The sequence below is a fragment of the Vibrio kagoshimensis genome (assembly GCF_050337535.1).
Lineage (GTDB): Bacteria > Pseudomonadota > Gammaproteobacteria > Enterobacterales > Vibrionaceae > Vibrio > Vibrio gallaecicus.
In genome coordinates this window covers 57,672-115,342 of record NZ_JAKJSZ010000014.1, presented here as the reverse complement: position 1 = coordinate 115,342, position 57,671 = coordinate 57,672, and the positions used below count along the sequence as shown (strand labels likewise).

57 protein-coding genes (2 of these 57 cut by a window edge) are annotated in these 57,671 nt (G+C 40.3%); 26 read left to right on the top strand and 31 right to left on the bottom strand.

The annotated features are described in order from the left end of the window. From L4C37_RS14730 to L4C37_RS14715, 4 genes are all read right to left on the bottom strand, one after another. Positions 1-205, bottom strand: the 5' end (the start) of a protein-coding gene (locus L4C37_RS14730) for a M14 family metallopeptidase (protein ID WP_429769019.1). Its footprint begins 719 nt before the window's first position; only the first 205 of its 924 coding nucleotides appear in the window; its start codon is at positions 203-205; the stop codon falls past the left edge of the window. A 141-nt stretch (positions 206-346) separates the two neighbouring features. Then, a complete protein-coding gene (locus L4C37_RS14725; RefSeq protein ID WP_273296489.1) occupies positions 347-1,543 on the bottom strand; it encodes a GGDEF domain-containing protein in 1,197 nt (398 codons plus the stop codon). Between the two features lie 282 nt (positions 1,544-1,825). Then, positions 1,826-2,854: a dihydroorotase gene (gene pyrC, locus L4C37_RS14720; RefSeq protein WP_273294016.1), complete on the bottom strand. Its 1,029-nt coding sequence runs from the start codon at positions 2,852-2,854 to the stop codon at positions 1,826-1,828. Positions 2,855-3,085: 231 nt separating this feature from the next. Beyond that, a complete protein-coding gene (locus L4C37_RS14715) occupies positions 3,086-3,244 on the bottom strand; it encodes a YqaE/Pmp3 family membrane protein (RefSeq protein WP_137372038.1) in 159 nt (52 codons plus the stop codon). Positions 3,245-3,460: 216 nt separating this feature from the next. Here L4C37_RS14715 and L4C37_RS14710 point away from each other — a divergent pair, with 216 nt between their 5' ends. After that, complete coding sequence (locus tag L4C37_RS14710; RefSeq protein ID WP_429769018.1) at positions 3,461-5,278, top strand: MOSC N-terminal beta barrel domain-containing protein; 1,818 nt, start codon at positions 3,461-3,463, stop codon at positions 5,276-5,278. A gap of 125 nt (positions 5,279-5,403) precedes the next feature. Here L4C37_RS14710 and nadE read toward each other — a convergent pair whose 3' ends face one another. Next, positions 5,404-6,234, bottom strand: a complete 831-nt coding sequence (gene nadE, locus L4C37_RS14705) for an NAD(+) synthase (protein ID WP_137372040.1) — start codon at positions 6,232-6,234, stop codon at positions 5,404-5,406. Positions 6,235-6,342: 108 nt separating this feature from the next. Between nadE and L4C37_RS14700 the strand changes: the two genes are divergently transcribed. Together L4C37_RS14700 and L4C37_RS14695 are read left to right on the top strand one after the other, a co-directional pair. Then, a complete protein-coding gene (locus L4C37_RS14700; RefSeq protein WP_429769017.1) occupies positions 6,343-6,873 on the top strand; it encodes a nicotinate-nicotinamide nucleotide adenylyltransferase in 531 nt (176 codons plus the stop codon). Between the two features lie 12 nt (positions 6,874-6,885). Continuing rightward, positions 6,886-7,374 (top strand): hypothetical protein, encoded by a 489-nt coding sequence (locus L4C37_RS14695; protein WP_137372042.1) that lies wholly within the window; start codon positions 6,886-6,888, stop codon positions 7,372-7,374. 97 nt (positions 7,375-7,471) lie between these two features. Here the strand turns inward: L4C37_RS14695 and L4C37_RS14690 are convergent, their stop codons facing one another. Then, positions 7,472-8,077, bottom strand: a complete 606-nt coding sequence (locus L4C37_RS14690) for an AraC family transcriptional regulator (protein ID WP_429769016.1) — start codon at positions 8,075-8,077, stop codon at positions 7,472-7,474. Positions 8,078-8,252: 175 nt separating this feature from the next. On the opposite strand from L4C37_RS14690, the gene L4C37_RS14685 reads away from it, so the two are divergent. Further along, positions 8,253-9,359 carry a 1-acyl-sn-glycerol-3-phosphate acyltransferase gene (locus tag L4C37_RS14685; RefSeq protein WP_429769015.1) on the top strand — a complete coding sequence of 369 codons (1,107 nt, stop codon included), beginning with the start codon at positions 8,253-8,255 and terminating at the stop codon, positions 9,357-9,359. Positions 9,360-9,441: 82 nt separating this feature from the next. Here the strand turns inward: L4C37_RS14685 and L4C37_RS14680 are convergent, their stop codons facing one another. Beyond that, the gene (locus L4C37_RS14680) at positions 9,442-10,044 is read right to left on the bottom strand and encodes a hypothetical protein (protein WP_429769014.1); all 603 of its coding nucleotides are present in this window, start codon (positions 10,042-10,044) and stop codon (positions 9,442-9,444) included. An 80-nt stretch (positions 10,045-10,124) separates the two neighbouring features. Here L4C37_RS14680 and L4C37_RS14675 point away from each other — a divergent pair, with 80 nt between their 5' ends. After that, complete coding sequence (locus L4C37_RS14675; protein WP_137372046.1) at positions 10,125-10,424, top strand: DUF1496 domain-containing protein; 300 nt, start codon at positions 10,125-10,127, stop codon at positions 10,422-10,424. 43 nt (positions 10,425-10,467) lie between these two features. On the opposite strand, the gene L4C37_RS14670 is transcribed toward L4C37_RS14675, so the two are convergent. Next, entirely contained in the window at positions 10,468-10,770 is a 303-nt protein-coding gene (locus L4C37_RS14670) for a YfcZ/YiiS family protein (RefSeq protein WP_137372047.1), read from the bottom strand. A 531-nt stretch (positions 10,771-11,301) separates the two neighbouring features. Between L4C37_RS14670 and L4C37_RS14665 the strand changes: the two genes are divergently transcribed. Then, complete coding sequence (locus L4C37_RS14665; protein WP_137372048.1) at positions 11,302-11,763, top strand: TetR/AcrR family transcriptional regulator; 462 nt, start codon at positions 11,302-11,304, stop codon at positions 11,761-11,763. A 155-nt stretch (positions 11,764-11,918) separates the two neighbouring features. Here L4C37_RS14665 and L4C37_RS14660 read toward each other — a convergent pair whose 3' ends face one another. Genes L4C37_RS14660 through L4C37_RS14635 form a run of 6 tightly spaced genes read right to left on the bottom strand, consistent with a single transcriptional unit; the run spans position 11,919 to position 16,669 of the window. Continuing rightward, a complete protein-coding gene (locus tag L4C37_RS14660) occupies positions 11,919-12,701 on the bottom strand; it encodes a heme ABC transporter ATP-binding protein (protein WP_429769013.1) in 783 nt (260 codons plus the stop codon). Then, positions 12,701-13,738 (bottom strand): FecCD family ABC transporter permease, encoded by a 1,038-nt coding sequence (locus L4C37_RS14655; protein WP_429769012.1) that lies wholly within the window; start codon positions 13,736-13,738, stop codon positions 12,701-12,703. The genes L4C37_RS14660 and L4C37_RS14655 overlap by 1 nt, the downstream gene beginning before the upstream one ends. Positions 13,739-13,747: 9 nt before the next feature. Beyond that, complete coding sequence (locus tag L4C37_RS14650; protein ID WP_137372051.1) at positions 13,748-14,620, bottom strand: heme/hemin ABC transporter substrate-binding protein; 873 nt, start codon at positions 14,618-14,620, stop codon at positions 13,748-13,750. A gap of 41 nt (positions 14,621-14,661) precedes the next feature. Next, positions 14,662-15,075 (bottom strand): ExbD/TolR family protein, encoded by a 414-nt coding sequence (locus L4C37_RS14645; RefSeq protein WP_137372052.1) that lies wholly within the window; start codon positions 15,073-15,075, stop codon positions 14,662-14,664. Next, the gene (locus L4C37_RS14640; RefSeq protein WP_137372053.1) at positions 15,072-15,836 is read right to left on the bottom strand and encodes a MotA/TolQ/ExbB proton channel family protein; all 765 of its coding nucleotides are present in this window, start codon (positions 15,834-15,836) and stop codon (positions 15,072-15,074) included. Before L4C37_RS14640 ends, L4C37_RS14645 begins: the two co-directional genes overlap by 4 nt. A 2-nt stretch (positions 15,837-15,838) precedes the next feature. Continuing rightward, positions 15,839-16,669: an energy transducer TonB gene (locus L4C37_RS14635; RefSeq protein WP_273294026.1), complete on the bottom strand. Its 831-nt coding sequence runs from the start codon at positions 16,667-16,669 to the stop codon at positions 15,839-15,841. A 161-nt stretch (positions 16,670-16,830) separates the two neighbouring features. Between L4C37_RS14635 and hutW the strand changes: the two genes are divergently transcribed. The 4 genes from hutW (at position 16,831) to L4C37_RS14615 (ending at position 20,040) form a co-directional block, all read left to right on the top strand. Then, complete coding sequence (hutW, locus tag L4C37_RS14630; RefSeq protein ID WP_429769011.1) at positions 16,831-18,216, top strand: heme anaerobic degradation radical SAM methyltransferase ChuW/HutW; 1,386 nt, start codon at positions 16,831-16,833, stop codon at positions 18,214-18,216. Positions 18,217-18,279: 63 nt separating this feature from the next. Then, a complete protein-coding gene (gene hutX / locus L4C37_RS14625) occupies positions 18,280-18,777 on the top strand; it encodes a heme utilization cystosolic carrier protein HutX (RefSeq protein ID WP_429769047.1) in 498 nt (165 codons plus the stop codon). Positions 18,778-18,854: 77 nt separating this feature from the next. Next, positions 18,855-19,385, top strand: coding sequence for a heme utilization protein HutZ (gene hutZ, locus L4C37_RS14620; RefSeq protein WP_429769010.1), 531 nt, complete (start codon positions 18,855-18,857; stop codon positions 19,383-19,385). A 118-nt stretch (positions 19,386-19,503) separates the two neighbouring features. Beyond that, a complete protein-coding gene (locus L4C37_RS14615; protein WP_429769009.1) occupies positions 19,504-20,040 on the top strand; it encodes an ATP:cob(I)alamin adenosyltransferase in 537 nt (178 codons plus the stop codon). A 94-nt stretch (positions 20,041-20,134) separates the two neighbouring features. On the opposite strand, the gene L4C37_RS14610 is transcribed toward L4C37_RS14615, so the two are convergent. Then, complete coding sequence (locus L4C37_RS14610) at positions 20,135-21,049, bottom strand: chemotaxis protein (protein WP_137372058.1); 915 nt, start codon at positions 21,047-21,049, stop codon at positions 20,135-20,137. A 214-nt stretch (positions 21,050-21,263) separates the two neighbouring features. On the opposite strand from L4C37_RS14610, the gene ppiC reads away from it, so the two are divergent. Then, positions 21,264-21,542 (top strand): peptidylprolyl isomerase PpiC, encoded by a 279-nt coding sequence (ppiC, locus tag L4C37_RS14605; RefSeq protein ID WP_137372271.1) that lies wholly within the window; start codon positions 21,264-21,266, stop codon positions 21,540-21,542. A 287-nt stretch (positions 21,543-21,829) separates the two neighbouring features. Next, positions 21,830-23,206, top strand: coding sequence for an alpha-amylase family protein (locus L4C37_RS14600; protein WP_429769008.1), 1,377 nt, complete (start codon positions 21,830-21,832; stop codon positions 23,204-23,206). A gap of 102 nt (positions 23,207-23,308) precedes the next feature. On the opposite strand, the gene L4C37_RS14595 is transcribed toward L4C37_RS14600, so the two are convergent. From L4C37_RS14595 to L4C37_RS14575, 5 genes are all read right to left on the bottom strand, one after another. Then, positions 23,309-25,177, bottom strand: coding sequence for a methyl-accepting chemotaxis protein (locus L4C37_RS14595; RefSeq protein ID WP_429769007.1), 1,869 nt, complete (start codon positions 25,175-25,177; stop codon positions 23,309-23,311). Between the two features lie 212 nt (positions 25,178-25,389). After that, positions 25,390-27,261: a methyl-accepting chemotaxis protein gene (locus L4C37_RS14590; protein WP_273295375.1), complete on the bottom strand. Its 1,872-nt coding sequence runs from the start codon at positions 27,259-27,261 to the stop codon at positions 25,390-25,392. Between the two features lie 393 nt (positions 27,262-27,654). After that, entirely contained in the window at positions 27,655-29,025 is a 1,371-nt protein-coding gene (locus L4C37_RS14585) for a YjiH family protein (protein WP_429769006.1), read from the bottom strand. A 290-nt stretch (positions 29,026-29,315) separates the two neighbouring features. Beyond that, positions 29,316-29,981, bottom strand: a complete 666-nt coding sequence (locus L4C37_RS14580) for a YoaK family protein (RefSeq protein WP_137372063.1) — start codon at positions 29,979-29,981, stop codon at positions 29,316-29,318. A gap of 175 nt (positions 29,982-30,156) precedes the next feature. Next, positions 30,157-30,594 (bottom strand): GFA family protein, encoded by a 438-nt coding sequence (locus tag L4C37_RS14575; protein ID WP_273295370.1) that lies wholly within the window; start codon positions 30,592-30,594, stop codon positions 30,157-30,159. A gap of 107 nt (positions 30,595-30,701) precedes the next feature. Here L4C37_RS14575 and L4C37_RS14570 point away from each other — a divergent pair, with 107 nt between their 5' ends. The 3 genes from L4C37_RS14570 to shyA all read left to right on the top strand — a co-directional run bounded on the left by L4C37_RS14570 (position 30,702) and on the right by shyA (position 33,444). Beyond that, entirely contained in the window at positions 30,702-31,370 is a 669-nt protein-coding gene (locus L4C37_RS14570; RefSeq protein ID WP_429769005.1) for a hypothetical protein, read from the top strand. Between the two features lie 134 nt (positions 31,371-31,504). Then, the gene (locus tag L4C37_RS14565) at positions 31,505-31,801 is read left to right on the top strand and encodes an isoamylase early set domain-containing protein (protein WP_137372066.1); all 297 of its coding nucleotides are present in this window, start codon (positions 31,505-31,507) and stop codon (positions 31,799-31,801) included. A gap of 365 nt (positions 31,802-32,166) precedes the next feature. Next, positions 32,167-33,444 carry a peptidoglycan DD-endopeptidase ShyA gene (gene shyA, locus L4C37_RS14560; protein WP_273295367.1) on the top strand — a complete coding sequence of 426 codons (1,278 nt, stop codon included), beginning with the start codon at positions 32,167-32,169 and terminating at the stop codon, positions 33,442-33,444. A gap of 99 nt (positions 33,445-33,543) precedes the next feature. Here the strand turns inward: shyA and L4C37_RS14555 are convergent, their stop codons facing one another. Further along, positions 33,544-35,379, bottom strand: coding sequence for a putative bifunctional diguanylate cyclase/phosphodiesterase (locus L4C37_RS14555; RefSeq protein ID WP_429769004.1), 1,836 nt, complete (start codon positions 35,377-35,379; stop codon positions 33,544-33,546). 159 nt (positions 35,380-35,538) lie between these two features. Further along, positions 35,539-36,456 (bottom strand): LysR family transcriptional regulator, encoded by a 918-nt coding sequence (locus L4C37_RS14550; protein ID WP_429769003.1) that lies wholly within the window; start codon positions 36,454-36,456, stop codon positions 35,539-35,541. Between the two features lie 107 nt (positions 36,457-36,563). On the opposite strand from L4C37_RS14550, the gene L4C37_RS14545 reads away from it, so the two are divergent. From L4C37_RS14545 to L4C37_RS14535, 3 genes are all read left to right on the top strand, one after another. Then, entirely contained in the window at positions 36,564-37,772 is a 1,209-nt protein-coding gene (locus tag L4C37_RS14545) for a multidrug effflux MFS transporter (RefSeq protein ID WP_429769002.1), read from the top strand. 129 nt (positions 37,773-37,901) lie between these two features. Continuing rightward, entirely contained in the window at positions 37,902-38,252 is a 351-nt protein-coding gene (locus L4C37_RS14540; RefSeq protein ID WP_137372071.1) for a hypothetical protein, read from the top strand. Between the two features lie 248 nt (positions 38,253-38,500). Beyond that, positions 38,501-38,635, top strand: a complete 135-nt coding sequence (locus L4C37_RS14535) for a hypothetical protein (protein ID WP_257217070.1) — start codon at positions 38,501-38,503, stop codon at positions 38,633-38,635. Positions 38,636-38,896: 261 nt separating this feature from the next. Here L4C37_RS14535 and L4C37_RS14530 read toward each other — a convergent pair whose 3' ends face one another. Together L4C37_RS14530 and L4C37_RS14525 are read right to left on the bottom strand one after the other, a co-directional pair. Beyond that, positions 38,897-39,514 carry a glutaredoxin domain-containing protein gene (locus L4C37_RS14530; protein WP_429769001.1) on the bottom strand — a complete coding sequence of 206 codons (618 nt, stop codon included), beginning with the start codon at positions 39,512-39,514 and terminating at the stop codon, positions 38,897-38,899. Positions 39,515-39,576: 62 nt separating this feature from the next. Further along, positions 39,577-40,455, bottom strand: a complete 879-nt coding sequence (locus tag L4C37_RS14525) for a DMT family transporter (protein WP_137372073.1) — start codon at positions 40,453-40,455, stop codon at positions 39,577-39,579. A 259-nt stretch (positions 40,456-40,714) separates the two neighbouring features. On the opposite strand from L4C37_RS14525, the gene L4C37_RS14520 reads away from it, so the two are divergent. Next, the gene (locus tag L4C37_RS14520; RefSeq protein WP_429769000.1) at positions 40,715-41,731 is read left to right on the top strand and encodes a succinylglutamate desuccinylase/aspartoacylase family protein; all 1,017 of its coding nucleotides are present in this window, start codon (positions 40,715-40,717) and stop codon (positions 41,729-41,731) included. A gap of 189 nt (positions 41,732-41,920) precedes the next feature. Here L4C37_RS14520 and L4C37_RS14515 read toward each other — a convergent pair whose 3' ends face one another. The 6 genes from L4C37_RS14515 to L4C37_RS14490 all read right to left on the bottom strand — a co-directional run bounded on the left by L4C37_RS14515 (position 41,921) and on the right by L4C37_RS14490 (position 49,148). Continuing rightward, a complete protein-coding gene (locus L4C37_RS14515) occupies positions 41,921-42,847 on the bottom strand; it encodes a porin (protein WP_429768999.1) in 927 nt (308 codons plus the stop codon). A 284-nt stretch (positions 42,848-43,131) separates the two neighbouring features. Then, entirely contained in the window at positions 43,132-43,854 is a 723-nt protein-coding gene (locus tag L4C37_RS14510) for a DsbA family protein (protein ID WP_429768998.1), read from the bottom strand. 178 nt (positions 43,855-44,032) lie between these two features. Next, positions 44,033-44,569 carry a protein disulfide oxidoreductase gene (locus tag L4C37_RS14505; RefSeq protein ID WP_273295185.1) on the bottom strand — a complete coding sequence of 179 codons (537 nt, stop codon included), beginning with the start codon at positions 44,567-44,569 and terminating at the stop codon, positions 44,033-44,035. 3 nt (positions 44,570-44,572) lie between these two features. Continuing rightward, positions 44,573-46,702: a protein-disulfide reductase DsbD family protein gene (locus L4C37_RS14500; RefSeq protein WP_429768997.1), complete on the bottom strand. Its 2,130-nt coding sequence runs from the start codon at positions 46,700-46,702 to the stop codon at positions 44,573-44,575. 48 nt (positions 46,703-46,750) lie between these two features. Further along, the gene (locus L4C37_RS14495; RefSeq protein ID WP_273295189.1) at positions 46,751-47,143 is read right to left on the bottom strand and encodes a hypothetical protein; all 393 of its coding nucleotides are present in this window, start codon (positions 47,141-47,143) and stop codon (positions 46,751-46,753) included. A 214-nt stretch (positions 47,144-47,357) separates the two neighbouring features. Continuing rightward, positions 47,358-49,148: a putative bifunctional diguanylate cyclase/phosphodiesterase gene (locus L4C37_RS14490; protein ID WP_429768996.1), complete on the bottom strand. Its 1,791-nt coding sequence runs from the start codon at positions 49,146-49,148 to the stop codon at positions 47,358-47,360. Between the two features lie 601 nt (positions 49,149-49,749). Here L4C37_RS14490 and L4C37_RS14485 point away from each other — a divergent pair. The 5 genes from L4C37_RS14485 to L4C37_RS14465 all read left to right on the top strand — a co-directional run bounded on the left by L4C37_RS14485 (position 49,750) and on the right by L4C37_RS14465 (position 53,657). After that, positions 49,750-50,814 carry a porin gene (locus L4C37_RS14485; RefSeq protein WP_429768995.1) on the top strand — a complete coding sequence of 355 codons (1,065 nt, stop codon included), beginning with the start codon at positions 49,750-49,752 and terminating at the stop codon, positions 50,812-50,814. Positions 50,815-51,068: 254 nt separating this feature from the next. Beyond that, positions 51,069-51,539, top strand: a complete 471-nt coding sequence (gene ohrR, locus L4C37_RS14480) for a transcriptional regulator OhrR (RefSeq protein WP_137372272.1) — start codon at positions 51,069-51,071, stop codon at positions 51,537-51,539. Between the two features lie 150 nt (positions 51,540-51,689). Continuing rightward, a complete protein-coding gene (locus L4C37_RS14475) occupies positions 51,690-52,322 on the top strand; it encodes a fumarylacetoacetate hydrolase family protein (RefSeq protein WP_372267506.1) in 633 nt (210 codons plus the stop codon). A 150-nt stretch (positions 52,323-52,472) separates the two neighbouring features. Continuing rightward, the gene (locus tag L4C37_RS14470) at positions 52,473-53,105 is read left to right on the top strand and encodes a LysE family translocator (RefSeq protein ID WP_429768994.1); all 633 of its coding nucleotides are present in this window, start codon (positions 52,473-52,475) and stop codon (positions 53,103-53,105) included. Positions 53,106-53,240: 135 nt separating this feature from the next. Next, complete coding sequence (locus tag L4C37_RS14465; RefSeq protein ID WP_273296633.1) at positions 53,241-53,657, top strand: GNAT family N-acetyltransferase; 417 nt, start codon at positions 53,241-53,243, stop codon at positions 53,655-53,657. A 104-nt stretch (positions 53,658-53,761) separates the two neighbouring features. Here the strand turns inward: L4C37_RS14465 and L4C37_RS14460 are convergent, their stop codons facing one another. Continuing rightward, on the bottom strand, positions 53,762-55,483 hold the full coding sequence (locus L4C37_RS14460) for a phospho-sugar mutase (protein WP_273296634.1): 1,722 nt from the start codon (positions 55,481-55,483) through the stop codon (positions 53,762-53,764). Between the two features lie 611 nt (positions 55,484-56,094). On the opposite strand from L4C37_RS14460, the gene coxB reads away from it, so the two are divergent. Beyond that, on the top strand, positions 56,095-57,258 hold the full coding sequence (gene coxB / locus L4C37_RS14455) for a cytochrome c oxidase subunit II (protein ID WP_429768993.1): 1,164 nt from the start codon (positions 56,095-56,097) through the stop codon (positions 57,256-57,258). Between the two features lie 35 nt (positions 57,259-57,293). Further along, positions 57,294-57,671 carry the beginning of a cytochrome c oxidase subunit I gene (gene ctaD, locus L4C37_RS14450; protein WP_429769046.1) on the top strand. Its footprint extends 1,230 nt past the window's final position, so only the first 378 of its 1,608 coding nucleotides appear in the window; it begins with the start codon at positions 57,294-57,296; its stop codon lies beyond the right edge, outside the window.

Here is a 57,671-nt window from a genome sequence, read left to right as displayed (position 1 = left end):
TGGCAAATAGCGGAAAACGCTCGGTGTCATAGCTCAAGGCGCCATACTGTTCGATATCAAACTGCTCGGAGAGTGCTGAAATTTTTGGCACTACTTCTTTTTGATATTCACGTTTAATGGTGGTTTGTTCGTACCACTCTTTGCGTTCTTGTTCTTGCCATTTTTGACCAGGCTTGCCGATTGGGTAGGTGTAGGTATTTTGCATTTCCTTGCCTCTATAGGATCACGTTGAAGGCAAGAGCATAGTCAGCTGTCGATTGTTAAGCAACTGTTATTGATGTCGTTGATTTATGAACCAACAAAATGGTAGGGAAACATATTAATTTATGTATTAGTTGGCTTTAATCTACTGTATCACTTTTAGATTTGGCCCTAGATCTGAAGGAGTTTTGGCGGAATAAACTGCATTTCTACCGTTGCTTTTCGCAGCATATAGAGCTTCATCAGCTCTTTGTATCAGCGAAGACCATTGCTCATCTTTATTTAATTGAGAAACACCAAAGCTAGCGGTCCAAGGAACAGTTTGATTCTGAGTAAATGAAAAACTGGCTATAGATTCGCGTATTTTATTCGCTACAATCATTGCATTTTCAGTATTCGTTTCAGGTAAAATAATTAAGAACTCATCACCACCGTAGCGAAACCCAAGATCTTGTTTTCGCAGTTTAGTTCTCAATATCTCCCCAATTCTTATTAATACTAGATCACCTATTTGATGACCTAAAGAATCATTTATTTCTTTAAAATGGTCAATGTCAGCAATGATAATAGACAATTCAGAGTGGTTTCGCTGCGCTCGGGAATACTCTCTTGGAATGATGTCTTCCATCGCTCTGCGGTTATAAAGCTGCGTTAGACTATCTTTGATTGAAGAGCTATAAACGGTTGAGACTAACCTTGCATTAATAAGCCAAGTGAATGTAAACCCAACCACAATGATCAATACCACCATCATAAAGAAGGCGAGCTGGTGGATGTTTCCCGCGTGTAAGAAATTATTGATGTCTGACCCTGAAACGGTAATGCCTATACGTAAGGTCATAAAGAAAGCATTAAAGAAGAAAATACCTGCCAGTAGCCAGATAGCTAATGATAGGTCATCAGCCTTTCCTTTCAAGGTAATGTATGCGCTCATACTTGTGCAAATAACTACATGCAGGCTAATTATAACGATTCTCGTCGTCGTGGAAGTATCGAACAATGAGTAGTAAATAAGAGATATAGCAACCAGAGGTAAAAGAATGAAAGCTATTTTTGAGTATATGAAGGATGTGATTCGAAACTGACATAGACTATGCACAATCAAAGTGAAGCCGAAAGCAATAAGAGTATTTGCTGCGATCTTTGATAACCAAATTGAGATGCTTGGACCAAAACTGAGTAAAGAGAAACCAATAGACAGCATCAAAATCGCTGTCGCTAAAGTGAATAATCCTGGTATTGGCTCTTGGTTTTTTTGAAGAAGACTTAGCCCTATAAAATAAACGATGGATAACATTGCCGTGACAACGCACAACGTCCGAATGTCTAAATTTAATTCCATGTACACCCTCTCGATAAGATCGAATGAGCGCTTAGCTCTTATATCTGAAGCTTAGTCTACAACCCTTAATAAATCGAATGGCACCCGAAATATTTGCATATTCTCGAATTAAAATGAGTGACTTAGCGGTTAATCGCTAATGGGGTATTGTTTGAATAGAATAGTTTGAGACTAAGGGCGAGGGTTTTAATGATAGATGACGAAAGAGCTATCTATAAAAAAGCTCTCTATATGGAATAGAGAGCTTTTAAAGTTCAGTGAGAAAGGTGCTGAATCAAATAATTACTTAACTGTCCAAGCGATCGTTTCGCCAGCTCGAATCGGTACAACAATATCAGAACCGAAAGGCATCGTTTCTGCTACTTTCCACTCTTCTTTGACCAAGGTTACGGTATCTGAATTGCGAGGGATACCATAAAAATCCGGTCCATTATGACAAGCAAAGGCTTCTAGGTTTTCTAGTTTACCTTCTTGTTCAAATACTTCTGCATAAAGTTCAACAGCTGCGTGTGCAGTATAAGAACCAGCACAGCCACAAGCTGCTTCTTTCATGCCTTTCGCGTGGGGCGCAGAATCCGTACCAAGGAAGAATTTCTTACTGCCACTTGTTGCCACAGCGATAAGAGCTTGCTGGTGGGTATTGCGCTTAAGAATTGGCAAGCAGTAGAAGTGAGGTTTAATGCCGCCTACTAGCATGTGGTTACGGTTATATAGTAAGTGGTGCGCCGTAATCGTTGCTGCAACGTTCTCATTTGCTTTTTGAACGAAGAAAGCCGCATCTGCTGTTGTAATGTGCTCTAAAACAATCTTCAGGTTAGGGAAGTCGTCAACAATAGGTGCTAGCACTGTGTCTAAAAACTCTTTTTCACGGTCAAAAATATCGACGTCATGTGACGTTACTTCGCCGTGTACAAGAAGCAACATACCGACTTCTTGCATCGTTTCTAGTACGTGATAAATATTCTTAGCTGATGTTACGCCAGAATCAGAGTTTGTCGTAGCGCCTGCCGGGTAAAGTTTAGCGGCAACAACGGCACCAGATTCTTTTGCTTTACGGATTTCTTCAGATGTCGTGTTATCTGTTAAGTAAAGTGCCATTAAAGGCTCAAACTGTTCACTTGGCTTTTCTGCCATGATGCGTTCACGGTAAGCTAAAGCCATTTCGGTATCGGTTACCGGTGGGATGGTGTTTGGCATGATTAACGCTCGACCATTGTAACGGCTGATATCGCGAACGGTATCTTTCAGTACATCACCATCGCGTAGATGAACGTGCCAGTCGTCAGGACGAGTAATCGTAATTTGTGTCATTGAAATGCTCCCACCAATTGAAGTGTTATGTAGTTGGAGCCTAAACGAACCAAAAACTGTGAAAGCAATCGCTTCCGTTTAGGCGACAGGATGATAGAGGAAAAGAGGTTTCATTTCACCCTATTTTTATTTCAATGATGGTTGAGGCTTTATTAATTACGGGCTGAATGAGATTAAAGAGTTGGAGTGATGTTTATCATTTAACAGTGCCCGTTGCTTACACTGGTCATTTTATCGAGTTGCCACCCATAATGCATGGATCATCCCTGGAACCCAGAAAAATAGCGTTAGTACAATGTTGATCAGTAAATCTTTACCTACGCCTTTTGCGAAGAATACACCCAGTGGGGGAAGAATGACGCAGAGAATGATAAGTACAAGTTTATTCATAATAATTCCTTTTTCATGATTGCTCTTCATGAGCATAAATTGCCGAAGTCGTATCTACAAGATTGCAGCCAACTGACTTGATGTAAAGTGATTTGTGAATATTCTCAATAGACATATTCACAAGGTTCTCACATTTTACGCATCAAAATATCGCTGAGTTTAACTATTAGTAACCTTTTGTTAGCATGCATATAAATAATAAACATTGGATTCGTTATGTCGCAGTCATCACTTTCTCAAATTAACATTTTCCCGGTTAAATCTGTCGGTGGAATCTCTCTTTCAACATCGTGGGTAGAAAAGCAAGGTTTGAGCTTTGATCGTCGTTTTATGTTAGCTCTAGCTGATGGGGCAATGGTAACGGCAAGAAAATACCCAGTGATGGTTAAAGTTCAATCGAGCTTATTGCATGATGGCATCATCTTTACTTTCCCTGGTTTAGAGCCACTAAGGGTTAAATACCAACAATTCAAAATGCAAGAAACACCAGCAATTGTTTGGAAAGATAACTTCACAGCCTATACGACAACTGACGATGCAGATGATTGGTTCAGCCAAGTATTAGGGCAAAGGGTTGAGCTGCTTTTCTCTGGTGAGCAATCGAATCGAGTGCGCGAAAAAATTGGTCATAATGTCAGCTTTGCAGACGGTTACCCATTATTGGTGATTAGCCAAGCTTCTTTGGATGAGCTTAATCGTCGTAGCCCTGAAGAGCACTCAATGGATCAGTTTCGTACTAACTTAGTTGTCTCTGGTGATGAACCATTTATTGAAGATAGCTGGAAGCGGATTCGTATTGGTGATGTTGAGTTTGAAGCGGTGAAGGCATGTGAACGCTGTATTTTGACCACTGTTGATGTTGAAACGGCTGAATTTAGACCAAGTAAAGAACCTTTGAATACCATGTCGAGCTTTAGAGCGAACGAGCGTGGTGGCGTATTTTTTGGGCAGAACTTAGTGGCTAAAAATGAGGGTATGATCTGTGTCGGTGATCAAATAGAAGTACTTGAAACTAAAGAGAAAGAATTCTACGAAGATACATGGAAAGCCTCTTTGACTCTTACTTGCGTTGAACGCGAAGAAGTCGCAAGAGACTTTACAACCTTTTGGCTTGAGCCAGCAAAAGGTGAAGTACCAAATTATCAGCCTGGTCAGCACCTTCCAATTGAAATGAATGTAAATGGTAGCATTGTTTCCCGCCGCTATACTCTATCTTCTAGCCCTTCACGCGCTGGTCGGTTGGCGATATCGGTTAAACGTGTTGATGATGGACAGGTTTCTAATTGGTTAAATGACCATTTCCAAGTGGGTGACTCATTGGTCGCCCAAAACCCTGATGGTGCTTTCTTCTTAGAAGACAACCCGACAAGACCGTTATTACTTCTTTCTGCAGGAAGTGGCATCACTCCTATGTTATCGATGTTACGTTACTTATCTGATCATAATCAGGTGAATGATGTGGTTTTCTACCATCAGTGTACGGAAGAGCAAGACATCCCATACAGAGAAGAGTTAGAGCAACTTGAAGCTAAACATAACGGTTTAAAAGTGATGATCTCGTTGACTCAACCTTCTGGAAAGTGGTCTGGTTTATCAGGACGCCTAAGTGTGTCGCATGTCGCTAAGGTTGAAACTGTACATCATAGGCAGGCATTTGTTTGTGGACCTGAAGGTTTCATGCAAGACGCTAAAAAATTACTGATTCAATTTGGCTTAAATCCGCAGCATTACCACCAAGAAGCATTTGGAGTCAATCAAGCATCAGATGAGCCAGTGGTAGCACTTCAATTGAGTATAAATGGCTATTTATTCGATGGTGATAATCAATCTACTTTACTTGAACAAGCTGAAGCTGCAGGTGTTGCGATTGCTTCAAGTTGCCGGGCGGGTTTTTGTGGAGCTTGCAAAGTAACTCTGGAATCTGGTCAAGTACATCAACCTGACGTTCCCGCACTGCAAGAGCATGAACGAAATATGGGGCAAGTACTAGCATGCTGCTGTATCCCTCAAACTGATATTGAGGTTGTTGATTAAAGCGAATATTGAGACTGTGATAGACCTCGTAAGTGTTCGCTAGAATATGTTGTCAAAAAAGGGCAGATATCGTTGAGATACCTGCCCTTTGTAATTAGATTCATTTAGAAAAACGTAAGAACGAATTAATCGTAAATCGTCGGAATAGGCTGACGTTTGTGTTGAGTCGCTTTGTAAATAGCAACCAATCGCTCAGTTACGTATTCAGGGACTTCCTTCCCTTCCAAAAAGTCGTCAATTTGGTCGTAAGTCAGATCTAGTGCGTCTTCGTCCGCTTTTTGCGGGTCAAGCTCTTCTAAATCAGCCGTTGGAACCTTATGTACGAGTAACTCAGGGGCGCCCAGCGTAGCTGAAAGCTCACGAACTTGGCGTTTGTTCAAGCCGAATAACGGTGCGAGATCACAAGCACCATCGCCATGTTTTGTATAAAATCCAGTGATATTCTCTGCAGAATGGTCAGTACCAATTACTAAGCCGCCCACATAGCCAGCAATCTCGTATTGAGCAATCATACGTGCACGTGCTTTTACGTTGCCTTTAACAAAATCTAGCTTTGCAGTATCTGTTGGCAATAAGCCTGTACCTTCTAGGGCAACATGAGAAGCGGCATGCAAACCATCTACGCCTGCTTTAATATTGACTGATACTGAATGTGAAGGCTGAATAAATGATAGAGCCAATTGTGCTTCATCTTCATCTTTCTGTTCACCGTAAGGCAAGCGAACGGCAATGAACTGATAATCATTAGTTGCAGAAGCTTCATTTAAGCCATCAACCGCTAGTTGAGCAAGTCGACCACATGTTGTGGAATCTACGCCACCACTAATACCTAGGATTAAAGACTTACAACCTGATTGCTGTAATTTTGTTTTGATGAACTCAACTCGTCGGTTGATTTCGAAGTGTGGGTCAATAGACGGAAGCACACGCATTTCATCACGGATCAACTGTTCCATTCGTTTTCCTTTCCTGCAAGCAATTTAAAATTCTAGTGTTATCATACCTAAATCACTCGATTAAAAAACCTATTTGCGTAGGCTCTCATAGAGAAGAACAGGATCAACATGCTGAAAATAGCGGTATTCGGAAGTGCATTTAATCCACCTAGTTTAGGGCATAAAAGTGTTATTGAGTCGCTTGCTCATTTTGACAAAATTCTACTGGTTCCAAGTATTGCCCATGCTTGGGGAAAGGAAATGTTAGATTTTGATATTCGGTGTCAGCTGGTGGAAGCTTTCATTGAAGACATCGAATTAAGTCACGTAGAGTTGTCAGATATCGAAAAATGCCTTCATACGCCCGGTGAAAGTGTCACGACCTATGCTGTACTTAACAAAATTAAAGAAAAATATTCAAATGCCGATATAACATTTGTAATTGGCCCTGATAATTTTTTTAAATTTTCGTCTTTTTATAAAGCTGAAGAGATAACAAAGACTTGGGCTGTGATGGCTTGCCCAGAGAAAGTTAATATTCGAAGTACAGATATCCGAAATGCTATTTCTAATGGAACAGATATCAAAGATCTGACTACTTCATCAGTTACAAAGATGTTGCAAGACGGTGATCTGTATAAGATAATGCAAGCCCTATAATCCAGAGGTCTGATGACTATGCTAAAAAGAACAACAACAGCATTGCTTTTAATTGTGAGCTGTATGCACGCAAATGCTAGCTGTAATCTTTTTAGTGATGAGTCTGTGATGCTAAATCAAGATGAAGCACTAGGCTGCCAAGAATTTACAGACAGCTGGGATTATGTCGAACAGCAAGTCATTAGTTTAGGCGGTTTGTTGGATGAAGATACTGAGTCGACCGACGATTATTGGAGTGACTGGGCTCTGAAATCGAAAGATGCTCCAATTCTTACTCAGAACATTTCATCAAACTATTTTGGCTTAGGCATGTGGCTGCCAGAAGATCTTGAAGAAACTAAAAATGATATGACCACTCAAGAATGGCTTTTAAATCATGGCTTACAATTAAGTGTGGGTTTTGGAGATAAGGTCAATGGTCAACCTAGGTTACGTTTTGACTATCGTTGGCATGATGAACGTGATGCCAACATGATGATGCAAGTAGAACTTCCGTTCTAAAGAACGCTTCGTGAAAAGCAATCATTAAAAAGCCGTTTGAATCGATTTCAAACGGCTTTTTTAATGATTGCTAATTCGCTCTTCTTCCCAAGGAAGCTTATAGCTCGTGTCCAAATACTAATACTGAAAGCAGGTTGAATTCTTCAGACTTTCCAGCAAAAAGATCGTCGATCACCTTTGGTTTTTTCTGACCTGATTGCATGCGCTTTTTAGCTTCACGCATCATCATTACTAGAGTCTGTTCTTGATTCAATGTTGGCTCTTCTGAGCTCCACATATTGACTTTTTCAGTCAATGAGCTTGAACTCAGTGTTGGTTTAAAGGCAAGGCTTTCTTGTTTAAAAACAGACAATAGATTTTTTTGATGTTCTTCTGAGAGTTTATCCGACGAAAGTTTATCAAGTACGGCTTTAGATAGTGCCGTATGTTCGATATAACCAGCTTGTTGTGGGAATGCATCACTTAAGCGAACAGAAAAATCGACTTGCTCAATTTCAGTATTTGGGAAATACGTTAAAGAGGTCAAACAATCAAAAGGAATCCAGATACTTTGGTTCTTTTCGACTGCGTATTCTTGCTTGCCCAGTTTCACTAAAACCAATCCACTACGAACAGATACTAGGCTGTGTTTAAGTACTTTTTTTCTAGGTGTAATGACCAAGTGAGAAAAGTGAGCCGAGATATACTCGATAGCAAAGTTCATAGATAGTACCTTAGTTTTTGGGCGCTAAGATTACCGCTATTCATCAAAAATGCCAACACTGACCGTTTATTTTCTTTATTTCTGGTCTGACCTTGCTCAAAGTATGGCTTATGTTGCTGCGAGAAGTGCCAACAATGCGTAGAATGAGCCAGCTTTTTATTATATGTAGTGAAAAATGACCGACACAACTGATCCATACTTTGATATTCGTCCTTACAGTGATGACGAGATTCCTGCGGCAATTGACCGTTTAATTAATGACGAAGAATTTATCAACGCCATTCTGCACTATCGTTTCTCTAATCATGCAAATTGGTTTAAGGCTTTAATGAGTCCAATTCTACGTGTGTACTTGAAAATGAAATGGAGCAAGTTCAAAAGTGTTGAAGCCATTCAAATTGAAGTGAAGAAGTACCTGCGTGACACATTGGCAGATACCACTGATGGCGTGTCTTATTCTGGCTTAGAGGTATTAGATTCAAACCAAGCGTACTTATTTGTTTCTAACCACCGTGATATCGCGATGGATCCTGCCTTGGTTAACTATGCATTGCATCAGCAAGGGCACAATACATGTCGTATTGCGATTGGTGATAATCTGCTTAAAAAGCCTTGTGCGACAGAATTGATGAGATTGAACAAAAGCTTCATTGTTAAGCGTTCATTGAAAGGCCCAAGAGAAATGATGAAAGCTTTGGGTCAGCTATCTTCATATATCAAATATTCTCTTGAAACGGGCAATTCGATTTGGATTGCACAGAAGGAAGGGCGAGCAAAGGATGGTAATGATTTTACTGATCCAGCTATATTAAAGATGTTCCATGTAGAAGGTCGTAAACAAAAAGTTCCATTTTCAGAGTATGCAAAATCTTTAAAAATAGTGCCTGTTTCTATCTCATATGAGAATGACCCTTGTGATACTGCTAAGGCGCTAGAGCTATATGAAAAAGATATCCATGGTACTTATGAAAAAGGTGAATTTGAAGATATTGAAAGTATCATTCAGGGCATCATAGGAAAGAAAGGTCGTGTGCACGTTAGTTTTGGTGATGTAATTTCCCAAGATTTCGAAACGCCAGATGCTTTAGCTGAAGAAATCGATCGCCAGATACATAATAACTATAAGTTGTTCCCGATAAACTTGTTAGCGGCGAAAAAGGGTGATGATTCAATTACTGATAAAGTGCAAAGTGACTTTGAAGCTAAGTTATCAGCGATTCCGCTTGGAGCCCATCAATACTTAATCGACAGCTACGCTAATCCAGTTAAAAATATTGGTTAATTGGTTAATTGGTTAATTGGTTAAATATCTAAAAGGAGCTCGTTGAGCTCCTTTTTTGATGCGAATAAATATGACGTATGACTTATCGGGCAACGGCACCACCTAGGGTTAAGTTGGTTGGCCATTTAGAGATAATATTCCCACCTAAATAGATATTTCCTTTTACCGTCATTGTGTCAGGAAACTCTTTAATTGCAGACCCGCCAAGATAAAGGTTGCCATCAATGATGATACCCTCGGGCAAATTGGTTAAGGGGGTACGTATAACGCTTAAATCCCCTTTTACTCTTAAGCGGTTTGGTAATTTTTGGAGGGGCGTATCAGTAAGGTTTAAGTAACCACCGACTTTTACACCCTTTGGCCAATTTTTAATTTGAGTCCCGAGTAAATTGGCATAGCCTTGAATTGATGTCCCTGCATAAACTTTATTTAGTAAGCTATTTGAAGCATCTAAACTTCCTTTAACCTCTAAGCCTTTTGGTAACCTTTTAATCGTTGTCTTTTCTATATTGAGATTCCCTTTGACTACTAAATCAGAAGGCAGCTCAGTGTAAGGCTTATTGCGCAGGTACAAATTCCCGTAATTATCCAGGTGATTGAGTATCTGGTAATTATCCAGTGGCTCAGCATAAACTGGGGAAGTTATGAAAAAGCTACTCAATAGGAGTGTTAAAAATGGGCGCATAGTCTGTTTATTTTGTTGAGTGACATTTACACTATAACGATAAATACACGCATCGGTTAAGTATAAATTTAAGGGAGCCTATGACGTTTGAACCTCATCAACTTAAAAAAGTAACGCTCAGTTTCGCGACTTTAATTCTATTCGGTGGTTATACGTCTGCCGAGGCGTTAGCTAATAGAGTGATAGCAACACCTGGTAAAGCGGCGGTTGTGGTCTCTCAACCGAATACGAATCAGCGTTTATGTTATTACGATGATAAGTCCTATAGCATTGGAGCTGTGCTTGAAGTGTCAGGAGTGCTTATTGAGTGTAAAGTTGAAAAAGAGTTTGAGTTAAACGGCACATTACAATGGGTTCAATTAAAGAAAAAAGACAAGTAACCAGTACTTGTCTTTATGTTTATTAAAATGAAAACCAATTCAATTATCGAGAAAGAGAACGTGTTTTTAATTCAAAAATTAATTTTTCAGCGCTGACTTCAAATTGAAACTGAGCTGTCAGCTCTTTAGTCTCTTCTGTTAGTTCAGAAACCGTGTATTCAACTTTTTCAGACACTTGTTTTGCTAGATCGAGATACTTAGCAAATTCGCTTTCAATTAGCGCTTTGGACTCACCAAAGATAGTAACTGTTGCAACGTCATCGCCTTCTCTAATCATAAAGCCAATTTCACCAGCACAACCGCATGCTTCACATACATCGTTGTTGTTTTCAGCATCGTGACTCATAAATAATCCTCTTACAAAAGTTACGGTTATTCTATCTAGCAATTTGAACTGTATCTACAAAAATTAAATTTCTTTGAACCAAATATCATTGGTATGCTATGTTGTTTGTTAAGGGATCGAATGAATATGCACGTTTAAAATGGCGAAAATTAGTGTGATCTAGGTCATATTTCGTTGAGAATCAATGTCATATGTGTGTCAGGATGTCATTCAGTTAGTTGCGTTACGAATGATTTTATAAGACTATCTATTGCTTAATAGTTATTTATACAATGAATCTATTGATCAGTATTTCATATTCTAAGAGGTTATTTAAAATTATCCTCTGAGAGAGTTATGGTAAGCATTAATGCCAACTAGGTAAAGTGCACAAAGATGCACTGCTGTAAATTTGGCAGTACAGAATGCTTATTAGGTTTTTAGCATCGAATACTTGCGAAAAAGCCCCTTACTTACATAATACTGATAACGATTTTCATTCTGACTTCATTTGATAAGTTAGATGGATTTACAGAGAGAAGAGCCTGAAATATGCCAAAGCGTAGTAAAGAAGATACTGAGATCACTATTCAGAAGATCATGGATGCCGTTGTAGACCAATTGCTTAGACTGGGTTACGACAAAATGTCATACACGACATTAAGTCAACAAACGGGCGTTTCTCGTACAGGTATCAGCCACCACTTCCCAAAGAAAACGGATTTTACGGCAGCCCTAGATGGTCGTATTTTCAAAATGTTCATGGAACATATTGATTTTGAAAATGGTCTAGAAGAGTTTTCAGCAAGTTGGGTTAAAGCACTAGAAGATGCAGAATTCCTTGCAATTTTACGTCTGCTATTCCACCACATTGTAACTGCAGAAAATGCTCATGAGTTTGCCGCGAACGGTATTGATCGTTTATACAAACTTACTGAAAGTCAGTTTGGTGATACAAGCGGAAAAGAATTAGAATGGTTGATTGGTAAATCAATTATTCGTATGAGCAAATAAACGATTTGCTTAAACAAAAAAGCTCCTATCTAGGAGCTTTTTTTGTAAGTATTGCATTGAGAAATTTCTGTTCTATTTACCAAGTTACTTAGACTCTATTATTGGGGGAGATTCGTTTGAACTCGATAATACTCAATTACTTACTTTCCTAAAACTCAATGGGCAGGGTGAACTTGAGGGAAGTCCATTGTCGGGTGTTTTTCCACTAAGCTTGAATACCCATAAACTTCTTCAATCATCTGTGGTTTAAGGGCTTCCCAGGGGCTCCCATCACAAACTAATTCTCCATCCTTAAGCACAACGAGTCTATCTGAATACTGAGCGGCTAAGTTAAGGTCATGCAGTACAACAATCACAGCCGCTCCTTTTGTATCAGCTAAGTCTCTCGCAATTTTTAAGGTGTTATGTTGATGAGCTAAATCGAGGGCAGAAGTCGGTTCATCCAGCATTAATATACACTGCTCATCAGCATGATGAAGTTGAGTGAGCACTCTTGCTAAATGTACTCTCTGTTTTTCGCCTCCAGAAAGTGAAGGGTAAAGCCTGCTGCTTAAGTGAGATACGTCTGCTGTTCCCATTTTTTGCTTTGAAATTTCATTTAGTTCTTTGTTTGATGTACCTAAAGGAATACCGCCCAGTTCAACGACCTCATGAACAAGGAAAGGGAAAGTCAGGGTACTATTTTGTGGCAGCATAGCGAGGTGCTTAGCTAAGCGCTGTGGAGACCATTTCGTCATGCTGTGACCAAAATATTCAATATCTGCATTACTGGATAACTCTCGGCATAATGCTTTTAGAAGCGTGCTTTTCCCAGCTCCATTTGGACCTAATAACGTGGTGACTTGACCTGCATGGATATCAATAGAGATATTATCGAGAATAGTTTTACTACCAAACTTTATACTCATGTTTTTTGCACTTAGAGCGGGTGCCGGCATTATAAAATTCTCCCTTTTTGTTGGAATAGAAGGTAGAGGAAGAAAGGCGCACCAATGATTGCAGTAACAATACCAACCGGGAGTTCTGCTGGAGCAAGAACAACACGAGAAAACATATCAGCAACAGTTAAGAGTAGGGCACCTAATATGGCTGATAAAGGAAGTAAAGTCCGGTGATCTGGTCCTGCTAGCATACGGCTCAAATGTGGAATGACTAGCCCAATAAAACCTATCATTCCCGAAAGGCTTACAGTGATGCCTACTCCAGCGGCTGTTAGTAAAATAAGCTGGCGTTTCAGCTTTTGAACTGGGATACCTAAATGTTGAGCTTCAGACTCACCAAGAAGAAGTGCATTTAAAGACATAGCATGTCGATAAAATAAGGCAAACAATCCAAGCAGTGTGATCGCGGCTAAAGTAATGCCAGACCATTTTGCTCCAGCTAGTGACCCCATTGACCATAATGAAAGATCACGCAGCATTTGGTCATCAGCAATGAAATTCAAAAAGCCAATTCCAGCCCCAGATAAAGCACTTATTGCAACACCTGCAAGTAGCATTATGGTGACTGATGTGCCGAATTTACTTGTTCCCAGTTTATAGACCAGCATGGTGGTGAGCGCACCGCCAAGAAAAGCAAATACAGGTACTGCCGCAAAATTCATAAAGCTTGGGTATTGCATTGAGACTTGCGAGAAAAGAACGATAGCTAAAGCAGCACCTAAAGCAGCTCCGGCTGAAACACCAATGATCCCAGGCTCTGCGAGCGGGTTCCTAAATAACCCCTGCATAACTGCACCACATAGAGCCAGAATAGCGCCAATCAACATACAAAGAATTGTTCTTGGAAGACGGATTTCTTGAATAACTAAGTTGATGTGTGGTGCCAAATCATTAGTTGGATTAAATAGGCTTAATGCACTGTCAGCAATGGTGATATTCATCGGACCAACAGTAATTGATGACAATGCAATAAAACTCAATGCTGATATTAAAATCAGCATTGATGTTTTAAGTGGAATCTTTCTCAGTAACATGGTGTGACCTTAAGGGTAAATCAGAGCATTAAGGCGTTTTGCTTCTGAAAGGCTGCGTAACCCTAGCCCCCCAACTAAAGCGCTGCCATCTACTGTAATAATCTGTTTGTTCATACCAGCGGGAGTGGCGGCAAGCATAGGAAGTGATTTGAGAATAGCGTCTGCTCCCCCCATTTTTTTGTAGCTGCGACCACTCACTAGAATCACATCAGGCTGCATCTCAACCATAGATTCCATCGACAATGGTTTGAAAGACGTTAATGTTGAAGCTGGGTTGATACCGCCAGCAAGTTCAATGATGGCATTAGGCGTTGTCTCTTTACCTGCCACATTTGCCGGGCGGCCTTCATGCAATAGTAAAAATAGAACCGTTTTTGCATCTTTTTTAGTCACTTGGTTGCTTTCTAATGCGTTAACTTGTTCCGCAACATTCTTCTTCACGGCTTGGGCTTTATTTTGGCTGCCCGTTAAGTTGGCAATTTGATCAATTCGGTCGAGTAAGCCGTCGATACTTGCTTCAGTATTGACAATTTGAACGTCAACATTCGCTGATTTCAACTGAGATACAGCTGAATCAGGCCCCATTTCATCTGAGCCAATAATAACGGTAGGCTGTAAGGCGATTAGCCCTTCAGCAGACAGCTGGCGGTGGTAACCGATCTTAGGGAGTGCGTTAGATTCAGGGAAGCGGCTTGTTACATCGACTGCAACTAGTTTGTCTGTCGCATCAAGTGCAATCACTAGCTCTGTTACTGCGCTGCCAGCGCTAATGATTCTTTGATTGGCTAAATCGTTTGCAGATACTGTATTGACCGCACCAAAAAGACCGGCGGTAATGGCTAGAGTTTGAAGAGTAGATTTAAATAGCGTTGCTTTGTTCATAGTTAATATCATCTAATTGAGTCACATAAAAATGTGAGGCGTTAGTTATTCTCAGTGAGTAGTTGAGTGGCGGCAATGCCATTTTCTTGGAGGAAAGACAACAACTTCACAAGGTTTTGCACATCGGCAGTTTTATCTGCGGCAATGACAATAGGCTGCTTACTGTTTGATGTTGTGACTTCAATAAGCGCTAGTTTGAAGTTTTCCCAATCAATGTATTCTTTTCCATCAATTGCCCAGTAAGGTTCTTGATCTAAAATATTAATGGTTAAGGATTTTTTATCGACTTCTGACACACTAGTGGTGTCTGTGCTAGGTAAATCGACTTCAAGCGACTCTAATTTCACAGAGGCTGTTAGCAGCAGAAACACCATTACGATAAATATGATGTCTAATAATGGCGTTAAGTCGGGCATTAAACCTGAGGGTGATTGAGTTTGAGATACCTTGATCATGAGTAGCTCGCACTTGAGGTGTTATCTACATCAGGAGAAGAGTTAGGCTTAGCCGCACCTGATGAGTTTTGGCGATTATTAGAGTTACCGTTAGAGCGGTTATATGAATTGATTTCTAGAGTTTGTGGCTGTTGAATTGTCATGCCTTCAAGCCAAACATTAACGTAGTTCAGAGTGTGCTCTAGCTTTGCGACAACTCTATCAGCCCAAAGCCCAAGCAATTGCGCTCCAGCGATGGCAGGAAGTGCAATCATTAACCCAGCAGCTGTTGTTCTCATTGCGAGCCCTAAGCCATCAGCGAGATCATTTGGAGTAATGCTGCCAGTTGAGGCCGCCACACCTTTAAACATTTCAATGAGCCCAAGAACTGTACCTAATAAGCCTATTAGTGGGCTTAGTACACCAATTAAACCAAGTAACCTTAAGCCCGCATGAAGCTGGTGGCGTTTTTCTTGTAACCAAATACCAGCGGCATCTTCACGTAGATTTTTTGAAAATGAGTGGTGGGCAAGTAACATTGCCACGCCTTTGTAGAGGAGTGGGCGTTTAGGAGAAAGTGTTTGGGCTAATTGCTCAAGATCTTTACTGTTTGTCGGTGAAATATTATTTAATTCTTTACGTATAGCGCTTCTACCAACACCAATGCTGAGCACAACTTGAAAGATACGCTCGGCGATGATCATTGCCGTTAATGCAGAGCAGATAAGAAGTGGCCAAGTCATTAAGCCAAGCTGATCTTGTAAATAATTAATTTGTTGCATGATTAATCCAATCTAAAACGAACAGGTATTTGTACACGGTGAGCAATGGCTCTTCCGTTTACTGTATGGGGTGAAAATTTCCATTGTTTAACGGCATCTAAAGCTGCCTTGTCGAGCATTAGTGCTCCTGAGGAGCTGACTAATGCCTGTTTAATCTGTTTGCCGTCTGCATCTATCCATATCTCATAAGTTGCGACACCTTGAACACCACGTCTTCTTGCCTTACGAGGGTATTTCGGAGGTGTTGGTCGAGAAGAAAATGCCGGTTTTTTTATCAACGTTGGCTCTTGAGTTGATACTCCCCTATTAGCAATCACTTCTTTTGCTTCTTGCTGTGGGGTGTCACTGACGGTTTTTTCTGTTTCTTTCTTTTCTACTTTTTTCTCAATCTTTTTTTTCTGAGTGATTTTCTTTTCAGTAACAGGCTTTTGGGTTGTCTTTTTAGCTACAGGTTGAGTTTTCTTAGGCTGTTTTGATTCAGGCTTCGGTTTTTTCTTAACCACTTCTTTGCGCGGTGAAGTTTTATCAATTTTCTTTTGTGCTACGGGTTCTGGTTTAACAACCTTGGGAGGCTGTGGTTCTGGTGGTGTTGGCTCTGAAAATTCAGGGGTCGGTTCGGGTTGCGTTTCAGCCGTTTCAGATACTGGGTCACTGATAGGCTCTGCTTGAGGAGAAGGTTTAGCGGAAGTAGAAGGCACAAAATTAATTGAGACTGTTGTCGAATTTGTACCAGCTGGCATAGCAAATAATTTGCTTTCTTGAGCCACAAATAAAATGGCTACATGGATAGCTAATGAAGCACTACCTGCAATGACATACCTAGGTATATTCACACTGAACCCTTAAGACCTAACTAAAACAGGCTGAGATTATCACTCACAATGCAAATAAGATCAATTATCAATTGCATTATCATTTGCGTCTATTTATGATTTACTCAGATTTTAGCGAACAGTCTTCCAGACTTTGTTCGATAAGCGTTTAGAGAGATTATATGAGTCTTGATATTTATAAATTTGACGAATCTATCGTTGGTGTTTCTAGCCCTGATCCACTTAGGTTTGCCTTTGCGAAAAAGCATTCAGCACATGCAGGTGGTGCAGCTATTCCAGTAATGCCTGATCAGCAGCCTCTGATTTTCAATGAGTTGCTTCAGTCTGAAGGGAAGAAAACTGATAAACGATGTTTATACGTGCATGTCCCTTTCTGCCGTGTTCGCTGCACATTCTGTAACTTCTTCCAAAATGCCGCCAGTCGAAAGCTGGTAGATGAGTATTTCGAAGCATTGATGAAAGAGTTAAAGATGAAAGCGCAAACACCTTGGGCGCAATCAGGAACTTTCCATGCTGTGTATATTGGAGGCGGCACGCCAACGGATTTATCAGCCAAGCAAATCGAGATTTTAGGCAAGGCTATTCATGACTTATTTCCATTAGCTACAGACGCTGAAATCACTTTAGAAGGACGTATAAATCGCTTCAGTGATGAAATGTTTGAACGATCTTTAGCTGGTGGCTTCAACCGCTTCTCATTTGGAATTCAAAGCTTTAATACTCAAGTTAGACGAAGTGCAAAACGTCTAGATGACCGAGAAATTGTACTCGACCGTATCAGTAGCCTTAGCCAAACCCAGCAAGCACCGATTATTTTGGATCTTCTATATGGGCTTCCTCATCAAACACTGGATGTGTTCAACCAAGACTTAGAAGACTTCATGTCAACTGGAGCGCATGGTATCGATCTCTATCAGCTTATTATTGGTGGTAGTGCTCCTATGCTTAATTTAGTTGAAAAAGGAAAAATCCCACCTCCAGCAACAACGCCAGAGAAAGCCAGCATGTATCAAGCGGGCGTTGAGTTTATGAATAAACACCACGTTAAGCAGCTAAGTGTTAATCATTGGGCTCGAGATAACCGAGAGCGTAGTTTATACAATAGTTTAGCCAAAACTTATGCTGAAGTTATGCCTGTTGGTTGTGGTGCTGGTGGCAATATTGGTGGGTACGGCTTTATGCAGCATCGCTCATTAGACAAATACATGGAGTTAATGAATAAAGGTGAACATCCCCTCGCCATGATGATGCGTCAAAGTGATTTTGAATCACTGTTTTCATCACTAAAAGCAGGTTTTGATTCTGGGGTTATACGTCGTAGTACGCTGCCGGAATTTGAAGGGAAAGACAGCTTTGATTATTTAAAACCTCTGTTTCATTTGTGGGAAGAAAACGGCTTAGTTGAGTTGTCTGATGATTACCTTGTTCTCACATTAGCAGGCTGTTTCTGGTCAGTAAGCTTGGCTCAAGCCGCTATTCATATCTTGAATTCAGAGAGTTCATCTCAAGAAAAACTACAGCATAAACATGCAGCTAACGGACATTAATACATGACAAATTTCACAGAAACTAAAATTGAACAATCAAATACAGCTACGTCTGTTCAGCACATGACGCTTGTTCAGCGTGTTGCCGAAGTTTTAGAGCAAGAGCCTAAACTGCTACCTGCCGCGATTGCGAGTCAACTTGAAGTAACAGAAGTTGAAGTAGTGTGTGCATTGCCTAAAGAAATGGTCGCTATCCTTGATGGTGAGCAAGCGCAAAGCGTACTTGAAGGGCTTGTCGGCTGGGGACCCGTTACCACAATCATGCATTCATTTGGTTCTATCTTTGAAGTTAAAGCCCCATTTCCTAAAGGGAAAGAAGCTCGAGGCTACTACAACTTAATGGGTAAGGAAGGTGAACTTCATGGTCACCTAAAGTTAGATAACGTAAAAAAAGTAGCTTTGGTGAGTAAGCCGTTTATGGGGCGTGAAAGTCACTACTTTGGCTTTTTCAGTGAGTCCGGCGATAACATCTTTAAGATCTACTTAGGGCGAAATGAGAAGCGAGAATTGATTGCTGATCAAGTTGAACGCTTTAAAGCGATGCAAGCTCAATATCAGTAGAATCGGCTAAGCCCTAATTAAAAGTTACAAAAATAATAATTAAATATCATAAAGTTAAACTCAAATAGGAATAAAAAATGGAACAGCAAGTAAAACAAGAGCGCCTTCAAGGTCGACTCGGTCCGGAAATTAAAGAATTTCGTCAAGAACGTCGTACTATTCAACTCGCAACCGTTGATGAAGAAGGTCGCCCAAATGTTAGCTATGCGCCATTTGTTCAAAACCAAGAAGGCTACTTTGTACTAATTTCTAAAATTGCTCGCCATGCACGTAACCTTGAAGCTAATCCTCAAGTTTCATTAATGATGATTGAAGATGAAGAAAATGCGAAACAGCTCTTTGCTCGTAAGCGTTTAACGTTCGATGCGGTGGCTAATGTAGTTGAGCGTGACTCTGAACTTTGGTTGCAAGTTGTCACTCAGTTAGGTGAACGTTTTGGGGAGATCATCGATGGTCTAAGCCAGCTTGAAGATTTTGTTCTCTTTAATCTAAAAGCTGAAAATGGTTTATTTGTGAAAGGCTTTGGTCAAGCTTACCAAGTGTCAGGTGATGATTTAGTTGATTTTGTTCACCTGCAAGAAGGTCATAAAAAAGTATCTAATGAATAGTGTTAGCTGATTCGTTTAGCTAGTTTTTAATAAACTTAAAGCCTTCAATATTGAAGGCTTTTTGCTATATTAGGCATCTACGATTTAATAAGATTTACTTAGTAATTAAGGCAGTTATATGAAACCTGTAAGTCGCGATTGGGATGAGTTTTGTTACCCATTCATTTATGAAGACAGTCCTATCTGTGACTTTGAAATCTTATCTGATGAACTATGCTGTCGGGTTGGACTAGTGCTAACGATGTCTTTGGACGAAAAGGTTCGAGATGTGTTAGAGCGCTTGCAACCAAATATCTATCATTTGAATGGTTCGGTGAGAGGAAAGCTTGCGATTACAGAGTCAGATTTAGTAGAACTTAAAGCCGACTATCATTCTATAAGAAACCAATTAGAAGGTGGGTTTAAAGGCTTTGTGTTGCCCTGTGGACATGAAGTATCTAGCGAATTACATTTAGCCCGCTGCCAAGCTAAAAAAGTGGTACGTGCACTAGTGATGATTGAACATTCAGGTAAGAAGTCACCTGCGCCGATCCTATTTAAATATTCGAACTTAATTGCGAATACACTTTATGCTTTGGCATCCCTCACTAACCACTTACACCAAGTTGAAGAGGTGGAGTTTGTGAGTAAAAGTTACTCTATGCCTAAGAAATAGGTTAAATATAAATAAAAAACGGCACCCAATTAGGTACCGTTTGGTTTTGATTATTTGTATTGAGGCGTTATAGGGTAGACATTCCCGTAAAAACTTAGTGAGCTGCGGATGAGCTTTCTAAGCTTTTTGCACCTCTTAACATCGCTTCAACTAACTCACCTGCATTAAACTTCTCTAAAGCTTCATGAGCACCAACCTGTTGAGCTCTGTCTACACATATTTCACTTGAAAGAGACGTGTGTAAAATACGGTACGACTGGTTTAGTGCCGGATCATTTTGAACTTCAAATGCCAGTTCATAGCCATCTAAACCTGGCATTTCAATATCGCTCACGAGTAACTCAATTGGAGTATTGTGCGCAGCTTCTTGCCTCATTAACTCAATTGCATCTAGACCGTTATTACAAATCTTATACGGTATGTTGATACTGTCTAAGGCATCACTAAGTTGTTTACGAGCAATAGAAGAATCATCGACTAATAAGATATTCAGAGCTTTTAATCGTTCACGCTCAACATCCGTTAACATTGGGATTTGGGCGGCTTCGTACTCGGGATAGATTTTAGAAAGTAAAAGCTCAACGTCGAGCATTTGGACAATATTGTCTTGGTAGCGAGTGATTCCTGTGACAAAAACATTCGACCCAACCGTAGTCGGTGGGGACTCAATGCTTTTCCAGTCACATTCAATGATTTTATCAATAGAACGTACTAAGAAAGCGACTACCGTTCTTAAACAGTCAGTGACGATCAAAAAACAGCTGTTGTATTCTGCCGGTGTGATGGCTCTAAAACCAATAGCGGCAGACATGTCTATGACGGGTACAGTTAACTCCCTAATGGTGACTGTACCAATAACATGATGGTGTGAATAAGGGATCTGAGTCGTCTTTTGGTAAGGGACGATCTCTCTTACCTTAAGCGTCCCTATAGCAAAACTCTGTGACAATGAGAGCTTAAACATCAGCATGCCTTGTGCTTGATTAGCTTTGCTTTTCATCTTAGCCATTAACAGGCTCCTGCTTTTTATATATACCTACCAATTTAATGGGATTATGGCAGACCAGCAAGAAATAGGCAGTATTTTCCTAACGATTCGTTACTTAATACGGTGTATAGAGTGAAGATGTCATGATCTTAAGGTAAAATTGGATATATAAGGTTAATTTTTATTCCAAACCTCTCAGGCTTTGCACTGGGATGGATTAATTTAGAGAACAATGATGGCAAGAACAGCAGCAGCACTTCACATACTCGTAAAGCATAAAGAGCAAGCAGAAGATATTATTCAGCAACTAAAGAAAGGTGCTAAGTTTCAAGCTCTTGCAAAAAAACATTCGACTTGCCCATCTGGTAAAAAAGGTGGCGATCTTGGTGAGTTCAAGAAAGGTCAGATGGTTCCACAGTTTGATAAAGTCTGTTTTTCTGGAGAAACTTTGGTACCGCATTTGGTGAAAACCAAGTTTGGTTGGCATGTTGTGAAGGTTCTATATAGAACGTAATTGGCACACTCTTGTGCTGTAGCATAAGTAAGAGTGTATCTAAAGGGGCGGTCGTTCGCTCCTTTTTTGCATCTAAAGGTTTATATGTTTCAGCAATAAGATGGCGATGTTTATAAGATATTCATCCTAAATGTCATCCTATAAAGTTAGCTACGCCCTTTGTTATCCACCTACCTTTTCATAAAGTAGGAGGATGGCTTAGTGATTGAACTGAATATAATGAATGTTATTCCTGAAGTAGTAAATGCAGGCATGTGCCTGTTTATTAAGTTTGGTTGGAGATACACATGGAAAACTCAGTTGCGTTAGATATCCCAAATAGTGATGTCATTTTGCATGCTTTCGATTGGCGCTATTCAGACATCACCAAGGATGCGTCAGTGATCCGTAAACTGGGCTATAAATCGGTATTGGTTTCACCTGCGATGAAGTCATTACGTAGTGGTAAGGGAAAAAAAGAAACGCAGTGGTGGCAACGTTACCAGCCACAAGATTACCGAGTAATAGATAATCAATTAGGCGACACACATGATTTTATCGAAATGGTTCAGGCTTTAAGAGAGCACGGATTGCGGACCTATGTTGATGTTGTCTTTAACCACATGGCAAACGAATCGGGCATTCGTAATGACCTTGTCTACCCTAATACCCCTGACCTTAAAGAATACCAGAGCGATCCAAAGTACTACGACAGCATTCGCTTATTTGGAGATTTGTCTCAGCCTTTGTTCGGTGAAGATGATTTTGTGGAAGCTTTTGGAATTGAAGATTGGAATGATCGATGGGAAGTTCAGAATGGTCGTATTACGGGCAGCCCTGAAGACCCAGGTTTACCAACATTAAGTGATAATGAAAATGTGGTTGCCCAGCAGAGAGCTTACTTAAAAGCATTGAAGAAAATTGGTGTAAAGGGTTTTAGAATCGATGCTGCGAAACATATGTCGCTGTCTCACCTTCGTAAAGTATGGACAGAAGACATTTGCTCAGACATTCATATTTTTGGTGAAATCATTACAGATGGCGGCGCAACAAAAGCAGAATATGAAACCTTTTTAGAGCCTTACCTTAAGTACACCCGATTAGGGGCGTATGATTTCCCACTGTTCAATATTATCTTTGAAGCCTTTGGTGAAAAGGGCAGTTTTTCTTCTTTGATTAACCCATATTGTTTTGGACAAGCATTGTCGAATACCCGTGCTATTACTTTTACGGTTACTCATGACATTCCTAATAATGATGTATTCAGTAATTTAGTGATGAGTGAGCAAAGTGAAAAACTGGCTTATAGCTATATTTTAGGACGAGATGGTGGTGTCCCTTTAATCTACAGTGAGCTTAAGACCAGTGGGATAAAAGACTCTAAAGGAAACCCACGTTGGTTCAATGACTGGCAATCAGAAGACATGCATAACATGATTCGTTTCCATAACTACGTACATGGTGAAAGTATGCAGGTTATTGAAGCTAATGCTGATTTGCTTGTATTTGTACGTGGCGAGAAAGGGATTGTTGTAATCAATAAATCCAAGCGCAGTAAAACAGTTCAATTGACGTGGACAAAGCCCGTTGTTGATTTACTTTCAGGGACTAAATTTTCGCGTAATAAAGGCTATGTGGAAATCACAACGGAGCCCAATAGCAGTATGATGCTTGTTAACTGCTAAGTAATGATTGACCGCGTATAAAACTTAAAGCCGCATAGAAAGTTCTATGCGGTTTTGTTATTTACAGAGCCAGCTCTTCAATATTTAGATTTAAGCGATAACTTAAACCGTGAATTTATTTAAGATTGCGTCCTGCTCTCTTACATTCTCAGTTTGAATTTGCATCTCTTTATTCGCGTTATCAGCTGCATCTGACACTTGTACAGATAGGTCTTTAATCTTAACAGTGTTGTTGTTGATTTCTTCAGCCACCAAGCTTTGCTCTTCGGCCGCAGATGCAATTTGAATATTCATATCAGAGATTTCTTGGATTGAATCACGGATACGTTCAAGAGCAGCATTGGCTTGCTGAGCTCTATCTACCGCATCTCTTGCTGTGGCTTTACTCTGATTCATTGCATTGGATACTGAGCTTGCTCCAGCTTGTAGTTGCTCAATCATGTTTCGAATCTCGGTAGTTGATTCTTGAGTTCTTTGCGCGAGTGTTCGTACTTCGTCAGCTACCACGGCAAACCCTCGACCAGATTCACCCGCTCGTGCTGCTTCAATAGCGGCATTTAGTGCGAGAAGGTTGGTTTGATCAGCAATATCGTTGATTACTTTTAGAATGGTCTCAATGTTATTAGTCGCACTTTCAAGTACTTCAACTTCAGCCACTGCTTCATCTATCCGACTTGATAAAGTGTCGATAGCATCGGTTGTATCGGTAACAACATGTGTACCCTCTAAGGTTGCATCATCTGCTGCTTTTGCTGCTGAGGCTGCACCTTGGGCATTTGAAGCGACATCGGAAGAAGTCGTTGCCATTTCGTGCATAGCTGTCGCTAATTGTTCCAATTCATGGAGTTGGTCACGCATAGCTTCAGAGGATTCTTGTAAGCCCACAGAGGTTGATTCAGAGCCTCGTAATATCTCTTCACCAATCGCTTTAGACTGAATTATTTGTTGTTGTAGCGTCCCTGTAAAGGTATTGAAGCCAGTAGCCAGCTCTGAGAACTCTTTATCAGTATTCGTATCAAGACGCTGAGTTAAGTCTCCTTCACCTGAAGCTACGTTTTGAATGGCTTCATTGAGTACACCTAATGGGCGCATGAGTGTTCGAATGAGTACTAGAAGTAAACCAATACTGATAATCAATGAAATTATCGTGTAGAGAATTGAGCTATCTCGAAGATCACTAACTGATTGATAAGCAACTTCTTCATTTAGGATGACCCCAACATACCAATCTTCACCAGGTACTGCCGAAAAGTCTAAGGTGTAAGGTATTCCATTCAATACAACCTGTTGCGGTTGATCTGCAATACTGACATTGGGCATATAATCAGATAATGGCTTACCATTTTTATTCGTTTCTGGGTGCGCGATAGTTGTACCGTCAGCAGAAACAATGAATACGTAGCCAGCGTTAAATAATTTTACTTGGTTAACAACATCAGCTAACCCGGCTAGGCTCACATCATAAAATATAGCGCCGATGAAGCGTCCGTTGTCTTTCACTGGCGTTGCAATAGATACCAATATTTCATTGGTAGCAGAATCGGCATAAGGTGCTGTGATAATAAGCTTGTTAGCGTTCTTGGCATCTTTATACCAAGGTCTTGCTCTCGGGTCCCAACTAGCTCCAGGATCCCAAGAAGGGTCATTACTGATGTTTGTCCCGTCTTTTTCGAAACCTATCCCAGCCAGCAGGAAGTTGTTTTTGACAACAGGGCGGGTGATGACATCTTTTATCTTATTGGGGCTAAGGTCCAGTTCAAGCATGCTGGTGGAATAGCTAGCAATGGCTTTTCGACCATTTATATCGGCTGCTACTGTATTTCTTACACCATCGACAATTTCAATAACACTCGCTTCTACTTGTTGCCTCATTTCATCTTGCATCGTGAAATATTGTTTTGCTGTGAGCAAGGAAATGGTAACAAGCAATAGTACCGACGAAGCCGCAACTATTTTATGACTAAATTTCATGGTCATCCTTAACTATTTTCTTAATCGTTTATAAATTTATAGTTAGAAATAACCACTTCATCCAGCGGATTGGCGTTATATCTATCAATAATTTAATTCTGATCAGCTCTTTATGTGTTTAGAAAGTAAGCCACGAGAGCCTCGTGACTTACTATGAGTACCCAATTTTGTACCTGATCTAGCCTATTTTTATATTAGGAGCTATTTCTTGATTACACTGTGAACTTGTTTAACAGTGCGTCTTGTTCTTGTACATTTTCAGTTTGAACTTGCATAGCGGCATTGGCCTGCTGCGCTGAATTGGACACTTGTGTAGAAAGGTCTTTTATTTTTACCGTATTATTGTTGATTTCTTCTGCTACCAAACTTTGCTCTTCGGCAGCCGAAGCGATTTGGATATTCATATCTGAAATTTGTTGAATCGAATTACGGATACGATCTAGTGATGAATTTGCCTGTTGAGCGCGTTCTACGGCATCCGTTGCAGTATCTTTACTTTGATTCATCGCTGCAGAGACAGAACTTGCTCCTGCTTGTAATTGCTCGATCATACTGCGAATCTCAGTTGTTGATTGCTGAGTACGCTGAGCCAAAGTTCGCACTTCGTCCGCTACAACTGCAAACCCTCTTCCTGATTCACCAGCTCGCGCAGCTTCAATCGCTGCATTTAATGCGAGTAGGTTAGTTTGGTCTGCAATATCGTTGATTACTTTTAGAATAGTCTCGATATTTGCCGTTGCCGATTCCAATACTTTAACTTCTTCGACAGCTTGGTCGATACGAGAAGACAAGTTATCGATAGCTTGCGTAGTATCACTTACTACCGTCGTGCCATCAATTGTTGCTTCATCGGCATCTTTAGCCGCTGCTGCAGCACCTTGTGCATTGTTGGCAACTTCTGTTGCAGTCACCGCCATTTCGTTCATCGCGGTAGCTAACTGTTCTAGTTCTTGCAGTTGGGTATTCATCGCATTTGCAGATTCTTGAGCGCCAATAACCGTCATTTCAGTACCACGCTTGATCTCTTCACCAATTGCTTTTGACTGAATAATCTGATTTTGTAAGTTCTCAGTAAAGGTATTGAAGCCTTTTGCTAAATCGGAGAATTCTTCGTCTGTATTAGTGTCTAAGCGCTTTGTTAAATCACCTTGACCAGAAGCCACGTCGTTAATTGCTTTATTAAGTGTTTCAAGGGGGCGCATTAATACACGGATTAAAACAGTCAGAGCAATAACACTTAAGATAAGAGCAATAATGGTATAAATAATTGAGCTATTTTTAAGCTCTGAAATGGTAGAGAAAGCGATAGATTCATCTATGATAGTACCGACATACCAATCTTCGCTTGGGATGTGAGTAAAGTTAACCAAGAAGGTTTTCCCATCCATTTCAATTCTTTGTTGCTGGTTATTGATGGTCGCTTGAGGCAAGTAGCTTGAAAGTTTTTCACCGTTATTTTTAGCATTTGGGTGGGCGATAGTCGTCCCATTTGATGTCACAAGGAATAAGTAGCCTGCATCAAATAGGTTCACTTTATTAACCAGTGTTGCAAGGTTCGTGAGTTCTAAATCGAAGAACATACCCGCAGTGAACTTGCCATTATCTTTAACAGGTGTACCTACTGAGATAATTACTTTGTTACTTGATGCGTCCACATAAGGGGCGGTTACGACAAGGCGGTTTTGGGATTTTGCATCAATATACCAAGGGCGAACTCTAGGATCATAGTCAGGTCCTGCGACCCAGCCATCATCATTTTCAATAACGAAACCGTTTGCTTCATAGCCAAAACCTACGGCTAAAAAGCTGCCTTTAAGTTTTGGTTTTTCAAGTATGGTTTGTACGTAATCGTGATCTTGAGGGTTAATTTCAATCACTTCAGTCGTGGATTGAGCCAGCGCTTTTTTCGCAGACATTTCAGAAACAACGGTATTTTTTACCCCGGCTACCATTTCGTTCATGCTAGCGTTAACGTGGTTTTCAACAGCGCTTCTCACTGTAAACAGTTGTTGAATCGAAAGTAATGAAACGGTTACCAGCAGAAGTGTAGATGATGCTGCAACAACCTTATGACTAAACTTCATAGTACGGTCCTCTCAATAAGCTAGCGAATAAGCTTAAGTAATAATTATTGTTTTTATGATATCGGCAAGTGTCTGACATACTTAATGACATTTTCACACTCACAGTTACAAAAATACAACAGAACTGTAAATTTAAAAGGTTAAACATTCATTTTTGCTTACTAGAGGGTGTTATTTCATTGAAATTAGAAATTAATGAGATCTAGTTGAATTATCACCTTTAAATTAATACGGGAATAATTCAACAAACCTAGGTTGTAAAAGGGAAGAGGGTTAATGAAAATCATTATTAATAGGAAGCGGTATAATCGAATATAATCAGTTATCTTATTTACAAAAACGAAAAAAGCCTCACATAAATGAGGCTTTGTACGGTTTTTGTTCAGCTTGTTTTTAGAAAATCAAGTGCGCTACGCCTGCGATTACAGGAAGTGTAATTAGGGTACGTAGAATGAATATGATAAACAGTTCAACAATGTTGACTGGGATTTTACTACCAAGCAATAAAGCGCCAACTTCAGACATGTAAATTAGCTGAGTAACAGACATTGCCGCGATAACGAAACGAGTCATTTCGTTGTCGATTGATGCTGCTAAAATTGCAGGGATAAACATATCAGCAAAGCCGACCACAATGGTTTCTGATGCTGCCGCAGCTTCAGGAACCCCAAGTAATTCTAGAAACGGAATGAAGGGTTGACCTAAAATTGAAAACACCGATGTATATTCCGCTGTAACTAGAGCAATGGTACCCATGCCCATTACCACAGGTAGTACACCAAACACCATGTCTACTGCGTTGTGTATACCTTCACCGAAAACAGATTTTGCTGATTTAACTTGTGATGCCTTATTGATTGCCAGTTCTAAACCCCAAGAGAATGTAGAGTGACCTTCAGGTATTGCATCTGCATCTTTCTTTGGAGAAGTACCATCAATAAAAGTATCTTTCTTCATACTTAATGGTGGCAAGCGAGGGATAATTACCGCCGCAACAATACCGGCTAAACAGATAGCTGCATAAAATGGTAAGAATAGGTGTTCTAATTCTACTTGTGCGATAACTACTAGGCTGAACGTAATAGATACAGCAGAAAACGTTGTACCAACTACTGCAGCTTCGCGCTGTGTGTAAAATTTGTTTTCGTATTGCTTACTTGTAAGAAGAATACCCACACTACCATCACCTAACCATGACGCCATGCAGTCGATTGCGCTTCGACCTGGTAGGTTAAAAATAGGACGCATTATCTTACTCAATAGCGTACCAAAAAGCTCTAATAGACCGAAGTTAAGCAGTAGTGGAAGTAATAAGCCAGCAAAGATAAATACAGAAAATAGCGTTGGTAATAAGCCTTCTAATACTAAGCCGCCGGTATTCTCTTCCCAGATTGCTTCTGGACCTACTTGGAAGAAAGTCATGACTGCTGCAGCGCCACCGATGACGCGAACTGCAAGCCAAAGTGGTGAAGGGTTGAATAGACCTTCAAGAAACGGGTTCGATTTTATGAAAGTAGGCTTGAAAACTTTGTAAAAAATGGATGCTACAGCCATAAAAGCAACAATTGCGGTGATCACAGAAACTAGGTATTCACCAAATATGACTTGAATAGATTTCGCCAGAATTGCTACAGGGATGGTCAAGTCACCTTCATAGCTAATAGGAGCCATGAATAGAAATAGACCAATGAGAGAAGGGATTAAGAAAATCCAGAAACTGCTTTTTGATTTTGAATTGTTAGCAGCGTTGGTGTTGTTAAGCATTATAGGGTTCTCGTATTACTACTAGTAAAATGTTGCCTTATCCGTGGCACTTAATCACTAAATATCCGTATTTTCTTATCGACCGCAAGACTACCTACTATTTTAGTGCCTTGCAATACTATTCAATCTATTGGATTAAATATTCACAAATATTATTCTGCAATAGCTGTCATAGGTAAAATGTTGTATCACATATGTTGTAAATGTTTATTTTATGTATAAATGTACTTATTGAGATAATTATTTCAGACAAACTAAGTATTTCCAGAGAATACTATGCTGGCAAAAGCTTAAGTTTGTGATGAGAAAACAGAAAGGTAAATCCAGTAGCCGAAAGCAATAGAAAACGAGAAAATCGCTGGGAAAGCTAAAGACATAATGTCAAAGGATTGGAACAATAAAGCCCCAACTAAACCGCCAGAAAGAAAACCAACGATGATAAACATCAGAAGTTTGGCTTTACGACGGTCGAATGGGTTTCCTTTTAGGCTTGAACCCAGCATGATCCCAAGATCTGTGATGATCCCTGTCATGTGTGTAGTGCGGATGATTGCACCGCTGTAAGTCGTGATCATGGCATTCTGTAACCCACAAGCCGCTGACGCTAAATACTGACCAGAGGTAAGCCCATTGAGAAGCGCCCATAGTGCAAGTAGTAATAGCGCGCCTTCAATACAGAGGGCAACTCCATAACGACGCCCTAATTTTAACGCCTGACTATCAATAAAGAAGCCACTAAACGCAGAGCCAAACATAAAACTGATGATAATCAGTAATAAATGAAGTGAGGTTTGCGTTGGTGAAGTAAGGCTACTGCCCAGTAAAGTCATCGTGCCGGATATGTGAGAAATCGCCTGATGTTGAAACCCCATAAGACCTATAGCATTCACGCACCCAGCTAATGCTGCAAGAAGAAGAGCGCCATATTCAATCCAGCGAGGGAGTTTAGATATCATGTCACATAGCTCAATTGAGAAAGGGCAGAATTATAACGCTAGTGAAGTGACGTGCTAGCGTTATAGCCTAGGAATAGTTGATCTGAAGCAACAGTACAGCGATTATCTGTCGTCTGCACTATCTGTTTGTCGTTCAAATATTTCAGACCGAATATGGACTGTTGATGGTATGAAGCTAGTTGTAATGTTCCATTTGGCTATCAAACTTAACCCATCCGTGCTTTCTTTCCTCATAAATAGAAAAGCTTGGGGGTGGGAAATCTTGTTCTTTAAATAGCCCAAGCGGAATTACAGCAACCTCTGGTGAGGCTGTGATTCCTAATTGCATGGTCGTACCGCAGTTAGGGCAGAACTGGTAGGTGACTTCATTACCCGTATCACTTATTCGGGAAAATGAAGTGGTTTCACCCTGCATCACTACCTGAGTAGCTGAAAACCGTACTTGGACGCCAAATACACTCCCTGTGCGCTTCTGACATTCAAAACAGTGACAAACTGCTGTTCGAATAGGTTCACCTGTGCAGACAAGGGTGACTGCGCCACACTTACAGTCACAAGTTCTGACTTTAGTATTCTTTCCTGTATGGGCATCTACTTTAGAATTAATTTCCATAGGCAACTCTCGTTTTAGAAGGATCCGAATAAAGCCTTATTGCTTATTATATCAAAGCGATTTATGGTCTGCACAAATTGACATGGAACTAACCAATATAAGTTGCTATGAAAAATAGAATTTTACCTATCCCACTTATCTTACTCATCCCTATTGTACTGCTCGTGATCGTGATTGTGGCTGGTGCTTACAGGTTCAGCCTAACGGATGAAGAAATATTAGCGAAATTCCCATCTTCAAACGTTCAAGCTGACCCTATCGTGTTGTCTGTCTTCAAGTTAAAGGCAACAAATCCATGGACAATTAAAGTACCGGAAACAAATGCTTACGCTTTTGTTGATGAAATCATTGAAGAGAAAGGCGTTGCAATTGGTCGTTATGATTCTGGTGTGGAAAGAGGAACAGTAAGCGTAGCAACCAGTAATATCCAAGGTGCTGAAAGTTTTAAAACTCTTAAAAATATTCAAGGTGAGCAGGCTAGCGAACCATTATTTGTCGCGCCGATGTGGGTATCGAATCAAGGGTCTGGCATATTTCAATACGTGGCTCTTTTTAAATTTGATCAGCAACGAAGTCGAATGATTCTAATCGATCAGTTATTTATCGGTGATCGCGCAAGTATCACGGGTTTAAAAATCACTCAAGAGAAAGAAAACCGCTATACCGGAGTGGTTGATTATCTACAACATTCCGCTTCTCAAGCAAAAGCAGAGTTACCCGATGAACCCCACTCCATAGTCTTTGAATTTAATAAGCAATCAATTGATAAGCAATAAGGCTTTATAGGATGCAATGTTTTGTTGTTTATGTGAGCTAAATTACATATTATTGTTCTTAGATGTATGTAATTTAGACACTAAACGAGGATAACACTTGGTGTCCGAAAGGTTTTTTCAAATGGAGCTTGCGAATGATTAATAAACGTTTTTTTAAAACAAAAGATGAAGTAGAAGTAACGTTTGAGCTTGAAGCTCAAGAAGCGACTTCAGTTTCTATTGTGGCTGACTTTCTAGATTGGAAAGAAACGCCAATGAAGAAATTGGCAAAGGGTAAAGTCTATAAATTTAAGGCTCGCCTACCAAGAGATGAGCAGTTTCAGTTCCGTTACCTAGTGAATGGACAGCAGTGGGTGAATGATGCGAATGCTGATAGCTATATCCAAAATGGGTTTGGTGAAGACAACTGTTTAGTGACTACAGGTCAGTAGTTATTCGCACGTTGGTTTTAAGTGAAGTAGCTCTTGTAGGGGATTGTTTAGCCGTCAGAGTTATACCATTTTAACATTCATTAAGTGTGATAACCCTTCGGGGTTTAGAAAGCAGAAGTTTAGGCTTCTGCTTTTTTGTTACTTCAAATTTGTTACTTCAATTTTTTCACTTCAAACTAAGCATTTTTCTGAAATCATGCCTCTCTTTGAAATATAGTATTTCCATTTAACCTAAGTACCCCACGATAACTCAAGCACTTAGGCTGGGTTTGGCTGATGAGCATCATATTATGACATTTCACTGATGATTTATGCGCTCAAAAAGCATATCCTGTTGCTTTATGTTGCAGAAAGATCTCTTTACCGTGTATTCAAAAATATTTTCATCTCCGTTTTCTGAGCTCTCGTCACTTAAAAAATTAGCCCTGCTAGGTTTTCCTATTGCAGCCGCTATGAGTGTCGTTTTCAATGCTTCTGACTCCCAACTAACTAAGACAATAGATTTAAATTTGCCCGATTCAACGGTCATTGAATCTTTGTTGTCTCCAATTTCTGAGATTATTGAACCACCTACTTTTGAGTATCAAATCCGCAGTGGTGATAACCTTAGTGGCATATTTACTCAACTTGGTTTCTCATATCAATCGATGATGAGTGTGATGGAAACCGATCTTAACTTCCTTGCGTTAGATACATTACAACCGGGTAACCAACTTCGTTTTTGGCGAGATGAAGATTCGGGTGAGTTGGTTAAAATGGAGTTGATGTTCAACCTGGTGGATAAAGTGTTGTATCGTCGTTTAGACGATGGTAGCTATGAGTTTGAAGACATCTCATTACCTGGAGAGTGGGTACAAACTCCTTTGGTTGGTGATATTCAAGGCAGCTTTTCAATGTCGGCTAATAAACTGGGTTTAAGCAGCATTGAAATTGATCACGTTGTTTCTTTATTGAAAGAGAAGATTAATTTTAGTCGTGATTTACGTGCTGGGGATAAATTCGAAGTTTTACAGAAGAAGCAGTTTCTTGATGGCGTTCCTACTGGGAAACGTGAGATTGAAGCCATTAAGATAATGAACCGAAATCGTGTTTTAAGCGCTTATTTGCACACTGACGGTCAATACTACGATGCAAATGGAGACAGCCTGCAGCGTGCTTTCCAACGTTACCCTGTTGGGCGTAATTGGCGCTTAAGTTCTCATTTTAATCCAAAACGTTTGCACCCAGTTACGGGAAGAGTATCCCCACATAACGGGACAGACTTTGCTACACCTGTTGGCACTCCAGTGCAGTCTACAGGTGATGGTAAAGTGATTATGACTCGTAGCCACCCATATGCGGGTAATTACGTCGTTATCCAGCATGGCACCACTTATAAAACTCGCTATCTTCACTTGAGTAAGATACTCGTACGTAAAGGGCAGCAGGTTTCTCGTGGACAAAAAATTGGTTTATCAGGTAAAACAGGTCGAGTGACAGGAGCTCATCTTCATTATGAATTGATCGAGCGTGGTCGCCCTGTAAACGCAATGAAAGCGAATATACCAATGGCTAATTCAGTTCCTAAAAATGAAAAAGCAAAATTCGTCGCGATGAGAGATGAAGCAGACGCATTACTCTTAGAAAGAGAGCAAAGTTTATAATAAGCCAAAAGGCATTGCTGAAGCCGGTTGATATTCACTGAACTTCAGCTTATTACAAAGCTCATACCCGTAACTCATAGCCTGTGAGTTACGGGTTTTTTATGCAAATTTACTTTGTACACGGTGGGTAAGGGTATCAATAATCACGGATGGCTTTTCTGGTCGTGAATAGTAATAGCCTTGAATTTGTAAGCATCCCATAGAGTGTAATTTCTCCAACTCTTCTTGGTGCTCTATTCCTTCCGCAATTAAGGTAATATTTAGTTGCTGAGCAAGTTGAATTATTAACCATACCACTCGCTCAGAAATAGCATTACTTAATAGATTTCGAATAAAGGTAGCATCTATCTTCAAGCAATCGATAGGATAGCTTTGAATGTAGTTTAAGCTTGAATATCCTGTACCAAAATCATCTAGAGCAATAGTAAACCCCATTTCTCGCAATGAAGTCAGTACACGTGTTACATCGTCAGTTTGAGTCAGTAATACGGTTTCTGTAAGTTCAATGACGAACTCTTTGGCTTCGAAATCATATTTATTGATCATTTTGGTTAAATGGTTCAAATACCTTTCTGCGTCATTTAATTCATGGGCTGAGCAGTTTATACCTAACTTTATTTTGTAACCAAGTCCCTGTTCTAGCTGCTTTTTAGCAATGCAACCCAGCTCCATTATCCTTTCACCAAGTTCAACAATAAGCCCTGATTGTTCTGCGACCTTAATGAATTCAACCGGTGAAACTGACCCATATTCAGGGCTTTGCCAACGGCTGAGTAATTCAAAGTAATCCCATTCATCTTGATTCTTGTAGACAATCGGTTGAACAACCACATGCATTTCTTGATTCACTGCGATTGGGCTCGCGAGTTCGCGTCTAATGGCAGCGACTAACTGGGTTGTTCTATGGTAGCTTGCGCTTAAGTGAGTGTCGTAGCATTGCACCTGTATTTCGGGGTGCTGCTTACAATCTTTAAGAGCTAAACTGGTGTTGAACAGCAACTTTTCAATGTTTTTATCTACGTCTTGAGTTCTTGCAATACCAATACTGATCTTAAATTTTAATTGATGCGTAGAGTCGTAGTAGCCATCCTCTATCTTATTTAAAATATCATGACAAATTTTTATTGGGTCGGAGTCATAAGTGATAAATGCAAATTCATCCCCAGCTGTTCGGAAGGTTAAAGCTGCGTCTTGTACACATGAAGTGATGGTATCGGCAGTAAACTGAATCACTTTGTCCCCGATATAGTTACCGTTTGCGTCGTTAATCGATTTAAAGTTGTCGATATCAATGAAGGCGAGAGTAAAAGGTGCATTTGATTGCTGCGTTATAGATTCTAGAGTGTCGGATAAGCAGCTACGGTTAAGAAGCCCGGTAAGGTTATCGTGTGAGACTTCATAGCTGAGCTGATTGACGAGCTGTTCTGAGCGATCACTGAACCATAGTTCCTGTAACGTATGATTTATCATATCCGCAAACATTTGATGGTGTCGTATCAGCTTTTGTTTATCTCCATTACTGATCGGTAAGATAAAAGTGGAATAGAGTACACCCATAGTATCCCCATTACGCGCTTTAATCGGGATGGCTATATAGTTCTCTGAGATAAACTCATGACTAAGAGTGTTGTTAGGTAATGACTCTAGAAGTTGCCTGGTAAATGAACAGTGCTGGCAGTCTTGGCGTGTTTCTTGGTTGCAAAGCTTATTAGTAACGGAATGGACGTTGACTTGTTGTACTGAATCGTCAAGGACAATGACAACGGGCAAAGTGTGATCTTGAAAATGGCGCTTTTCAATTATCCCCGTGCATTGGCTGCCAAAAACGCGATGCAGCGTAAGGGCGACAGCTTCTAACAAGTCCTGCCCATCTAATTTTAGAATATGACTGATTGTGTCTAAGTTTACTGTATCGTTCAGTGAGAGTTTAGCCATAGAATGTTGCCTATCATTCATTAGTCAAATTTAAGAGCATCAAGTTGCACACTTCTATTTATTACTATTGACGATAAGTCTCCAATATTCAATCTTAATGATGAATTTGTGTCGGTTTTATAAAGGCAGTTTCTTACAGGTTTTACTTTCGTTTTATGCTTAATTTAACTCCATTGGGTGAGAGTACGTTTCTAGATCTCGCTCTTTGTGTAAACGCAATTTAAGATAATCTAAGAACAACTTTGTGCGGGTATGTTCGTAATCAAGCTTTGGATAATAGGCATATACCATCGCTTCGTCAGCTTTAATCCCAGGCAAGATAGGCACTAGAGTACCCAGTTTTAGTTCTTCTTTAATCATCGTCTGGTTAGTGAGAAGAATCCCCATGCCATTTTTAGCTGCGTGAAATAATGCTTCAGGGTTGGTTGTGGCAAAGTTGCCACTTAATGTGATCCTTTTCCCTTTTGATATTGTGATTTCCCTAGTGGTTCTTTCTCCCCAAACTAATGAGTTATGTACTTCGAGCTCTTGTTCATCGGCAGGGTAGCCATATTTTTTCAGGTAACTAGGTGCTGCATAAAAGGTGGCTTTATGTTCGAACAAAGGCGTTTTTTTGAAGCTTAGTGAATTGAGTTGCTCTAATTCACGGCTGAGCACGAGATCTAGGCTCATTTCTGGTAGCTGACCTGGGATTGTGGTGATTAGCTGAATTTTGATATCCGGATACTGTTCAAGAAAGTCGTTTAAGTATTGGACTAAAAATTTAGATCCGACAGCAATCGTCGCACCAATTTTTAATAAACCTGCTGGTGTTTGGTTAACTGAGCGAGTTTCATCAACAATTGACTGCCAGCTATCTAGCTGAGCTTTTGCTCGCTGGTAGAAAAGTGCGCCAGCTTCTGTTTGGCTTATTGAGCGAGTTGTTCTTTTGAGCAATTGAGTGCCAATGCGTTCTTCTAACCAATTGACACGCTTACTGACTGCTGAGCTGGTGGTGTTGAGGCTTCTAGCTGCTCCGTTGAAGCTGCCTTCATCTACGACTTTTACATAGCTTTTTACACTGAGAATCCAATCCATATTATTTCCTATTAGGACTTAATAAAATTCCTACTTGCTTGATTATCAATTATCAGATTTGAATGTAAACTGAATAATGAATAAAAAGCACACAATTAGGGGATTTAATGACTTCAGCAGTATTCAAAAAAGCACCTTTACTTCTCGCTATGATGATCATTGCTACTGGACAGGTAGGGGTGAGTATTTATCTACCTTCATTACCGTTGATTGCCGCTGATTTAGAGATAGCACAAACTAATGTTCAAATGTTGGTTACCCTGTTCTTGGTAGGTTTTGGTGTTTCTCAGCTGTTTTATGGTCCTATGTCTGACGCGATTGGTCGAAGACCTATTTTTATTCTTGGACAGGGAATTTATTTAATCGGTACGATTGTATGTTTACTATTTTCAGATAACGCTACCGCGTTGGAGTTTGGGCGTTTGTTGCAAGGTTTAGGGGCCGGTAGTGCCTCTGTGCTTGGGCGAAGTGTATTAAGAGATAGCTATGATGGCTTACAACTCACTAAAGCTTTGTCCTATATTTCGATGACCGCATCTATCATACCTATTGCAGCACCAGTATTTGGCGGTTGGGTGGCTTTTCATCTAGGTTGGCAAGCAGTATTTGGGTTTGTCTTGGCGTACATTTTCGCCATTTTTACCTTAGGTTTCTTTATTCTTCCTGAAACGCTGCCGTATGGGAAAAGTCGTTTTAATGTCACGAAAGTCGTTAAGAATTACGGTGCCTTATTAGTGAATCGACAAGTGATTAGCAGCGCGAGCTATAACTGGATGAGCTATTTAACCAGTATTGTGACACTGTCTTTATTCCCATTTCTAATGCAAGATCAACTAGGGCTTACAACGGCTGAATATGGTTCATTAATGATCATTCCATCCGCAGGTTTACTTATTGGTAGCGTCACCCTGAATATCTTGAACCGTTATTTAAACACTCAAACTTTAATGAGTATCGCGATAACAATTATGCTTTTATCTGGCGCATGGTTGTTGGTTTCTGAGTTCAGTATTTTTAATTTGGTTTGGGCGTTTACGTGGCTTGTGATTGCTCAGGGTATGTCCTTTCCTTTATCAATCAGCATGTTGTTGGAGCCCCATAAAAAGCAGGCAGGTGCGGTGTCGGCATTGTCGGGTTCTATTCAAATGTGTGTTGCGGGCTTATTTGGTGGTTACTTAGTCGAAAACTGGGTGGTGAATAATACAAGCTTAGGTGTCTTTTACATGATGGTAGGGGGCGGTATGGCGTTGGTGCTCTTTTCAACATGGCTAAATTCAAGAAAAATCGAAGCGGCTTCTGCAGAAGCGTTGCTATAGATGTGGTGCGTAGAGATCCGATGTGGTCTGTAGATATGAGAGTGCAACATGCATTATTCATTCAGTAGATCGTTGTAATTAGAGTGATGGTTTCCTACAATGCGTTCGTTAATTTAATAGGTAGATATCATGCAGCACAATGAATTTGAAGTACTGGTTAAAGAGATTTGCAGCAAGCAAAACCTCCCAGAAGCACTAGAGTTATTAAAATCAAATGAAGATACTGAAGTATCTGAAGCCGCTCAATCTTTGGTCGGTCAATTTGCATTGGCTGATGTTGAAAATGAAAAACGCATTTACCATGTGACAGTTCAAGACAACGATGAAGGTGAAGAACAAGAATTTGTTGAGCATGTCATGAATGAAGGTGACGATCTGATTAAGTTCGCTGCATGGTTCTTTGAATCTATGTTTGAAGTAAAAGCAAAAGATACGTACCAGATTGCTGGTAAGACTTATAAACAGCCCAAAAGAAGCTAATAAGCTATTTCTTGAAAAAGCTATTTATTGGCAAAGTAATCGATTTAAAAAGGTAGCTGTTGGTAAAGATAGCTATTAGTAAAGATAAAAATCAGCCTGAGTGCTGTTTTTTTTGTGCCTAATTTCCTCATAGTTAAGTAATTAACAATTTAATTTGCACAAAAGTGTGATTTAAGTCTTGTTTTTGTGTGTTTTGAGAGTAAGATCACTTTATAGAAATCAGACATTAATATTTTGTGGAGATAATCATGGGTTACGAACTAGGCAATGCATACATTGGTCAACTTGTGGCAAAGAACATGATGCACGAAGCTCTATACGGCAAATCAAAGCCGAAAAAAGTATCGTTCATTAAGCGAATGATGAAGAAGATGGCTAAATAAAATACAACCTAAAATATAGTGGCTATTAAGCACATGCTAGTATCTTATTATGCTGCAGCAGCCTAGTGCTTATTTAATATTTAATATTTAATAAATAGTCGCTATTTATAGAATTCAACAAAGCCCTTAATCTCAGCTCTGAGATTAAGGGCTTTGTGTTTATGTGTGCCATGAAATTAAGAGTTAAATGACATCAAGAGTGTGGTGATTACTCTAACCCGTCACTCTATTAATATCTGGAATATGCACAGCGAATATTTGCTAGCTAGCGTTTTGATTCGATAGATCAACAACATTGTTAGGTATACGATCTAACCCGTTATCTTTCATCCATGCGGCTAGGTTATCTGCTCCGCCAACATATTTCCCTTCTAGCCAAATCTGAGGGACAGTAACCGGTGTTTTTTCGCCTATGATTGCTTTTACTTCAGGGATCATTCGGTACAAAGCGGCACTGTCTTTTACGACGTCATAGTACTGGTATTTAATACCAGCTTCATCAAGTAGGTTTTTTGCTTTTACACAGAAAGGGCAGGTCGCTTTTCCGTAAACAATATTACCTTTGAGAGTATCTCTCTTCGTCCATTCTTTGATAACGGATTGAACGAGTACGCCTCGGTTTAATGCTTCTCCTTGGCTTACAACTTTGCCTTCGACTACAAGAATCGGAGCGTGCCATGCACCAAGTTTTAATGGCTCCCACCAATGAGATAACCAATCTTTTACCTCAAGTTCCACTTCTACGTCAGCCAGCTCATTTTCAAACGTATCTTTCAGAATATCTTTTGTGAGCGTGCATTCACCACATGGGATATTTACTTTAAATGGACCCCAGCTGCCACCCCAGCGGTACAAAGTAATTTTGATTGGTGTTGTCATTGTCGTTACCTCAGTTCAATTCGCTTAATAATAAAGAACGGGAGAGTTCTATATTAATTTCACTATTTCGTTTTTTTTGTTTCCCAACGAGTAATAAACGCAACGGATAAAATAATAATAGCAGCCCCTAACCATAAACGTCCTGGTGGTACCCAACTGAATACTAACCAACCTGCTAATACATTTAACGGCAGTTTTGCATGGTCAAAAGGTTGAACGAAAGATGCATCTGCCACTGAGTAAGCTTTTACTATTGCCCATTGAGCCAAAGCGGTCATGACACCAGCTGCAATCAGGATGAGCCAAATTGAAGACCCTGTAGGTAATTGCCATTCTGGTGCTGCTAATAAAATGTTGAAAGGGGTAATCATCAATAGTAGATACATTACCATTGTTGAAGGTCCATCTTCAGAAGATAGCTTTTTCACCATAAGTGAATAACATGCCCAAAAGAATGCGGCACCAACGGGTAGTAGAGTTGCCCAACTGAAACTGTCTGCCCATGGTTCAAGAATGATCATTGCACCGGCAAAGCCTGCTAAGGTCGCTCCCCAACGTGCAGCTCCTACTTTTTCTTTAAGAAATAACCCAGAACCTACAGTGGCAAAGAGTGGAGATGTCATTAATAACGCAATGCCTTGCCAAATAGGCACAGGGTAAGCAAGCGCCCACAGCCAAAGCTGGATGCCAATAACCGATAGAAATACACGTAGAATGTGCATTTTCAAATGGTTAGTTCTTAATGAACGCCTAATACCAAGAGTGCGTAAATAAGGAATGATCACAACAAGCGCTATGGCATATTGAATGACGGCAACGGTAGTTGAAGGTAGCCCGAACTTGATGCTGGCGACTTGAGCAAGGCTATTGACGATAGCAAATGCAAGACCTGCGGTGAGCATCCAGCTTGCGCCTTGTAAGGGGTGGTGAGGTTGACTCATAATTTTACGGAACCAAGCATATGGTGCGGTTAATAATAGAATTCCAGAATCATACGATTAATCATGCAGTAAGCCAATGTTTATGCTTTGGCTAAGTTGTTCGAATTGTTGGAACAATCAGATTACCTATAGAAGTGATGACAAATGAGTCAGTACTTGTTCAGCTATTAATATCCTCTATGATGACATTCTTAAGTGATTCAAATTATTTTGTTGATCCCTTTCTCTCAACTGCAAATCAGAAATCACGGAGTGATAAATGAATACCGAATTTTTAGATGATGTTTTACAAGGTAGACGCGTCATTACCACTTTGAACGTAGACGATTTACCTTCAGGTGAGCATCAGTTTTGGTTCCAAGTAACCAGCGATGGTTTAGGTCAGCCAAAAAATATGCCAGTCACGGTGTTCAAAGGGATAAAGGATGGTCCTAAACTCATGGTGACCGCGGGTATCCATGGTGATGAGCTAAACGGTGTTCTAGCCGCTCAACAAATTGTACGAGAGCTCGTTGGTAAAGAGCTGTCTGGTACTGTCACTATTGTGCCAACGGTAAATCTTTCTGGTTTGCTGAACCATAGCCGAGACTTTATCTCTTCCGATCCTGGTTCATGCCCAGCTAACCTCAATCGTCTTTTCCCAGGAAATGCAGATGGACTCGCGGCAGAGCGCTTCGTTGCTTCACTTTGGGAACGCTTACTGAAGCCGAATGCTACTTTTGCTATTGATCTACATACTCAAACTCGCGGTGCTGTGTATCCATTATATGTTTTTGCCGATTATCGAATTGCTCAATGCAGTGAAATGGCAAGATTAATGAAACCTGACTGCGTTTTAAATGATCCGGGTGATCCCGGTATATTAGAAACAGTTTGGAACCGAAGTGGCATTCCGAGTATTACTGTAGAAGTCGGGATGGGGAAATTTACTCAACCGAAAATGATTCAACGTGCAGTAGAAGGGGTATTCAATATCTTAGCTTATTATGAGATGTTGGAATCTAACCATACTGCTCAATTAGTGACTGAAGTACCACAAATCAATTGGGTTGAAGGCGATAAAATCGTATCAGTTCGGGCGGATGTTGGGGGGTTTATCTTACCTCAAGTTGAACTGTTACAAAGCGTTGAAGTCGGTGATTTATTAGCGATTCAATATGATGCCTTTGGTGATGAAAGCAAACGCTATTTAGCACCATCTTCTGGGAAAGTATTGAGTTACAACGTGGATGCACTTAGAGAACCAGGTGCACTGGTAGCTCGCTTGATTAGTTAGATCCTTTATCACTTTGAGAGTGAAGGCTGCCTACGCTTGTAAGACTTGGTGCATTTGTGCGTAAGCTCAGGGTTTCTTGTTTCCTAAGTATTAGTTTTTACCTTTTAATAAGAAAAGAGGCCAAGCAAATGCTTGGCCAAAGGACAGTGTGACTAGAGTTGAGTTGTACTCAGAGACTCTACTTTCGAATTAGAAATCGTAACGAATACCAGCTTGAAGTTGGTCATCTTTATTGTCTAACTGTTCAAATTTGTAACCAGCGTAAGTACGGATATGACCGTTGAACTTGTAAACGGCTTCGATTGCGAAGTTATTTGCTAGTTCAGTGCTCGTATCGTCATTTTCTGAGAAGTTATATACACCAACTAGAGCGAGCTTCTTATTTGCTTTGAATTTTGCAGATAATTCGTAGCCCGTGATGCCTTCGTCAGCAACAGAGCCCATTGTGTAAAGACCGCCGAAAGTGAATGCATCCATCGCGTACTGCGCAACTAGGTTGATTTGGTCGTCACTGTCTTGACCGTTATCTTGTGAAACATAACCCAAGCCAAGGTCTAGCCCCATATCTAGTGAGAACATACCAGCAATACCGTAGCTGTCAGCATCTTTATCATCGGCTGCGATGTAGTTTGCTTTCACTTTAAATTGGTCAAACTTGCCTGAGTAAAGGAAGTTATTTTCGCGTTTATCTTTGTTTCCTGAAACAATATCTGCAGCATCTGCACCGAACGTTGCCATTGTATCTGTTACATCAGTGAGCATCACTTGAGCTGAATCTTGCTTGCCGTAAGAAAACTCACCCATGTCAGTTCCAATACCTGCGAAGAAGTAGCGGTTAGAAATATCAGATGCGTCATCGAACTCTGCTTCGTACTTACCAAAACCGTATAAGCCGTCAGTTACTTGAGTTTTGCCTTTCAAATTAACTCGTGCACGAGACTTGTCTTTGAATGAGCTTTTATCAACCGTTTCGTTGTTATCTGAAATATTGAAACGAGCTTCAGCACGACCGCCGACTGAAAGTTTAGTCCCATCTTTGTCGTAAACTGTTGCAGCAAAAGATGAACCCGATACCAATGCTGAGACGATTGCAGTTGCGATAGCTGCTTTTTTCATTTTATTTATCCTATTTAAATATCAATGAGCTTCATGCCCGATTTGTTTTGATACGAGTAAGATAATGTTTATAAATGAAAGATTGATTTCTAATTAGTGACGGTTAAGTGTCGGTTTGGTTTCAGTTTTATGAATGCCAGTTAAGAGATTAATTTGGTGAATAAGGCGTTTGGTGAATGGGTCGCTGAAGGAAGTGTTAATCGATACTCAAGGTGTTGGGCAGATCAGAGCAAGCTAATCGGTTCAAATAAAAAGGGAGAGTATGCCTCTCCCATGATGTTCGTTTATTTAGAGAAGGCTTCTTTCACCATATCCTTTAGCTTCTCATATGGGACATAACCAGGGGTCACTTGATCATTCATGATCATAGCCGGTGTTCCTCCTAATCCCATCGCAGTAAAGGTCTGGTAGTTTCTGGCAACAATCAATTCTTGCTCTTCACTCGTATTCAGAAGAGCTTCGGTTTTTGTCTTCTTCGCAATCGCATTTAATGAGCGTTTGTCATGGCGACCATTTTTTGCCACTAATAGGTTATGTACTTCAACAAAGCTTTCAGGTTGTTGCTTCCAAACATTAAGTGCATACAGCGCCGAGTTAGTATCGGTTCCCGGAGCTTGTTGTTGCTGTAAAGGCACGTATATGTTGATTACTTTCAAGTCACTATTTTCTTGGCTTAACTTTTCGAATGCCGCTTCCAATTTTTTACAATATGGACAGTTATAGTCGGTAAAGTTGATGATAACAGAGCTGCCGTTAGGGTTACCCGTAATTGAGTGTGCTTTATTGTTGTATAGCCAATCGTGGCTTTGTGCCTTAACTTTCTCTAGTTGAGCTTGCCCTTCTACGTACTGTTCAAGACTTTCATATAAATTACTGATAACGCTTGGGTTACTTCTTAGCAGCTCATTAATTTTTAAAAGCTGTACTTCTTGGGATTCAGTCAAAGCGGCTGAGGCTGTAACAGAGAATACAGCCGTAATCAGTGTACTAATAATAAGTTTTTTCACGGTAAATCCTTTAACTTTCGTTGTTCTTATTCCTATTCAGAGCGCGTTGTTATTTATAAAAAACAGTTATAAAAAACAATCTCACCAAATCCTCTAAATAGAGTCATAAATTTAAAATGAAGTTATGGAACGACACAAAGGTCGTTCTACGTGAATAGTGCTCAATATAAATTGTGCTCTATACAAATAAAGTTCTAAACCAAAGCCCCCAAGGTGTGGTTACCCCTGTCGAAGTGTGCTTTATTTCACCGTCTTTTATGATCACGATGGTAGGGGTGACACTAATTTTCCAGTCTCGGTTGAGGTTTCCGGTAGCGTCATTGAGTACAGGGAAGTCGTACTCTTTTGCGGAAAGAAATCGACGAACTCGTTCATCTTCACCCGAGGAAAGTGCCACAGTAACCACTTGATGATCATTAGCAAACCAGTTGATGGTTGGGCTTACAAATTTGCATGCACCGCACCATGTTGCCCAAAAATAGACAATAACAGGTTCACCTGATTTGCTTTGTTCAATAACATCAATGAACTCACCTTGCACAGTCATTCCTGATATGGGGAGAGCTGCGCCAGTTGGTAGTTTGGCACTGTGATAAAAATCCATAGCGTAAGAAACGATGCCAACGATCAAGATCATATAGACGAGTTCTTTCGCCCATTTTTTTACTCGGCTTGGCTTCTCATTTTTGTGAGAGTCTTTTGAGTGTTTATCCATCAATTATCTCGCTGTATTTAAAGCTTGAGTTACGGTATCACTATCCAAAATAACAGGAAGAGGGATACCATTTTCATAACTTGGTCCGTATATAATGTTGAATGGCACACCGAATCGACCGTTACTCTGTAGGTAATCGGTGACACTTTTATTTGGTGTCGTCCAATCGCCTTTCATAAGAACAATATCGTCTGCTTGTAGGTGGCTATAAACCGGATCTTGTAAGATCACGCCAATCTTGTTGGCTTTACACGTAATACACCAGTCGGCAGTGACATCCACAAAGACAGTTTTTCCTTGTTTAACTAGTGCCGGTATTTCAGTCGCTTCTAATGGTTGCCAATTAAGGTCATCCACAATTGGGGTTGACCAGTTGTCAGCAGTTAAACTGCCTGCAATTAATCCACCGCCAAAAACAAGTGTAGATATAGCAATAATAGGAACTAACACTTTTCTTCCCAGCTTCACACCAATCCAAACTAATACGCTAATCAGTAATCCAGCAGTCAAAACGATGGTCGGAAATAGCCCAATAAATGGAGTTAATAAGCTGCTTAACCATAAGCTAGTCGCAAGCATCATCATTCCGAAAGTAAGCTTAACCTTAAACATCCAGTTACCTGGTTTAGGTAAGAATTGAACCATTTTTGGGAAGGCTGCAAAAAGTAACCACGGAAAGCTCATACCCACGCCGAGCGCAACAAATATAGCCCACAACTCTTGGTAGCTTGCTCCTAAGGCATAAGCGACAGCAGTACCTAGAAACGGAGCACTACAAGGCGTAGCAAGTAATGTTGCGAACATACCTTGAATAAAATGACCTGAGTGCGAGTTATTTCCTTTCAAAGCCATCCAAGTATTTAGGTTTGATGGGAGTTTGAATTCAAATAAACCAAGTAGATTAGTCGCAAAAAGCGTGGTCACAAATAGCATAAACGCAATGAACCACCCGCTTTGGAATTGGATGCCCCAACCAATAGCGTTACCTCCCATTTTCAGCATTGAAATGCCAAAAGCGAGGATAGCAAATGAGGTAATAATACCTGCTGCTGAAGCGATGAATGAGCCTCGAATATGACGAGAAGATGCTCCTTGGTTTCCGATCATGCTGTTGAGTTTCATTCCAAGAACAGGAAGTACGCATGGCATAATGTTAAGTATGAATCCGCCAATGAGGGCAAAACCTAACATGGCAAAAAAGCTGTTGTTAGTTTCTTGATAAATAACAGGTTGAGAACCAACTTCTCCAGTTAATTCACTGGCAAAAGTTTCATCGGAAATGGTTAACGAAATACTACGACCCACGAGGTTGGTTTCACCTAGCCAGTTGCTCACATCAAACACTGCCGTTAGCGTATTACCTGAAATATGCAGGGTGGGTTGTGCAAAGAACTCATCCAATACCTCGTTGCCATCCACTAGTATTTGGGGTTTGTCCCAGGCTTTTGTGTTCGAAAATTGTGTGACAAGCTGTTGTTTCTCTTCATTCCAATATAGACCTTTGGTTGAAACATTTTGCTCGCTAGCATTGGAATCAATTTTTACGGGGGTTTTACTCATGCCTTGGTTGAATATAAACATAGCTTCTTCATCTAGCTGTAAAGATGAAGGGTTGATAGGCAATGAAATATTGTAATCAGTCAGAACACAAATGTTCGTACACGATGGGAATCTCAACTTTGCATTAAAAGTCGCACCTTGAGTAATGTCATCTAACGTTAGAGTGATTGGGAAACTGACGTGAGATTTGTAACCTAACGTCATTACACCAAGTTGCTCGTAATATTTAGGTACAGGCCAGTGCCAATCGACGGCTTTAATATTGGTCGATTCAGTCCAATCCCATTCAGGTGCAATCCCACCTTCTCCAGGACTACGCCAGTATGTTTTCCAATCGCCGTCTAAAGTTACGTCTAGAACGGCGCTGATCGTACTGAGTTCAGGGTCTTGTTGACCTGTAGACATCATTCGAAGCTTTACGGGCGGATGCTCAGGTGCTGAGATCCAACCTGTACTTTGAGCGAATAATGTTGAAGAAAAACTGATAAATACAGCAATGAATAAAAACTTCATACATGCATGAAGCTGAGCTTGCGCGTATTGCGCAAACCTAAAAAATAAGTGATTTAGCACTAAAATTGTCTCCGAAAATAAAATAAAAGGGTGGTTGGACCCGGTTATTTACTCTCGAAATATACAATAAGTGAGGTGCAGGCGGTGCTTTGAACGTTGGAAATCTCTTTGCTCTTCACGGAAACGTCGCAAAGTATCAGGAATAACACTGAATATGACGATGGTGAGCAAAAGGAAACAAGCGAGCCAGTGAAGTTTAGGTGCGGAATAAGTCAGCATCTTCTCGCTAAGGCTACAAGGTTCTTCTGTAGGAAGCTTTTTGATTTGCTGTGAGGAGTCACTAAAAACGTCGAAATAGAGTTGCGCTATATCAGTGATACTGGAAGTTGATTGAGTATCATCACGAGTTAATACCGAATTAGCATTAGTTGTGTTCGGTGACAGGAGTGATATTGCGGACAGTGATTGGCTAGATAGCAAGCTTGCCAGACAAGTCAACATGACTAATCCGGTTAAAAAAATCGACCAAAGCGCGTGCTTTTGTAAGCGATTTTTATTCGTTGATAATAGGGCTATTTTGCTTGGCAAAGAAATCACAGTAAATATAAAGACCGAGCTAGATTAGTGAAATAATTCAACTTGAGCAAGGTTAAGTTTGTCAGTGAATTGTCATGTTCACTGTATTAATGCTGGCTAGCCCTAATATTACCTAGCATTATTGATTAGATGCTATTCGTTCATTCGCCAGTAAAGTCGATAAGTCATCGATTTCTAAAGGTCGAGCGAAATGATAGCCCTGGTAATGCATACATGCTTCATCTGCAAGTAAATCTAGTTGTTTTTTATCTTCAACTCCTTCTGCAATGACCGTTTTTCCTAAGTTATGACCGAGCTGAATGATCGTTCGGACAATCATATGATCTTCATGCCTTTGTACACATTCATCAATAAAGGACTTATCAATTTTTAACACATCGATTGGGAGTTTTTTTAGGTAGTTTAGTGACGAGTAAGCAACACCAAAATCATCAATAGCAACAGTCACACCAAGCTTTCTTAATTGGTTACAAGCGTTGATGATGTTGTCAGGCTGCTGCATTAAGGTGGTTTCGGTGATCTCTAATTGCAATAGATGCGGTGATAGCTCCACTGTGTTTAAGGAGGAAGTCACCAGGGTATAGATATCATCATGTGCGAATTGAACGGTGGAAACATTGACTGAAACACAAAGGTTAAAGCCGTCGTCATGCCATATTTTTGCTTGTTTCGTTGCTTCTTCTATTACCCAGCGGCCGATAGGGATGATCAGCTTACTTTTTTCTGCGATCCCAATAAACTCAAAGGGTGAAACAACGCCTAATTGAGGGTGGTGCCAACGAATAAGAGCTTCAGCGCCGCATATTTTCCCTGATTTAATGTCGACTTTAGGTTGATAAAGCAGTTTAAATTGCTCGTTTTCAATCGCAGCGGCTAACTCGGTCTCAATTTGGTGTTGTCGAATAGTTTCATCTATTAATTCATGATCGTACCAACGAATATTTCCTTTGCCTTGAGACTTCGCTTTCTTAACGGCGATATCTACGTTTTTACTTAAGATCTCAGTATTGCCCATTGAGTCTTCAAGTTTGGCAATGCCAGCACAAAAGTTTAATTTATAGGAGTATGGATTGATTTGATAAGTTTTTGCCGCGATTTGTTTTAATTGATTTTCTAATGATTGAAGCTCTTGAGTTAAATCATTTTCTTCATAGCAGATGATAATAAATTCATCACCACTTAAACGGTAAGATGATAGGTTTTCAGAAGACAACTGGTTGAGTTCTTGAGCAAACATTGACAGCAGTTTGTCGCCTTTGTCATGACCAACGCTTTCATTAACGTCCTTAAAGTTGTCAAGGTCGATTTGGATAATTGCAGACTGCTTTGAGGGAAGGCTTTCCATCGTCTTTAGTGTATCAAAGTACGCTTTTCTATTACCTAACGATGTAAGAAAGTCCGTTAAACTTTCTTTACGGAATACCAACATTTGTTCCCGAAATTTTTGTTGGTAGTAAGTCATGATGGTGGCAAACACCGTGATAATGACTACTTCAATCGCATCTTCTATAAACTCTTCAAACTCAGATTCAGGCAGTTCATACAAGTAGCTAAGTATCAGAACTCCACCGGAGGCAATCGGCCACATAGAGCCTGGAAAAATAACGATATAAGAAAGTGGTATTAGTATGAAGGCTTCTTCAATAGTATCCAGTTCGAGTGGTTCAACATATCCTCCAACTAAAATGATAGTCATAGAAGCGACAGCTGCAACCGATTTAACTTGAGGGTGTTTGTGAAAAAATGCAATTAGCATGCAAGCAGGGTAGCTAAGGTATATCCATCGAACGAGTTGATGTTCTGATATGAGAGTATAAGAGACTATAGTGACCGCGGCGACAAAACCTAAGGTGATAAGGGTTCTAATTCTGTTAGTGCTAATAGGGTGTGAGCCTAAAAATTGGGTCATAGGGTATCCTCATAATGTACCTTGATAACTATAATAATTTGATTAGCCCCTCAAGAATGCTCTAGTCAAATTAAGGTGCACTTCAAGGATATGGTCAAAGGTTGTTGATGACCTTAGCAGTTTCCAAATTTAGCACTCGAAAAGTTGAATTTAATCAAATTCTCATTCTTTTCACTGAATGTGATTATAGCGTACATTAAACCATTAAATGTTCTGTATCTTCTTTATTACACGTATATAACCCTATTTTTTAGTTCTTATATAAACAATTCTAGTTTGTAGGTAAATGCTCAATTCTTTAGGCAATAGTGTTACTTATTTGTTTTTCATCAGTAATGTGTTTGTGATTTTTAGTTTTTTGTAAATGTAACAAGCTATAACAAAGGAATTGTCATATTTTTTATAAATTAATGATTCTAACTTATTGTTAATTAAGTATTTATATTTTTGTACTTGTTTTTTTTATCTTTTATATAACTTAATGAAACTATTTGAGTCATCTCGATTAGGGTTATGTCACTTGTTAAGAACAGGTAACAACTTCCGTTAGAGAGAAGTTGTGTGTGATTAAATTACCTTTAAGTTACAAATGGATATGACGATGAATAAGAAACTTTTAGCGGTAGCAATTTCTAGCGCTGCCTTTGCTTCACAAGCTGTTGCGATCGAACTTTACAATGAAGACGGTACGACCTTTTCTGTAGGTGGTCACGTTTCAGTTGCTGTGGGTGATGTTAATAGCAGCGACCGTCAAGGTGACGACGATATTGGTATTGAATCAGTTTCTCCACGTATTAACTTTAATGTAACTCATGACATAGGCAATGGCTTTACTGCCGATGCTAAAGGTGAGTGGGCATTGAACTACCTAGACGGCGGTGAGAATGCGTTTACCACTCGTCTTGGCTACCTTGGTTTAACGCATGACGATTTCGGTCGTGCTGTTGCTGGTACGCAGTGGGCTCCTTATTACAGCGTTGCGGGCGTTGCTGATATGCCAATCGCTTTTGCAAATGACTTTATTTATGACGATCACGGTAACTTAGGTACTGGTCGTGGTGAAGAAATGCTGAGCTACGGTAACAGCGTAGATTTTGGTGAGGCAGGTACTCTTAACTTAGGCGTTGCTTGGCAGGGTCGTAAAGTTGATGACGTTAGCTACACAAGCACTGTAAGTTTTGAAAATGAATACGGAAACCGTGCTCAAATTGCATTGAACTACTCAATTGCTGATGTTACTGCAAACTATGCATTCAATACTGGTGATGTAAATTTCGGTAGCGTTGGTTCTCAAACGGCTGAATCACATGTTCTAAGTGCAACATACGGCTCTTACGGTAAAGAAGGCATTTACTTAGCGGGTGTTTACGCAATGAATGAGTACATGAACTCAAGCTCTGGTATCGCTCTTGAAGAAACAACAGCCGTTGAACTTCTAGCTTCTTACGCTTTCTCAAACAGCATTAATGTAAGTGTTAACTATGAAGCGGTTGAAGATGACAAAGAAAGCGCTACAGTTTACAGCACTTCAGCTCTACAAGCTGAATACAACTTTACTTCTAACTTCGTAGGTTTTGCTGGTTACGAGTTTGACCTTCAAGGTTCAGGCACATACAAAGATAAAGCAGACGATAAGTGGTTGATTGGTGCTCGTTACTACCTATAAGTAGCTCGCATGTAGTTTACTAAATTTGGCAACTATCTCAGGTTGCGATAATTGCTTTTATCGCGGACTAGAATAAAAGTTACACGCCTATTCAAGAGCTCACTTATTTTAAGTGAGCTTTTTCTTTGGTTGAATAGGATAATCGGCAAGTTGCGATACTCTTCCAATCCATATATGGTGCTTCGATATTAATGACTTGGAGCATGAGATATAATTCAGTATATTGTGCACAACTTAATCTAACGGGTGTATACATGACATCTTGCCATACCAATAACTCATCATCTTTAAGTAACCAAGAACAAGAGCTGATTAAGCTTGAGAATCAAGTTTGCTTTCCTCTATATAGTGCTGCCAATGCTGTAATTCGCGCCTATCGCCCACTATTAGATGAGCTAGACCTCACTTATTCACAGTATTTAGTAATGATGGTGCTTTGGCAAAATAACGGTATCAATGTAAAAGAACTGGGCGCTAAACTTAACTTAGATTCTGGTACTTTAACGCCTTTGTTAAAACGATTAGAAACTAAAGGCATTGTTTTGCGCAAAAGGGGTGAACATGACGAGCGCGTTCGTGAGCTTTTTTTAACAGAGCAAGGTGAAGCGCTTAAACTGCAAGCCGTCAGTGTGCCTAAAGCGATGCGCTGCAAGATTTCGTTGGATGTTGAAGAACTTGTAGAACTGAAACGTTTATGTGAAAAGCTAATAAAGACAATTGACTAGCTTTTGAATTTGAAGCCGAACTCCAAAGGTTTTATAACCGTAAGATTGAGCTAAAGATCAGGTTTTTGATAATTTACTAGATTAACTCGAAGATCAGTGGAATATGATCGGTTAAAATATCTGCTCTCAAATTCAGGTCAAGGAAAGGTAATGAGCTCAACAAACAAGGATAGTGAAATGATGATTTCTAAAGTAACCGCCGCACCCAGTAAAATATTATGTGTGGGTAGAAATTATGCAGATCATATCGAAGAGCTCAACAATGCCACACCTGAGCATATGGTGGTTTTTCATAAGCCAAGCACCAGTGTGACTACTACATTGTCTTCATTCCATGAAGAGACATTACACTATGAGGCGGAGATTTGCTTCATCGTTGAAAATGAGACTTTCACTTCAGTAGGCTTAGGGCTAGATCTCACCAAGAGAGAGCAGCAATCTTATCTTAAAAGCAAAGGGCTTCCATGGGAGCGAGCAAAGTCATTTGATGGCTCTGCGGTGTTTAGTCGCTTTGTTCCATTAACTGATGTTGATATTAATGATCTTAACTTAGAGTTATTCATTAACTGTGTCCGAGTCCAGAAGGGGCATGTGAACCAGATGCTCTACTCACCTCAAACCATCTTGGATGAATTAAAATCTTACCTTACTCTGTTAGATGGTGATGTTGTAATGACAGGTACGCCAAAAGGCGTGGGTGAAGTGCACCACGGCGATGTGTTTTTAGGGCGTCTTATGTGTGGTGACAAAACCCTCATAGAAATAGAGTGGCTTGCTCGGTGATGCATATTGTTTGATTTGTTTTTGTGCTGGAAAATGATCAAAAACCAGTTGTATTGACGTTTAAGTTTAATTTATTTGCATGTTATACCTAGTTAGTTATCATCCGTTGATATAAAATCCGCGACCGGATTTTTATAAATACAATAACGAATGATCGATTTAACTATTTTACCTGTCTATTTAACTGCTGTTGTAGCGCTTCTTCTTCTTCCTGGTCCTGATATGTTACTGATTGCTAGCTCAAGTATGAGTTACGGTCGCAAAGTTGGCGTGTTTGCCAGTTTAGGTAATGCAACGTCCGGCATCATTTTGACCGTACTGGCTGCTATGGGTGTGTCTGCCTTAATTGCAATGAGCCCTATGGCATTAAAAGCATTACACCTATTGGGTGGTGCTTATTTACTTAAAATGGGTTGGGATTGCTTAAGAGCAGAGCAAGACGAAGCGCCTGAACTTAACAATAATTCTGTAGTTGCGAAAACCTATTATCAGCGAGCTTTAGTCAGCAATCTACTTAACCCTAAAGCGCTTGTTTTCTTTGTGATGTTTTTACCGCAATTTGTGTCAACTAACATAACAGCAAGTTCTGGTGAGCAAATGCTTGTACTAGGACTCCTGCTTAATATTTTAGGCTTGTCATTTAACTTCTTATTGGTAGCGCTTGTTGGCAGTGTCGGGAAGTCTCTAATTGAGAATGCTAAATTCAGAATGTACCAACAGAAAGTGATGGGTGGCGTATTCATCATTCTGGCTGTTTGGATGCTTAAATCATTCGTTGCTTAGATGTCTAGCAGATTGGTTTCTTTTGTCAGTATGATCGAAGACAGCAATGAACAGAATTAACCAGCTTCGGCTGGTTTTTTTATCTTTAAAATGTACGATAGAGCTTAACGATAAACTTACTTTTTAGAGAGTTATATGGATATTGAAGTCGTTAGCCACCCATTAAAACAAGATACTGATAGCGTTCTTGATGGAATAAAAGAATACAATGCCCCTCACTTCCCTGATCAAGATTTGATCCCTATTTCAGTTTTTGTTCGAGACTCACAGAACAAAGTGATAGCAGGGTTAAATGCCGAACTATTCACTACCTCGCTGATGATCAATCACCTTTGGGTCTCTTCAGATCTAAGAGGAAATGATGTTGGTACCAAGCTTCTTGCTAAGGTTGAGTCAGAAGCCCTCGCGAGAGGAGTTACCGATATTTACTTAGACACTTATAGTTTTCAAGCTTTGGGTTTTTATCAAAAGTTAGGTTTTAAGGTGGTAGGGGAGTTTAGCGATTATCCAATAAAAGGCGTCCATAAACACTTTTTACAGAAATCGCTTTAGAAAAAATGGACGTATTACTACGTCCATTTTTGCTTTGGTGCTAGAAGCTAGAAGCTAGAAGCTAGAAGCTAGAAGCTAGAAGCTAGAAAATAGAGGTACCGCTATTACTTATTAAGCTCTTGCTGATGCTGTTCAATAAGCTGTGCCATTTTTTCCTCTGCTCGTAGTAAAGCTTCAGGGTAATTTTCATTCCCCTCAAATTCAGTGACAAGTTCATAATAAACTTTTAGCTTAGGTTCAGTACCAGATGGGCGAACAATGATTCGAGAGCCATCTTCCATGTGATAAATAAGCACATCACTGGCAGGTAGGTGGATGGCTTCGGTTTTCCCCATGCTACCTTTTCCACCAATAGTAAAGCGAAGTGAAGATTGAAGATCTTCAATGACAGATATTCCCACACCAGCAATCTGTTTTGGTGGAGTACTTCTTAGCTTCGCACCAATGGATGGTGAATTGGGATCAAGTTGAATACTGCGTTGAGCATTCACATGTACACCATGTTCAAAGGATATTTGAGCGAGTACATCCCATACCGTTTTGCCATTTTGTTTCAATTGCTCCACAAGTTGAGAGAACACAACCAGTGTTGATAGCCCATCTTTGTCTCTTACTTGTGTGCCAATGGTGTAACCAAGAGCTTCTTCATAGGCAAAAAGGAATTCGTTTTCATCGTCTTCTAATTGCATTCCCACATTCGCTAACCATTTAAAGCCAGTGAGTGTTTGGAAGTAGGTTGCGCCATGTGATTTTGCCACTTTAGCAAGCAAAGTAGACGATACAATGCTGTTCCCAACTAGTTGCTGTTTGGTATGCGGTAGCGAAAGTAAGTAGTTGGCGAGTAGCACACCAATTTGATCACCAGTTAGCATTTTATATGTTGTATCTTGCTGCCTTGCAGCAACCGCGAACCTGTCGGCATCTGGATCGTTTGCACAAGCAATAGCAGCTTCGACACTTTCAGCGAGTTCTAGAACGAGATCCATTGCCCCATCTTCTTCAGGGTTAGGGAAGTTAACGGTTGGGAATAAACCATCGGGCTCACGCTGTTCGGCAACACTGAAGACTTTGTTGAAACCGTTGTCATGCAGCAAATCTTCCGCCATTTTCGCTCCAACACCGTGCATCGCAGTGTATGCCACTGCGATTGATTTCTCCGAAGTATCACCTTCAATGAATGGGCTTTGGTTAACGCTGGTACGGTAGGTTTGATAGTAATCTTCAGTAAGCCAAACGAGTTGTTCTCTTTGCTCAGCATCACTTAATGACATCAGTGGAATCGGTCTTGTTGCGGCGATTGCAATTTCAGCAGCGATACCTGAATCATGAGGCGGGATTATTTGAGCCCCATTTTCCCAGTACACTTTAAAGCCATTGTATTCAGGAGGATTATGGCTTGCGGTTACTACTACTGCCGCAGCGGCATTCAGGTGCTTAATACCAAATGCCACAACAGGGGTAGCGGCCACATCATGGGTGAGAAAAACTTTAATACCTAAAGCAGTAAGTACCGAAGCCGTATCTATGGCAAATTGCTTTGAATCGGTTCTGCCATCATAGCCAACCACTACTCCACGAGAAGCAGCCTTACTGATATTGTCAATTAGATAGTGACCCAATCCAGCGGCGGTTTCTTGAATCACTAAGCGATTCATTCGGTTTGGACCACAACCCACTTTTCCTCTTAACCCAGCTGTTCCAAATTCCAATCTTTGCCCGAAACGATCTTCAAGTTCGCTGTATTCTTTTTCATCAATAAGATATTGAAGCTCTTCACGAGTTCTTGGATCTGGGTCTCGTGCTAACCAATTCGTCAATTTTTCCATCATAAATTAAACCTTTGCTGTTGATAGAGTAAATATAAATGATATTCATTATCAATTAAGTGAAGGCAATCGTAAAACTAAGTTGTTAGAACATCAATTGTTAACCAAGCGGTATTCTAAGCACTGCTGGCATGTGCGGGTTCATAGCTAAACTCTGCAATTAAGAGTTCTGAACCGGTTAAAACCGTTGAGCTTAATAACTGATTTTCCTAATAACACATGCCTCTACTTCTTTTCTTAATATTCCCTTTAGAAACTCTACTCTGAGGTACTTTCACTCGCTATATACAAGATTTATAGCCGATAATTTGAATATTTAGCACCTTGAACATTTAGCTTTCAGTAACTAGCCTTTACATAAATATAACAAAAAGTAGCCAGTTCGCTGATTAAACGTCTTTATCCCTCATATTTTCTGCAGTATTGATGAGGCTTACTTTGCATCATTTTTATGTTTAACCCTTAGCCAAATATTCTTTCATTGTGAAGTAATGTCCGAATGGATGGTTGAGATACACATGACGCAATTAGGTGATAGAAAGACCATAGACACATGTGAACGATGGTTTCAGGGCGTAAATGTCTTGTGGGATGGATAAAGGAGATACCTTTTGAAGAGATCACGAACCACTCTTGTACTGTTAATGGAACTAGCGGTAGTTTTGTTTTGGTCATCAGCTGTTTGGGCTGAATCAGACTACAACATGACTCAGGGTGTTACGGAAATCAGCGGTAAGGTCTATGACCTTCACATGTTGATTTTCTACATTTGCTGTGCAATTGCGCTAATCGTGTTTGGCGTGATGTTTTATTCCATTATTCACCATCGAAAGTCGAAGGGTGCGGTCGCTGCCCATTTCCATGAAAGCACCAAAGTTGAAATTATCTGGACGATTATTCCCATTCTTATTCTTATCGCGATGGCGATACCCGCAACCAAAACATTGATTGCGATGGAAGATACCTCCCAATCCGATTTAACCATTAAAATCACAGGTTCCCAGTGGAAGTGGCATTACAGCTACTTTGGGGAAGATGTTGAATTTTTTAGTTTATTAGCGACGAGTGATAAACAAATTGAAGGTATAGAAGAAAAAGGAGCGCATTATTTACTAGAAGTGGATAAGCCCTTAGTCCTTCCTATTAATCGCAAAGTTCGCTTCTTGATGACATCAGATGACGTTATACATTCATGGTGGGTGCCTGCTTTTGCTGTGAAAAAAGACACTGTCCCGGGGTTTATTAATGAGGCATGGACCAAAATTGATGAGCCTGGTGTGTATAGAGGGCAGTGTGCGGAGCTTTGTGGCCGAGCGCATGGGTTCATGCCGATTGTCGTGCAGGCGATGGAAGAAGACGATTTTGATGCATGGCTTGTTAAACAAAAAGAAGAGGCTGCTATTGCTAAGCAACAAGCTCAAGAAGCACTAGGCTCGTCACTTACTATGGACGAACTGTATGCCGAAGGTGAGACCATTTATAACGCGAGATGTGCGGTGTGCCATCAGATCAATGGTGAAGGTATTACTGGTGCATTCCCTGCAATTAAAGGCAGTGCGATTGCACTAGGAGATTTATCAACACATTTAGACACTATTGTGTATGGCAGACCTGGAACGGCAATGCAGGCATTTGATGCCCAATTAAGCGAGAAAGAAATTGCTGCCGTCGTGACTTATCAAAGAAATGCATGGGGAAATGATACGGGAGATGTCGTTCAAGCTTCTGATGTAAATGCATTTAAGGCACAGAAGAATGCCAAGGAGGAGCAATGAAATCATCAGCAAACAAGCCCGTAAAGTCGGCTCCGATGAATAGCCATGAATTAAGTGGTGCTGGAGACTTATCTCATGGTGCCGAGCCTCATGATGATCACTCTGCACCTAAAGGGTTAGCTCGCTGGCTCTATTCGACCAACCATAAAGATATAGGCACTCTCTACTTATGGTTTAGCTTCGCTATGTTTTTGACTGGTGGGGCAATGGCTATGGTGATACGTGCTGAGTTGTTCCAACCAGGTTTGCAGTTAGTTGAGCCTGACTTCTTTAATCAGATGACCACAGTCCACGGTTTGATCATGGTGTTTGGGGCTGTCATGCCTGCTTTCACTGGGCTTGCCAATTGGATGATCCCAATGATGATTGGCGCCCCAGATATGGCGCTGCCACGAATGAATAACCTTAGTTTC

Bases quoted from the DNA above. Each gene is read 5' to 3' on its own strand.
- L4C37_RS14725 (WP_273296489.1), bottom strand. From the start codon at position 1,543: ATGGAATTAAATTTAGACATTCGGACGTTGTGCGTTGTCACGGCAATG.
- pyrC (WP_273294016.1), bottom strand. From the start codon at position 2,854: ATGACACAAATTACGATTACTCGTCCTGACGACTGGCACGTTCATCTA.
- L4C37_RS14715 (WP_137372038.1), bottom strand. From the start codon at position 3,244: ATGAATAAACTTGTACTTATCATTCTCTGCGTCATTCTTCCCCCACTG.
- L4C37_RS14710 (WP_429769018.1), top strand. From the start codon at position 3,461: ATGTCGCAGTCATCACTTTCTCAAATTAACATTTTCCCGGTTAAATCT.
- nadE (WP_137372040.1), bottom strand. From the start codon at position 6,234: ATGGAACAGTTGATCCGTGATGAAATGCGTGTGCTTCCGTCTATTGAC.
- L4C37_RS14700 (WP_429769017.1), top strand. From the start codon at position 6,343: ATGCTGAAAATAGCGGTATTCGGAAGTGCATTTAATCCACCTAGTTTA.
- L4C37_RS14695 (WP_137372042.1), top strand. From the start codon at position 6,886: ATGACTATGCTAAAAAGAACAACAACAGCATTGCTTTTAATTGTGAGC.
- L4C37_RS14690 (WP_429769016.1), bottom strand. From the start codon at position 8,077: ATGAACTTTGCTATCGAGTATATCTCGGCTCACTTTTCTCACTTGGTC.
- L4C37_RS14685 (WP_429769015.1), top strand. From the start codon at position 8,253: ATGACCGACACAACTGATCCATACTTTGATATTCGTCCTTACAGTGAT.
- L4C37_RS14680 (WP_429769014.1), bottom strand. From the start codon at position 10,044: ATGCGCCCATTTTTAACACTCCTATTGAGTAGCTTTTTCATAACTTCC.
- L4C37_RS14675 (WP_137372046.1), top strand. From the start codon at position 10,125: ATGACGTTTGAACCTCATCAACTTAAAAAAGTAACGCTCAGTTTCGCG.
- L4C37_RS14670 (WP_137372047.1), bottom strand. From the start codon at position 10,770: ATGAGTCACGATGCTGAAAACAACAACGATGTATGTGAAGCATGCGGT.
- L4C37_RS14665 (WP_137372048.1), top strand. From the start codon at position 11,302: ATGCCAAAGCGTAGTAAAGAAGATACTGAGATCACTATTCAGAAGATC.
- L4C37_RS14660 (WP_429769013.1), bottom strand. From the start codon at position 12,701: ATGCCGGCACCCGCTCTAAGTGCAAAAAACATGAGTATAAAGTTTGGT.
- L4C37_RS14655 (WP_429769012.1), bottom strand. From the start codon at position 13,738: ATGTTACTGAGAAAGATTCCACTTAAAACATCAATGCTGATTTTAATA.
- L4C37_RS14650 (WP_137372051.1), bottom strand. From the start codon at position 14,620: ATGAACAAAGCAACGCTATTTAAATCTACTCTTCAAACTCTAGCCATT.
- L4C37_RS14645 (WP_137372052.1), bottom strand. From the start codon at position 15,075: ATGATCAAGGTATCTCAAACTCAATCACCCTCAGGTTTAATGCCCGAC.
- L4C37_RS14640 (WP_137372053.1), bottom strand. From the start codon at position 15,836: ATGCAACAAATTAATTATTTACAAGATCAGCTTGGCTTAATGACTTGG.
- hutW (WP_429769011.1), top strand. From the start codon at position 16,831: ATGAGTCTTGATATTTATAAATTTGACGAATCTATCGTTGGTGTTTCT.
- hutX (WP_429769047.1), top strand. From the start codon at position 18,280: ATGACGCTTGTTCAGCGTGTTGCCGAAGTTTTAGAGCAAGAGCCTAAA.
- hutZ (WP_429769010.1), top strand. From the start codon at position 18,855: ATGGAACAGCAAGTAAAACAAGAGCGCCTTCAAGGTCGACTCGGTCCG.
- L4C37_RS14615 (WP_429769009.1), top strand. From the start codon at position 19,504: ATGAAACCTGTAAGTCGCGATTGGGATGAGTTTTGTTACCCATTCATT.
- L4C37_RS14610 (WP_137372058.1), bottom strand. From the start codon at position 21,049: ATGGCTAAGATGAAAAGCAAAGCTAATCAAGCACAAGGCATGCTGATG.
- ppiC (WP_137372271.1), top strand. From the start codon at position 21,264: ATGGCAAGAACAGCAGCAGCACTTCACATACTCGTAAAGCATAAAGAG.
- L4C37_RS14600 (WP_429769008.1), top strand. From the start codon at position 21,830: ATGGAAAACTCAGTTGCGTTAGATATCCCAAATAGTGATGTCATTTTG.
- L4C37_RS14595 (WP_429769007.1), bottom strand. From the start codon at position 25,177: ATGAAATTTAGTCATAAAATAGTTGCGGCTTCGTCGGTACTATTGCTT.
- L4C37_RS14590 (WP_273295375.1), bottom strand. From the start codon at position 27,261: ATGAAGTTTAGTCATAAGGTTGTTGCAGCATCATCTACACTTCTGCTG.
- L4C37_RS14585 (WP_429769006.1), bottom strand. From the start codon at position 29,025: ATGCTTAACAACACCAACGCTGCTAACAATTCAAAATCAAAAAGCAGT.
- L4C37_RS14580 (WP_137372063.1), bottom strand. From the start codon at position 29,981: ATGATATCTAAACTCCCTCGCTGGATTGAATATGGCGCTCTTCTTCTT.
- L4C37_RS14575 (WP_273295370.1), bottom strand. From the start codon at position 30,594: ATGGAAATTAATTCTAAAGTAGATGCCCATACAGGAAAGAATACTAAA.
- L4C37_RS14570 (WP_429769005.1), top strand. From the start codon at position 30,702: ATGAAAAATAGAATTTTACCTATCCCACTTATCTTACTCATCCCTATT.
- L4C37_RS14565 (WP_137372066.1), top strand. From the start codon at position 31,505: ATGATTAATAAACGTTTTTTTAAAACAAAAGATGAAGTAGAAGTAACG.
- L4C37_RS14555 (WP_429769004.1), bottom strand. From the start codon at position 35,379: ATGGCTAAACTCTCACTGAACGATACAGTAAACTTAGACACAATCAGT.
- L4C37_RS14550 (WP_429769003.1), bottom strand. From the start codon at position 36,456: ATGGATTGGATTCTCAGTGTAAAAAGCTATGTAAAAGTCGTAGATGAA.
- L4C37_RS14545 (WP_429769002.1), top strand. From the start codon at position 36,564: ATGACTTCAGCAGTATTCAAAAAAGCACCTTTACTTCTCGCTATGATG.
- L4C37_RS14540 (WP_137372071.1), top strand. From the start codon at position 37,902: ATGCAGCACAATGAATTTGAAGTACTGGTTAAAGAGATTTGCAGCAAG.
- L4C37_RS14535 (WP_257217070.1), top strand. From the start codon at position 38,501: ATGGGTTACGAACTAGGCAATGCATACATTGGTCAACTTGTGGCAAAG.
- L4C37_RS14530 (WP_429769001.1), bottom strand. From the start codon at position 39,514: ATGACAACACCAATCAAAATTACTTTGTACCGCTGGGGTGGCAGCTGG.
- L4C37_RS14525 (WP_137372073.1), bottom strand. From the start codon at position 40,455: ATGAGTCAACCTCACCACCCCTTACAAGGCGCAAGCTGGATGCTCACC.
- L4C37_RS14520 (WP_429769000.1), top strand. From the start codon at position 40,715: ATGAATACCGAATTTTTAGATGATGTTTTACAAGGTAGACGCGTCATT.
- L4C37_RS14515 (WP_429768999.1), bottom strand. From the start codon at position 42,847: ATGAAAAAAGCAGCTATCGCAACTGCAATCGTCTCAGCATTGGTATCG.
- L4C37_RS14505 (WP_273295185.1), bottom strand. From the start codon at position 44,569: ATGGATAAACACTCAAAAGACTCTCACAAAAATGAGAAGCCAAGCCGA.
- L4C37_RS14495 (WP_273295189.1), bottom strand. From the start codon at position 47,143: ATGTTGACTTGTCTGGCAAGCTTGCTATCTAGCCAATCACTGTCCGCA.
- L4C37_RS14490 (WP_429768996.1), bottom strand. From the start codon at position 49,148: ATGACCCAATTTTTAGGCTCACACCCTATTAGCACTAACAGAATTAGA.
- L4C37_RS14485 (WP_429768995.1), top strand. From the start codon at position 49,750: ATGAATAAGAAACTTTTAGCGGTAGCAATTTCTAGCGCTGCCTTTGCT.
- ohrR (WP_137372272.1), top strand. From the start codon at position 51,069: ATGACATCTTGCCATACCAATAACTCATCATCTTTAAGTAACCAAGAA.
- L4C37_RS14475 (WP_372267506.1), top strand. From the start codon at position 51,690: ATGAGCTCAACAAACAAGGATAGTGAAATGATGATTTCTAAAGTAACC.
- L4C37_RS14470 (WP_429768994.1), top strand. From the start codon at position 52,473: ATGATCGATTTAACTATTTTACCTGTCTATTTAACTGCTGTTGTAGCG.
- L4C37_RS14465 (WP_273296633.1), top strand. From the start codon at position 53,241: ATGGATATTGAAGTCGTTAGCCACCCATTAAAACAAGATACTGATAGC.
- L4C37_RS14460 (WP_273296634.1), bottom strand. From the start codon at position 55,483: ATGGAAAAATTGACGAATTGGTTAGCACGAGACCCAGATCCAAGAACT.